The sequence below is a fragment of the Pseudarthrobacter sp. NBSH8 genome (assembly GCF_014217545.1).
GTDB lineage: Bacteria > Actinomycetota > Actinomycetes > Actinomycetales > Micrococcaceae > Arthrobacter.
Window position 1 is genome coordinate 3820164 of record NZ_CP043178.1, and the last position, 57671, is coordinate 3877834.

Consider the following 57671-nt stretch of genomic DNA (forward strand, 5'->3'; position numbering starts at 1 on the left):
CGGCAATCCAGGTGACGCGCTGGGGAGTGCCGTGGCGGTCCGTCTTGGCGAACCAGCCAGGGAGCAAACCGTCGCGGCTCATCGAGAACCAGACACGGGTGACGCCGAGCAGGAAGGTGAGCATCACCGTCAGGATGGACAACACGGCAAAGACCGAGATGATCGTGGCGATGACCGGCAGTCCCACCCCGTTGAACGCGGAGGCGAAACCGGCTTTGGGGTCGATGTCCTGGTAGTTCTGCATGCCGGTGAGTACCAGGGTGGCGGCGACGTACAGGAGCATCGCGATGATGAGGGACATGATGATGGCCTTCGGCATGTGCTTCTTGCCGTCGGTCGCCTCTTCCGCGGCGGTACTCATGGCGTCGTAACCGAAGACGGCGAAGAACACCGTGGCCGCGCCCGCTACAACCGGGCCGAAGCCGCTGGGCATAAACGGGTTGTAGTTGCCCGTATCGATGTAAAAGATGCCGAGACCGATGATGAACAGGATCAGGACTACCTTGATTCCGACGGCCACGAGTTCGAAGCGGCCGAACGTCTTTGTGCCTCGGGACAGGATCCAGGTCACGAGCAGGCAAACCGCGATCGCCGGGATGTTGACGATACCGCCAGTTCCCTCGTCCGGAGTCGCGGTCATCCAGGCGGGCATATGGATGCCAATGCCGGTCAGAAACGCGTCGAAGTAGCCGGATATGCCGATGGCCACTACTGCCACAATCGCGATGTACTCGAGCAGCAGATCCCAGCCAATGAACCAACCAATGATCTCGCCGAGCGCCACGTAGCCGTACGTGTAGGCCGAGCCCGCCCGAGGGATCATGCCGGCGAATTCCGCGTAGGACAGCGCGGCCGCCGCGCTGGCGAGGCCGGCGATCAGGAAGGAAAACAGCACCGCCGGGCCGACGCCGGGGTTGTCTCCGCTACCGGCAGCCACCAGCCCGGCCAGGGAGAAAATACCGACGCCGATGATCCCGCCGACGCCGATGGCCGTCAGTTGCCAGAGCCCGAGGCTCTTGAACAATCCGCTGTGTTTGTTCTCTTCTTCGATGTCGTCAATGGGCTTGCGCCTCATGATCGACTGGGTCAAATCTTTAGGGCTCATCAAGGACTCCTGCGTGGGGTGCGGCCCCATCGCGGCGCCCCGGAAGAGGCTGTGACAGGGGTGACTCAGGTACACCAGTATGCAAGCGCAATTGCGTTAGATAAAGTGACTACTTCTAACCAATATCCATTAGATTCATCAAGGAATATTGCCATGCTCGATGTCCGTCGCCTGCGGCTTCTCCGCGAACTGAAGATCCGGGGCACCCTGGCGGAGGTGGCGGAGGCACTGCAGTACAGCCCGTCGTCGGTCTCCCAGCAGCTGGCCCTGCTGGAAAAGGAAGTGGGCGTGGAGCTGCTCCGGAAAACGGGGCGCCGCGTGCAGCTGACGCCCCAGGCCGAAGTCCTGGTGGCCCACACCGGCCAGCTGCTCGAAACCCTGGAGCAGGCGGAAGCGGACCTGGCGGCGTCGCTGACCACTGTCACGGGAACGGTCCGGATTGCGGTGTTCCAGTCCGCGGCCCTGGCGTTGATGCCGGACACGCTCACGCGGATGACGGCGGAATACCCGGAGGTCCGGATCGAAATGATCCAGCGCGAACCGGAAACGGCGCTGCACGAGACGTGGGCGCGCGATTTTGACCTGGTCATCGCCGAACAGTATCCGGGCCATGCCGCCCCGCGGTACCCGGAACTGGACCGCATCAAGTTGACCACTGACGCGATCCGACTGGCCGTTCCGCCGGCGGATTCCAGCCGGCCGCCCATAACGTCGCTGGAAGACACTGCCGCACTGCCATGGGTTATGGAGCCCCGCGGTGCAGCCTCCCGGCACTGGGCGGAGCAGGCCTGCCGGAGTACGGGATTCGAGCCCGACGTGCGCTTCGAGACAGCGGACCTGCAGGCGCAAATCCGGCTGATTGAGTCCGGAAATGCCGTGGGGCTGATGCCGGACCTCGTCTGGACGGGGCGGGGCACCACCGCCCGGCTGCTGGATCTGCCGGGGCATCCGCGCCGGACCGTGTTCACGTCGGTGCGACGCGCCAGCGCGCAGCGGCCCGCCATCCTCGCCGCCCGCGAGACGCTGGCAGCCACTGCCATCTCAGTAGCAAGGACGGACGACGGCGGCGCGTCCGGGTAGGTGCCGGATCGCCCGGTCACGTTCCGGGCGGGTGCTCGGGCAGCCTCCGGGGCCATGTTCAGTACGTCACAGCGCGATCCGGGAGCCGGCGTTAGACTGGGCGGGTTATGAATCGCACAATGTTCAAGTCCAAAATTCACCGGGCCACCGTCACACACGCCGACCTGCACTACGTAGGATCGGTCACCGTTGACCTGGACCTGCTGGATGCTGCCGATATCCTTCCCGGTGAGCTCGTGGCCATCGTTGATGTGACCAACGGTGCGCGCCTGGAGACCTATACCATCGCCGGCGAGCGCGGCTCCGGTGTCATTGGCATCAACGGCCCGGCCGCGCACCTGGTGCATGAAAATGACGTAGTCATCCTCATCACCTACGCGGCCATGACCACCGAGGAAGCCCGGGCCTATGAGCCCCGCGTGGTCCACGTGGACCAGGACAACAGGATCATCCAGCTTGGCAATGACCCCGCCGAGGGCCTCACGCCGGGCCTGATGCGCCCGCCGTTCGCCCTTAACAACGCCGCCCTGTAGCCGGAGCGTGAGTCCGGGCAGGCACCGCCGCCGTCGCCTCGGAGGCTTTTTTTGGTAGGGGTGCTGCAGGGCTTCTTTGTTGTCTGGTCCATCATCATGGTGGGCTGGTTCGTGGGCCGCCAACGGATCCTTGGCGACAACGCCCGCCAGGTCCTCAGTGGCCTGACATTCTTCGTGGCCAGCCCCGCCCTGCTCTTCGAGACCCTCAGCAAAGCGCAGCTGGGGGAAGTCTTCGCGGAACCGCTGCTGGTCACTGCAGTGTCCGCCGTCTGCACCGCCCTTATCTTCTTCAGCATTGTGAAGTTCGTCCTGAAGCGTGCGTTGCCGGAGGCCGTGATGTCCTCGATGGCCGCTTCCCTGGCCAACTCCGCGAACCTTGGTATCCCCATCGCCGTATACGTCCTGGGCGACGCCAGTTATGTGGCGCCGCTGCTGATCTTCCAGCTGGCCTTTCTCACGCCGGTTTTCCTGATGATCCTGGACGCCAGCACCAGCTCGCACCGCACCACGCCCTGGGGATTCATCCTGATGATCCTGCGGAACCCGATGATTGTTGGCTCCGGCCTGGGCCTGCTTGTGGCAGGGACAGGCTGGGACGTTCCGCCGCTGGTCCTTGAGCCCATCCACCTCATTGGCGGGGCGGCCATTCCGGCCATGCTGATTGCCTTCGGCATGAGCCTGAGCGGCAGCCGGCCTCTGCAGGCGGCCGCCGGCAGGCGCGTGGACACGCTTCTGGCCAGCGCCTTCAAACTTGTGGTCCACCCGGCCATTGCCTATGTTTTTGCCCGCTTCGCCTTGGGTGTCGAAGGCCAGGCGTTGTTCGCGGCCGTGGTGGTTGCTTCCCTCCCCACGGCGCAAAATGTCTTTGTGGCGGCCAGCCGCTATCAGACCGGCACCACCGTGGCCAAGGACACCGTCCTGATCACCACGGTGGTGGCGGTACCCGCCATGACCGGCGTCGCCCTCCTGCTTAACTGACGTCAGACTTGAGGAGCCCTGTGGAAACAATCCTGGACACTGTTGTGATCGGCGGCGGAGCAATGGGCTCTGCGGCTGCCTGGGCGTTGGCCCGCCGTGGCCGGCAGGTCACGCTGCTGGAACAGTTCGGCCCCGGCCACCACAACGGGGCATCGCACGGCAGCACCCGCAACCTGAATCCGGGATACCACCGGCCGGAGTTCGTGGCCATGCTGGTCGAGGGGCTGGCGCTATGGGAGGAACTCGAGCAGGACAGCGGCGAACTGCTGCTCACGCGCACGGGGATCGTCAACCATGGCCCTGATCCGCGGCTCGCGCTGGTGCAAGCAGCGCTCACCGAGGCAGGCCTCCGGGCGGAGTCCCTAAGGCCGGAGGAGGCCGCCGAGCGGTGGCGCGGCATCCGCTTCGACCAGCCGGTCCTTTTCATGCCCGACGGCGGCCAGCTGAACCCCGAGGCCGCACTCCCCGTCTTCCAGCGACTCGCCGCAGCCCGCGGCGCAGAGATCCGGCACCACACCAAGGTGGTGGAGCTGAAAATCATGGACGACGGCGTCCGGCTCACTTTGGCGGACCAAAGCCCTGTCGCCTCGGGACGGACCGAGGTGGTCACCGCCGCGCAGGCCGTGGTGACAGCCGGCGGCTGGACGGAGAAGCTGCTGTCCGGCGCGGCCGGAAGCGGAAAACTCAGAATTCCCCGGCTCACGGTCACCCAGGAGCAGCCGGCACACTTCCGCGTCGCCGATCAAGGAGCTTTGTGGCCCGGCTTCAACCACACTCCGGGACCCGGACCTGCCTACAAGGGCTGGTATTCACCCGTCTATGGGATGCACACTCCGGGCGAAGGAATCAAGGCCGGCTGGCACGGCGTCGGTCCCGTGGTGGATCCGGACCGGCGGTCCTTCCTCCCCGAAACAGTCCAGCTCGCGGCCCTGCAGGATTATGCCCGGACCTGGCTGCCAGGTGTGGACGCCGAGTCATTCGAGGCCATCAGCTGCACGTACACCACCACTCCGGATGAGGACTTCATCCTCGACCGGATCGGTCCGGTGGTCATCGGCGCCGGCTTCTCCGGGCACGGCTTCAAGTTCACTCCCGTGGTGGGCCGGATCCTCGCGGACCTGGCCACGGGGACCCGGGACGTCCCGCAGATCTTCTCGGCGGCCCGCTGATGGGGCCTGGGCTTGAAAGCCCCGTTCGACAGAACCCAGAGGCCGCCACCAACCAGCTCAGTGGCCAGCAGCCACAACACGGCGATATACCGATTGATGGCCTAGCGTCACTTATGGACCTGCCCTACGGCCTCTTGACCTCCGGCTTGTGCCTGTCCAGGATCCGGGCGCAGCGGATGAACCCCAGGTGCGAGTAGGCCTGCGGGTGGTTCCCCAGGTGCGTCTCCGTGCTGGGATCGTATTCCTCGGGCAGCAGGCCGGTGGGGCCGAAGAGGTTCACCAGCTGGTCGAACAGGTCCCAGGCCTCCTCGATCCTGCCCACCGCAACGTAGGCCTCAATCAGCCAGGTGGTGCAGATGTGGAAGCCGCCCTCCAAACCCGGCAGGCCGTCGTCGTACCTGTACCGGAACACGGTGGGGCCCACCCGCAGTTCCCGTTCCACGGCGGTGACCGTGTCCAGGAACCGCTGGTCCGTGACATCCAGCAGGCCGGAAAGCCCGATGTGCAGGACGGCTGCGTCCAGGTCGGGGCTGTCGTAGGCCACTGTAAAGGACGCGGCCGAGTCATCCCAGCCTTCGCGCAGGACTTCTTCGCGGATGGTCCGGGCCAGGGGTTCCCACGACGGGTCCGGCACCCTGCCGTGCCGGGCGGCGGTCCGGAGTGCGCGGTCCAGCGTCACCCAGCACATCACCTTGGTGTAGACGTGGTGCCGCGGCGGGCGCCGGGCTTCCCAGATGCCGTGGTCCGGCTCGTGCCACCGGGCCAGGACGGCCGCCGCCATCTGCACCAGCAGGTCCCAGTGGTCATCCTCGAGGACACCATTCCGTGAGCTGACGCTGTCGATCAGCTCAGCCACCGGACCGAAGACATCCAGCTGGACCTGGTGGTCCGCGGCGTTGCCGATCCGGACCGGCCGGGATCCCGCATACCCGGGCAGGCTGTCGATGACAGCCTCCGTGGACAGGGGCGCCCCCGTCACCGAGTACAGCGGATGCAACCATTCCGGGCCCGGTGCGTGCTCAAGGATCCGGCCCAGCCAGCTGAGGAACCCGGCCGCCTCCGCCGTGGATCCCAGGTCCACCAGCGCGTTGACGGTCATGGACCCGTCCCGCAGCCAGCAGTAGCGGTAATCCCAGTTCCGGGTGCCGCCGATTCCTTCGGGCAGGGACGTGGTGGGCGCGGCCAGCACGGCACCCGTGGGCTCGTGCACAAGGGCGCGGAGAACCAGGGCTGAGCGGCGGACCAGTGATGGCTTCACCGAGGGCAGCTCCAGTTCCTGCACCCAGCGGCGGGAGTGGAGCGCCACCCCGGCCCGCCGGTCGGTCTCCCCGCCGGGGTGCACCTGCGCGGGTTCGGTGTCGCCGCAGCGCAGGTTGAGGACCACCGGGCCATCCTGGAGGTTGACCGAAGCGGTGGCCGTGGCGTGGAGGCCGTCAGAGGTGATGGTGAAGCTGACTCCCGGGGCAAAAAGGAAGATTGGATCGGAGGTTCCCACCACATGGAGTTCATCGCCGCGGGCTTCCATGCTGAACGGCGCGTTGGCGTAGTCCGGCCGGGGTGCGAAGACAATCCTGGCGCCGCCGGTGCCGGAGAGCACCCGGACCAGGCTGGTGATCCCTTCCGGTGCCGGCTCCAGGTAGTCCGTGACTGTCACGTCCGCCCAGCGCGTCTCCACGATCATGGTGCTGTCCACGTAGCGCTGGCCCAGAACCTGTGAGGCTTTGACGGGCTCAACGGAGAAGTGCCCGGCGGCGTCACCGCCCAGGATGTGGGCGAACAGCGATCCTGAATCCGGGAGGGGGTGGCTCATCCAGCAGACCTTGGCATCCGGAGTGACCAAGGCGGTGGAGGATCCGTTGCCGATCATCGTGTGGCGTTCCAGCCCAACTGCGTCCTCGCCGAAAAGCCAGGCCCGCCGCAGCTCGAACAGGAGGGCCAACACGCGGGCGAAGGATTCCGGGTCCCGCAGCCGGTGGGAAGCGCGGGTTTCCCCCGGGCCTACGCGCAACCCCAGGTCCGGGCCGCGGAGCGTGGCCATGGCCAGTTCGTCGCTGTAGGCGTCCCCGGCGTACAGCGCAGCACTCGCGCCCAGCCGGGACCGGAGATTTTCCAGGGCGTCCGCCTTGGCCGGTTCCACTACGGAGAGGTCCAGGACCGAACCGTCCACGATGAAGAACAGCCCATGTGCCTTGGCGATCTCCCGCGCCGTTTCCGTCACCACCTGCACCACCGCCGGTGAGGCTGGCCGGGTGTGCACGGACACGGCCACCGGCTTCCGCTCGATCCAGATGCCCTCATGGAAACCCACGGCCTCAGACAGTACTGTGCTGACCTGGTGGAGCGTGGCTTCGGTGGCGAGGTCCTGGACGTGGGCGAAGGCCATGTCCGACTCCGCGCCGTGCGATCCGATGAGATGCACCTCCGCGGGCAGCCGGGACACTGCGGCGAGGTCACGCAGCGAGCGCCCTGAGACGACCGCGGCATGGGTGTTGGGCAGGGCGGCCAGGGCTCGGAGCGCAATCGCAGCGCTCCCCAGAGGCAGGGTCTCCGTGGAGATTCCCTCCGCATCGCACAAGGTTCCGCCGTAGTTGCAAGCCACCAGCAGCCCGGGGACGCGGGCCAGGACCTTCAATTCGGCCAGGAGGGTTGGCGTGAAGCCTTCGTCCGCCAGGTCCGACTGGATGAACGTCCGCAGCAGGCCAAGCGGCAGCGATCTGGTCAGCAGGGCGGAATCCGCCACGCTCTGATTCAACGGCGTAGCCATGCGTGCACTCCTAAAGCAGAGCCTGGCCCGGGAAGGCCGAAGGGGGCAGTTTAATTGTCCGCCTGGACGATTTCCTCCGAAAGTCCCCCTTATTGCGGCTGTGTAAAAGTCCGACGACGGCGCCCACGCTCCGCCCCTGGCCCCGCGTCGCGTCGCGTCGTGTCGTGTCGTGTCACGTTGGGCAGGCTTTAACGCCCGACGACGGCGCCCCACCGCGCAAATCCGCGGCAGGGCGTCGTCGTGCTTTCCAAAAGGCTGCCGCGCGTGACACCGGGGTCAGACCCGGTCCAGTTTGGCCACACCGATTTTGGAGTCCGCCATCCCGTAGAACACAAACAGCTGGTCGCCGATTTTCTCGATGGCGGTGGGGAACACCACGTTCGGCACGATCCCGGAAATCTCGTCCTCGGTTTCGGGCGCCAACAAGGGCTTGTCGCTGCGGGCGATGACCTGGGACGGATCATCCGCGGACAGGATCATGGCCGCCGCGGTGTAGTTGACGTTCTGCTGCTGCTCGAAGGCAGACGCGGCCATCTTGCCGGCCACACCGTGGTGGATCAGGAGCCAGCCTTCGTCCACGCGGATGGGGGGCGGGCCGCCGCCGATCTTCAGTTCCTCAAAGGGGAACTCGCTGAGGGCCACCAGACGGTGCTTGCCCAGGTGCACCAGGTTGCGCAGGTCCCGCTCCACGTCGGCCACGGCCACGTAGGAGATCCAGATGCCGGGACGGTTGTCCGTCACGCCGGCGGGCAGGTGCTCGCCTTCGCCGGGACGGATCCAGCCGAGGTCCCACATGGGGCGGTGCAGGATGGCGTAGGAGGGCACGCCGTCGGGGTCGTTCACCGGCTCCGGGAAGAACACCGCGTCCTTGTTGGGAAAGAGGTTCAGGTCCATGGAGAGATCGGCCTGGTACTCGAAGAAGCAGGGGCCCAGGCGTTCCCAGTTCCGGAGGTCCTCGGAGTGCGCGAAGGCGAGGCGGGGCCCCAGCGGGCCGTACGCCACGTAGGTCATGAGGTGCTTGCCGAGGGCGGGCACCCAGGTGGTGCGCGGATCCTCGGTGCCGGCGTTGTTCATGCCGCGTTCCCAGCCTTCGTCCGGGGCCAGGACCACACCCTCGCGTTCCACGCCGGTGGGCACGCCGTCATCGTTGATGACCACCTTGGCGAGGCCCACGCGGGACACGTTGCCGGTGGCCACAAGCCGCGGCAGCAGGTACAGCTCGCCGTCCGGGCCGCGGCCGCTGGCGGGGTTGAGAACGCCCTCGGCCTCGAAGTCGTTGCCGGGCTCGGGGGTCATGACGACGCCGGCGCGGGTGAGGGTGAAGGGGACAGTGGGCAGTACAGAAGTGTGGGGGGAAGTCATTGATTAGCCCTTTACGCTGGAACCGATATTGGTGGAAATGAACTGGCGCTGGAAGAAAATGAACAGCGCGACGGCGGGGGCCGCCAGGACGCAGGCACCGGCAAGGATGGCACCGAACGGGTTGCCGGCCTGGCCGGCGATGTTGGAGATGAAGTTGGCCAGTGACACGGCCAACGGCTGCAGGGACTGCTCCTTCGTGACCAGGAACGGCCAGAGGAACTCGTTCCACGGGCCGATGAAGGTCAGCAGCACGGCGGTGACTATGGCTGGCCGCACCAGCGGAATGGCGATCTGCCACAGGATCCGCAGCTCCGAGGCGCCGTCGATCCGGGCCGCCTCAAACAGGGTTGAGGGCAACTGGAGGAAGTACTGGCGGAACACAAACACCGCCGTGGAGTTGATGGCGAACGGCAGGATCATGCCCAGGTAGCTGTCCGCAAGGCCGTAATCGCGCACGATCATGACGTACAGCGGGATGAGCAGCAGCTGGAAGGGGATCATCTGGACCAGCAGCATCATGCCGAACACCACGCCGCGGCCGCGAAACTTCATCTGCGCCAGGGCATAGCCCACCAGCAGCCCGAAAATCACCGTAAAGAGGATGACACCGCCGGTGAAGATGCCGGAGTTGAGCAGCCCGCGGAACAGGTTGATGGACTCGTTGATCTGCACATAGTTCGCGCCGGTGATGTTGGCCGGATTGGGAAACGCGCCGAAAATCGAGGTGTCCGGGGAGGCCTGCAGCGACCCGATGAGCATGTAATAGAACGGGAAGAGGAAAACGAAGGCGCCCCCGCCCAGCAGGAAGAAGCTGCCCACGCCCAGGTTGCGGCGCTTTTCGACGCCCGAGTCGGAACGAAGCACAGGTTCCGCCTGCTCGGGGAGCCTGCTGGCGTCGTCGTCGTTCTTGGCGTTTTGTGCGTTGGTGACGGACATGTCAGTCCTCCTTCCCGCCGACGAGGCGTTTCTGGATCAGGGCGATCAGCAGGACGCCGATCACCAGCACCACGCCCAGCGCGGCCGCGACGTCGGGGTTTCCCTGCAGGATGCCCCGTTGGTACATGATGAACACGGGGGAGGCCGAGGCCCCGTCCGGGCCGCCGCCGCCGGTCAGCAGGTACGGCTCGGTGAAGAGGTTCGCGCCGGTGATGGTGGCCAGCAGCGTGACCAGGACGCTGGCGGGCCGGACGCCGGGCACTGTGATGTTCCAGAACTGGACCCACTTGTTGCCGCCGTCCACAGCCGCTGATTCGTACAGCTCATCGGGGATGTTCTGTAGCGCCGCGAGGTACAGCAGGATGAAGAATCCCAGCTGTTTCCACGTCACGTAGAGCGCCACGGTGGGCATGGCCAGCCACGAATTCACCAGCCAGGAGGGGGACGGCGCCAGGGGCCCGAGCAGCGTGTTGATCAGCCCGTTTCCCTGGAACAGGAACAGCCAGACACCCACGACGGCGACGCTCGCCGTCACGTAGGGAACGTAGTAGCTGAGGCGGAAGAACGTCTTCAGCCGGGTCACACGGTTCAGGGCGTTAGCCAGCAACAGGGACAGGCCCACCGTCAACGGGACGTTAATGATCAGGAAGACGCCGATGTTCAGGAACGAGCGCTGGACGGCGGGGTCGGAGAGGACGGTGATGTAGTTATCGAACCCTACAAACGGCCGGTCCACCGTGACCCGTGGTGCCGTGAAGAAGAAATCGTGGAAGGAAATGTAGACGGCGTAGCCGAGGGGAAACGCCAGGACAGCCAGGATGTAGATGACATAGGGGGCGCTGAACAGCAGCCCCAGCGGCTGGGGACCCAGGAAGTTCTTACGCCTCCTGGGCACCAGCCGCCGGTCCGCCGTCCCGCCAACCGGTTTCCCCGTGACGGGGTTCCCACTGGAAGAGCGGAGTGACATTGGGGGTCAACGCTACTTCTGGGCTACCAGTTGGTTGATCTTGTCCGCTGCGTCCTTGAACGCGGTGTCGATGCTTTCGTTCCCGAAAATCACGGCCTTGGCGTAGGCGGTGCGGAAAGTCTGCCAGACTTCAACGGAGTTCGAGACGTTGGGGACCTCCACCGTCCGCGCAGCCTGTTCGGCGAACTGGGTGTACGCCGGGTTCTTGGCGAAGTAGTCCGCGTAGGCCGTGGGAAGGTCCTTGCGCATCGGCATCTGGCCGGTATCGGTCAGCAGCTTGCCGTCCTGCTCCTTGCTGGTAGCGAATTTCAGGACCTCCCAAGCGGTGCCCTGGTTCCCGCAGGCGGAGTAGATGGCCACGTTCTTGGCGTCGGAAAAGGTTGAGGTATCAGCCTTGGCCGTGGCCGCCGGGACCGGAACTGCACCCCAGTTCACTTTGTCCTTGTAGGCCGCGATGGCCCAGGGCCCGGCCATCGACATGGCGGCCTTGCCTTCGGCGAAGGAGTCACCCTGGTAGACCTCCTTGGAGGCGAGGTTCTCCTTGTAGAGGGTCTCGAACATGGCGGCTACCTGCTTGCCCTGCTCGCTGTCGAACGTTGCCTTGCCGTCCTTCACCAGCGGGGTGCCGTCGGAGTTGGCGGCGTAGAAGGAGTAGAAGTCGAACCAGGCCTGGAAGAAGTCACTGGCCGGTGATGGCCAGATGGCATTTGTGGCAGCACCGGAGGACACCAGGGTGCGGGCGGTGTCCAGCAGTTCCTGGTGGGATCCCAGCTTCGGGTTCTCGGGATCCAGCCCTGCCTTGGCAAACATGTCCTTGTTGTAGAAGAGGACTACGGGATTGGACTTCCAGGGCAGCTGGTACAACTTGCCGTCCGCGGACTTGTACTGGTCGGCCAGGTCCCCGGTACGGTCCTTGATGTACTGGAGCCCGTCCGGGAATTCATCCAGTGCCACCAAACCGCCCTGCTTCTGGAACTGGGGAACTGCCACCGGCGCGGTGTTGAAGACCAGGCAAGGCGCGTTGCCGGCCGTGATGGCGGCGCCGATGACTTCCTCGGAACTCTTGCCGGCAGGTATCTCCTGCGCATCGATCTTTTCCTCCGGGTGCGCGGCGTTCCAGGATTCCACCATGGCTTTGCCCCACTTAACCTCGAACTCGTTGTTGGAGTACCAGATCTTGATGGGGCCCTTGGCGGACGTGGCCGAGCCGCCACCGGGCTCTCCGCCGCCACCGCCGCAGGCTGCCAGGCCGGCGCCCATCACGGTGAGGGCGGCCAGTGACATTACGCGCGTGGCTTTTGTAAAGCGCTTCATTGCGACTCCTTGGTACTGGTCCCGGTGGGGATCTGCTACTGGTCGGTGTGCTTTTATGCTTGCGTCGGGGATTGCTGGGGGGCCGGCTTGGTGGTTGCGGATGGGGCGGGGCCGGTGGAGGCGCGGACCAGCAGGGAAGGTGCCTGCAGGTCCGTATCCTGGCCGGAGTGCGTGCCGTTGAGCTGGTCCAGGAGGGCCTGCGCGGCAACTCTGCCCCAGCGCATAGGGTCAGTGGCGATAGTGGTGAGGGGCGGGTTGAGGTACTGCGTGAACTCGGCGTTGTCGTAACCGGTGATGGACAGATCTCCCGGAACGCTCAGGCCCTGGGACTGGGCGAACGACTGGCCGGACGTCGCCATGAGGTCGTTCGCATAGACAATCGCGGTGGGGCGGTCCGGCCGGCGGAGCAGTTCCGCGGTGGCGGCCACTCCCCCAGTCGCCGTGAAATCCGCTTCCGCGAACAGATCCGCTGACAGGCCGGCGGCGGCCATGGCCGACTCCCAGGCCTGGCGGCGGCTGCGGCCGTGGATGTATTCCTGGGCGCCGCCCACATGGCCGATCCGGACGTGCCCCAGGGCGAGGAGATGTTCGACGGCGGCCGTGATGCCGTCCGTGTCGTCCATGGACACCGCGGGGAAGGGTGAGTCCGAATCCGGCCTGTTGAGCGTCACCGCCGGCAGCTTGAGCTCACGCAGCAGGCCGATCCGGGAATCGTTGTGCCGCACATCGGTCAGGATCACGCCGTCCACGCGGCCGCCGTCGGCCAGTTTGCGGTAGGCCCGCTCTTCGGCGCCAGGGGCGGTGGCCACGCTCAGCACCAGGGTGTAATCGTGCTCGGCGAGGGTGGTTTCGATGCCCGCAATGAAGGCCGGGAAGAAGGGGTCCGTGCCGAGGAGCTCGGGATCGCGGGCCACCACCAGGCCCAAGGCGTAGGCCTTCGCGGAGGAGAGGCCCTTCGCACGGAGGCTCGGCTTCCAGCCTAGCTCCTTGGCGACCTGCAAGATCCGGCCCCTGGTGGCATCGCTGACGCCGGGCTGGCCGTTGAGCGCATAAGAGACAGCACCTTTGCTGACACCGGCCGCGTGGGCGACGTCGCTGATGGTTACTGCCATGATGTGGGTGCCCTTTAGGTTTCGGGTCCCGTGGCTCACGCCACTGAACCGGTTCAGTGGATTCTACTTAACCGGTTCAGCTGGTGGATGTCAAGGGCCTGGCTGACTTACAGATGCAAATCGCGTCACGCACGGCACGCTTTTGGACCACGACGGCTGCGTCCGCCGCGTGATACCGGGGACCCCGCCGTCGGGCCTTCCAAAAGGGTGCGTGGCGTGACGCGCGTACGTCACCCCTCGCTGGTGGCTGCTCGGGACTACACCCGGGCCAGCCCGGCACCCTCCGCCAGCAGCTCCACGGAGCGGATCCTGGCCTCGGTGCCGGTGTTCTGGTGCGCCACGATCAGTTCGTCGGCGTCGGCGTCCTTGGCGAACCCGTCCAGGTAGTCGAGCACCACGTCCGCGGTTCCGATGGCCGAGTACGTCATCATCTGCGAGACGTGCTGGCCCTGCGGGGAGTCCAGGATCATGTCCGCTTCATCGTCCGAGAACTCGCGCCCGCCGCCGAAGAAAAGTGAGACGCGGGCGCGCAGGGTGGCACGGAAAGCCGTCTGTGCCTCGGCGGCGGTATCGGCGGCAATGACGTTGACGCCGGCGATCACGTGCGGTGCGTCCAGCTGGGCCGAGGGCTTGAATTCACTGCGGTAGAGGGCCACGGCGTCCTGCAGGGCGTTGGGGGCGAAATGCGAGGCGAAGGCGTACGGCAGACCCAACTGGGCGGCAAGGCGGGCGCCGAACAATGACGATCCGAGGATGTACAGCGGCACATTGGTCCCCTTGCCCGGGGTGGCCTCCACACCCTGGATCCGGGTGGGACCGGTGAGGTAGCCCTGCAGCTCCAGCACATCCTGCGGGAAAGTGTCCGCGGACATGGGGTCCCGGCGCAGCGCGCGCATGGTGTTCTGGTCGCTGCCGGGCGCGCGGCCCAGGCCAAGGTCGATCCGGCCCGGGTGCAGCGTCTCCAACGTGCCGAACTGCTCGGCGATGGTCAGCGGCGAGTGGTTGGGCAGCATGATTCCGCCGGCGCCCAACCTGATGGTCTTGGTGTGGGCGGCCACGTGGGCGATCAGCACGCTGGTGGCCGACGACGCGATGGCGGACATGTTGTGGTGCTCCGCGTACCAGATCCGGCGGTACCCAAGCTCTTCCGCCCGCTGCGCCATGGCCACGCTGCCCGCGAAACTCTCCGCCGCCGTCTGGCCTTTGCCGATGGTTGCCAGATCAAGGATGGAGAGGGGAAGCGTCACGTCGGTGCCGGCCTTTCAATGCGTTGCGTAGGGTGGCCGGCCGGGTCGCGGCGGGCGCACTGTGGACAACGACGGCGGCGCCCGGGTTATTTCTGCGGGTTTTAAACCAACGCGGGGTCACATCGCGCCCATCCCGGAGGACTTTATAGGCGCGATGTGACCCCGCGTTGGGTTGGACTCACGAATCAGGCGGCGCACCCCCCAAGGGCGATCGATGAATCGACGGCTGCGATCTGCTTCTGGACGTCCCCGAGCCTGGTCTGGAGGGCGGTGACGACGTCTTTCTGTGCCTTGACTGCGTCGTTGCTCGGCTTCTTCTGGCCCTGGAGTTCCCGAAGCTTTGTCTGCGCCGCTGTAACCTGCCCGTCGAGGGTGGTCAGTTGCGACTGCAGGGACGCCAAGTTTGCCTCCGCGGCGCTGATTTCCCCGTTGAGCTGGTTGAGCTGGCTCAGCAGCGGATTCACGCGTGTCTGCAGGGCCAGTACTTCTGCTTCTTTGGAGGTGATTTGGGCGTTAATGTTGGCCAGGTCGGCTACGAATTTGTCCCCGATCTGGTTAAGCGCGGCGATTTCGCTAGTCTTCGCCGTGACGGCGCTGTTGGCCCCATCGACTGCAGCCTGGAGGCTGGGGAGCTGGCCCTGCAAAGCTGCGAGCTCAGTCTTCTTCGCATCCATTGCGGATTCGGCCGCGGCTTGGGCCTGTTGGGCGTCGGCGAGGGCGGACTTGCGCGCATCCAGGACGGCCTGCTGGTCGGCGATGGCAGCGTGGGCTTCCTGGACACCCGTTTCCAGTCCCGGCAACGCGGCTTCGAGGTCCGTTACGATCTTTTCCTGTGCCGCCACAGCACTGGCGGCTGCCGCTGCGGCACCCTGCAGGGCCGGGAGCTCGTTCTGCAGGTTGGTCAGCTCTGCCTGTTTGGCGGTGACTGCGGCGTTGGCCTGATTTACGGCGGACTGGAGTGAGGGTGCCAGGGCTTTCAGCGCCGCAAGGTCTGCTTCCTTGGAGGTGATAGCGGCGTCTGCTGCGGTCAGTACAGCCTGCAGCGGCGCGGCCTGCTGCTGCAGGGTGCTGCTTTCCAACTGTTTTGTTAGGAGCTGGGCATTCAGCGTTACGACCTGACTATTCAGCGTGTTGAGGTCGCCCTGCAGGCCGGAGATCAGGGTGTTCTTGTCAGTGATCTGCGTCGTGATGTTCGCAAGCTGGGTCTGCTTGAGTGTGCGCGAGGCCTCAAGCTCCCGCTTCCTGCTGGAATTTCCATTGATGGCATCGATCTGGGCCGTCAAGTTGGCGATTTCGGCTTCAAGACTAGTCTTTGTTGACTGCAGTGTCGCCAAGTCGCCCTGCGCCTGGGCCAGTTGGCTCTGTTTGGCCGCAATCTGCGTGTTCAGGGTTGCGATCTGGCCCTGAAGCGCGGCAATGGTGACGTTCACCGCGGCGATGTTGTCAGCGTTGGTCCTAACGGCCGCCGCTGCCGCCGCAGCGTTAGCCTGAAGGGTGGTCAGTTCAGCCTGGGCCGCAGTGATGGCGGCATTCTTGTCTGCGAGGGCGGACGCGGCGCTGGCGGCCGCGGTCTGGAGGTTTGCCAATTCAGTGGTGGCGGTGGCGATTTGCGCCTGTTTCGCGGTGACGGCAGCGACGGCATCCGCGGCCTTCCCCTGCATGACCGACAACGTCTGCTGTGCCGCCGCGACACTTGCCTGCTGCGCCTGCAGGGCATCTTCGGCGGTGGTTCCCGCCTCCTGCAGGCGCTTGAGCTCTGCTTCATCGTCAGTCACGGCTTGGGACGCGAGGCCGACGGCGGCTGCGGCCTGCTGTGCCGCCGCGGTCAGTGTCAACAGTTCGGCCTGGGCCGCCTGGATCTGCGCTTCCTTAGCCGAAAGATTGGCCGCGGTGTTGTCTGCTGCCTCTTTCAGCGTGGCAAGCTCGCTCTGGGCTGCGGCGACGGCTTGGTTGTTTGCCGCAATTTTCGCGTCGACTGCGTCTGCCTGGCTGCGGAGGTCTCCAGCTGCGGCCTGCGCGGCGGCAAGGTCTTTCTGCAACGGCGTCAGCTGATCTTCGACGTCCGACTTCTGACCTTGCAGTGTGGCGAGGGCAGCCTGGGCGTCAGACACATCGGCGGCCTTTGCTGCCTGATCCGATGTCAGCAGGTCCAGTTGGGACTGGGCGGTCCCGGTTGCCTGGGTCAGGGCCGTCTCCTGGGCCTCAAGGTCAGCCAGCGCTTTGTCCGCGTCGGCAATCTGCGTCGTCAAAGTTGATGCCGTCGCCTGCAGCACGCTGCGTTGGGCCTGCAGGGCAACGATCGCGTCGGCGTTCTTCCTGGCCGCGGCCTTTAGGAGGTTCTCCTGAACCGAGCCCCGGTGGGCCAACTGGTTCACCACGCCGTTGCAGATGCCCGTGACAGTTCCCGGAGCTGCGGTAGCGGGCACGGCGAAGACCATCGTGCTGGTCAGGAGCCCGGGTAGGACAACCGCGGCCGCAAGCCGCCTGGTGAGAGAGGATTTTGACGCTGCAGTAGGCATGGAGACTCCTGGTGAGACCGGTAGCGCGGGCCAGTCCGGCCGCTATTAGTCACCGTAAGGGGACACCCCGATGGTGCACACGCGTAATGGGCACCTGTCTTTTTGGCGTGAGTACTCGTTTTTCTGGGAAACGGCCGGGCCACTACTCGCTTCGTCGCCCCGCTAAGCTAGCGGCATGGCCAACAAAACCACTGCAGAAAAACTCGCCACCATCCAGAAGGGCTATACGCTGGAAGGCGCCACCATCGAGCTGGGTGCCGCCATTGTGGACGGCGAACTCCACAAGGAAGCCCAGGTCCGCCTGCCGCTGGCCATGATGAACAGGCACGGCCTGGTAGCCGGCGCCACCGGCACCGGCAAGACGGTCACGCTGCACATGATGGCCGAGCAGCTGTCCACAGCCGGAGTTCCCGTGTTCCTCGCGGACATCAAGGGCGATCTTTCCGGCCTGGCCACGGCGGCCGCCGGCAGTGAGAAGCTGAAGGCCCGCACCGACAGCATCGGCCAGGCCTGGGCCGGCAAGACGTTCCCGGTGGAGTTCCTGGCCCTGGGCGGCGACGGCAATGGAATTCCCGTCCGTGCCACCATCACATCGTTTGGCCCCATCCTGCTCTCGCGCGTAATGGAGCTCAACGACACCCAGGAGTCCAGCCTGCAGCTGGTCTTCCACTTTGCGGACAAAAACAACCTCGAGCTGATCGACCTCAAGGACCTCCGGGCAGTCATCCAGTTCCTCACCTCCGACGAAGGCAAGGACGCGCTGGAGGAACTGGGCGGCCTGTCAAAGTCCACCGCAGGTGTCATCCTCCGTGAACTGGTGAATCTTGAAGCGCAGGGCCTGGAAAGGTTCTTCGGCGAGCCTGAATTCGACACGGCCGAGCTGCTCCGGACCGCCCCCGACGGGCGCGGCGTCATTACCTGCCTGGAGCTGCCCACCCTGCAGACCAAGCCGATGCTGTTCTCCACCTTCCTGATGTGGCTGTTGGCGGACCTGTTCGAGGACCTCCCCGAGGCCGGTGACCTGGACAAGCCCAAACTGGTGTTCTTTCTTGACGAGGCACACCTGCTGTTCAACGGCGCATCCAGGGCCTTCCTGAACGCCATCACCACCACGGTCCGGCTGATCCGTTCAAAGGGCGTGGGGATATTCTTCGTTACCCAAACCCCCAAAGACGTTTCCGCCAGCGTCCTGGGCCAGCTGGCCAACCGCATCCAGCACGCCCTCCGGGCCTTCACACCCGAGGACGCCAAGGCCCTGAAAGCCACTGTGTCAACGTTCCCGGTCAGCGACTATGACCTCGAGGAAACCCTCACGTCAGCTGGGATCGGGGAGGCCATCATTACCGTTATGAATGAGAAGGGCGCCCCGACGCCGGTTGCCCACACCCGGCTGCGTGCACCCGAGTCCGTCATGGGCCCCAGCACAGAGGAGCTCATCAATAGCACCGTGGGCGGGTCCGCTTTGCTCGCCAAGTACGGGACCGCGGTAGACAATGTCTCCGCGTACGAGAAACTTACCGGCAAGACCGCGGCTCCCACCGGCGGAGCCGCCCCGGGTCAGCCTCCGGCTCCAAGGACTTCCGGGCACTCACGTTCGGGCCAGTCACGTTCGGGCCAGGCCGACGTCGACGCCGAGGCCCGCAGGATCGAGGAGGAAATCCTGGGACGGCCCAGCAGCCGGCCCACACCGGTGCCCGATCGTGGCGCCGGCACTGATGCGCCCTCGCGGCGTGCACCGGAACCTGCGGCCCCTGCCGGCGGCGGCATGGCGGGCGACCTTGCCGGAGTACTCGGCGGTGCCCTGGGCGGCGGGTTGAAGAGCATGGCCCGTTCCCTGGGTACGCAGCTTGGCCGGGAACTGCTCCGCGGCGTTTTCGGCACCTCGTCCCGGCGCCGGCGGTAGTAAAAACCGGACGATATCCGCCCTGGCTTTCCCGCCGTCGGACGTCAGGAAAGCCGACGCACCCTGCTACACGGGGCGGCGGCAACACCTGTGTTCAGCGGGCTTGCAGGTAACGTAAGGGAAGTGCAGATGAGTCAGGCGTTGGTGAGGATGGCAGCAGGGTGGCTGCTTGGCCTCATGCTTGCCGTGGCCGCGGCCATCGTTGGGGTCAACGTGGTGAACAACACGGTGGCCAGTCCACAGCAGCCTGTCCGGGAATACCTGGACGCCCTCCACGAGGGTGACGGCGGCAAGGCGCTGGGCCTGTTGCGTGCCACAGTGCCGCCCAGCAACGCCGCCATGCTCGACGGCACAGCACTGCAGACGGCCGCTTCCCGCCTGGCGAACATCACCATCGGCGATGCCGAAGAACGCTCAGGAAACCAGGTCATGGTGCCCGTGCAATATACGATCGATGGCAGCAGGCTTCACACCGAGTTTCTACTGGAGAAGAACGGCACCGAATGGCTGTTCTTTAATACGTGGGCGTTTGTGCATTCGCGGCTGCCCACAGTGGGCCTGACGGCGGTGAACGCGAGCGAAGCCAACCTCAACGGCGTCCCGGTGAACATGCCCCAGGGCAGAAATTCGTTCGCCGTATTCTACCCGGGCGAATACGAGGCATCCCTGAACGGTGAATACTTCGCTGCTCCCGCCACGCGCGCCACGGTGACGTCCCGCGATGTCCCGGTGGCTCCCTTGAACCTGCTGACCGAGGCCACCGACCAGCTGCGGAAGGACGTTGGTGCGAAGGTACAGGAGTTTCTGGACACCTGCGCCGCCCAAGCCGTGAAGCAGCAAAAGCTGCAACCGGACTGCCCCTTCTACTTCGCCAGCCACAACAATGTGGACGACGGCACCATCAAGTGGACCATCACGAAGTACCCGGAGATTTCCATCGAGCCCTTCGATGGCCGCTGGGTGATTGCACCCCTCGACGGGAAGGCCAAGGTGGAGGCGGTCCAGCAGAGTTCCTTCACAGGCGCCTGGTTCCCGCTCAACGAAGAGGTGGACTTCAGCTTCACCACCCGCCTGGACGTCGCCGGCGACACCATCAGGGTCACCCCGCTGCTGAGCTACTAGCCCGGCGCCGCTGGCCTGGCTGCCGCAGACCCGCGGGCGGCGGAGCGCGTGCCACGCACAGCACGCTTTTGCCGCCACCGATCGCGCCAGCCCCTGACTTTCCGGGGCTTCCCCCCCCCCCCCCCCCCGACCGCCCAAAAGAATGCTCTCCGTGACGTGAGGGCTGCGTGATGGAAGCCGTTACCGGCGCCTGGCCAGCACTGATACGACCTGCCCCACCATGTCCGCCGGCGAGTAAACAACATCCGCGTAGTAGTACCGCAGCGTGGTGCAGCCCTGGACCACCGACTCGTTGTTCCGGCGGTGGTCCTTCTTCACCTGGGACCACTCAGCATGTTGCAGGCCGTCCAGCTCCACCACCAGCCAGCCCTCCAACAGGAGATCAACCTGACCCACCCGTTCAAGGTAGGCCTGGGTTTCCACTTGGATCCCGGCCTGCCGGAAACAGGTCCGGGCCAAGGTTTCCAAAAGCGAGTCCGAACCCCGGTCCACCCACCTCAGGATCTCACGCGCAGGGCCGTTCCGCCTGCCGGGCAGCCTGGCCCTCAGAAAATCCACGGTCATGTCTCCCCGCTGAACGGCACATTCCACCATCACCAGCGAGTCGGCAAAAGGCAGACACCTCAGTGCGTGAATCAGGACATCGGCCAGTGCGGCTGTGGGCCTGTCAGGCTGTGGCGCCAGCAACAGCCCGGCATGGTGGATTCGGCTGCCGGCGACCGCATCGGCCCTGCGGTGATGCACATGCAGGGCGCCCGAGGAGGGCAGCGACCACAACCCATGGTGGGGAGCGGCGCTGGCACACGTCAGGAGTTGGCGGTTGCGCAACAGGCCCACAAGCTCTGCCGGCGCCGTCGGGAGCGAGTACAACCCGCGGTCCGGCTGGAGGAGTTGCCCGCCCCGGACTGCCCGGCGCAACGACGCATCATCTATTCCGAGCCTGCCCAGCGCCGGGCGCCGGGCTGCTCCGCCGCAAAGCTGCAGTGCTTGGTGCACATCCATGTGGCCATGCTGCCTCCGCCGGGGGCCTGGCCGCGCCCCATGCCGCCCGTATGTGGATAACTCGGCGCCCCGGTAGTCACCCAAGGCGTCACGCAGAGCACGCTTTTGGCTACGGGCGGAGACGTAACCCCCGGCAATCCGCGGCCGGGCGCCGCCGCAAGACGCAATAGGCTGCCTCCGTGACACGAAATCCTGGGAGGCAGCCTTTTCACCTAAAGCACGACGGCGGTGATCAGTCCATTCCGCGCAGGTCCAGGACCAACTCGGTGTCGCCGTCGTCCGCCAGGAGAACCGGGATGCCCCAGTCCTGCTGGTACAAGTGGCAGGCAGCGTGGTCCGGGATCTCGCCGTCCGCATCCTCCGGGCCGTCGCAGGCGGCGGCACGGGCGGTGATGTGCAGGACGCCCTCCGGAATGCCGGAAGCCAGCTCCAGTGTCCGGAGCAGCCCCACTGAGGTCCCACCGCCGGACACAAGCAATTCCGACGGGGTGGAGGAGATCTTCAGCTGCGTGGGGTCTCCCCAGCGGTCGTCGAGCTTCTGCCCGGTGGGCGCGGTGAAACGCACGGTCAGCTCGAGCAGCCCGGGGGCTACCGGGCTCTTGGGCCGGTGGGTCTGCGAGGCGCCCTCATCAACCTGCTGGGCTTCCTTGGGGATGGGCACGTAGACCAGCTGGTGCTTGTTGGCCTCCACCACTACCAGCAGCGGCTCGGAGCCTGCGGCGTGCGTGTGGTCCACAATCACGTCGGAGGGTTCCGAGAGTCCGCGGGCCAGCGTGGACACGGTCCCCGCGGCGGGATCGTAGCGGCGCACGGCACCGTTGTACGTGTCAGCGATGGCAATGGAGCCGTCAGGCAGGACAGTGACGCCGAGGGGATGCTGGAGGCGTGCCTCGGACGCGGGGCCGTCGCGGAAGCCGAAGTCGAACAGGCCCTTGCCCACGGCGGTCTGCACGGTGACCGTGCCGCCGTCGTCAATGATCAGTTTGCGGAGGGCTGACGTTTCGGAGTCCGCCACCCAGATGTTGCCGTCGGCGTCCTCGGCCAGTCCGGACGGCTGCGCGAACCAGGCTTCGTGGGCAGGGCCGTCCAGCAGGCCCTCCAGTCCGTTGCCGGCAATAATTGCAACGGCGCCGGTGACGGGCTCGAAGCTGAAGATCTGGTGCGTGCCGGCCATGGCGATCACGACGGCGTTGAGCTTGGTGGACCACACGACGTCCCAGGGCGAGCTGAGGGACACTTCCAGCGGATGCTCGCTGAGCTGGCCCGTAAACCCGGCCGCGTCTTCGTCCACCCGTGCGGGGCCGGTTTCCAGCAGGCGCTGCACGCCGTTGCCAACAATCGTCGTGGCCTTGCCGCCCGTGAGCGAGAGTCCCCTGAGCCGGTGGTTGACGGAGTCTGCAATGACGACGTCGTAGCCCGCCTTCGCTGCCACCTCTTCCGGAAGCAGCACCAGGCCCTGCGGTTCGTTGAACCGTGCGGTCGGTTGGACGGAGTCGACGGCGGCGGCCGGGCCGTCAGCGTGGCCCCTGGTCCCGGAGCCGTAAGTGCGCAGCACCGTCTGGAAGTCGTTGCCCAGCTCCACAAGACGGTGGTGGCCCGTGTCGGTTACCAGCCAGGAACCACCGGTGGCGGTATCCGCGGCAGCCGGAGTCCCGCCGTCGGAACTTCGCTGCCCGGCTGAACCCTGCGCGCCTGAACCGGTTCCTGCTGAACCGCGTCCCGCCGGCAGGAACAGTGCCTTGCCGGGGAAGCGCAGCGTGCCCGAGGTGGCTTCAGGCGCCACGTAAGGGCCGGAGCCGCGGTGGATCGTGCCCTTGGCCTCGTGCTCGGCGATCAGTTCGGAGATGAGCACGGCCAGGCCGTCAGCGTGGCCTTCACCGGACAGGTGCGCCACGATGTAGCCCTCGGGGTCGATGACCACCAGCGTGGGCCAGGCGCGCGCCGTGTAGGCCTTCCAGGTCTCCAGCTCGGGATCGTCCAGGACGGGGTGGTGGATCTCGTAGCGTTCCACGGCGGCGGCCAGGGCCACGGGATCTGCTTCGTGCTCGAACTTGGGCGAGTGCACGCCAACGGTGACCAGGACGTCGGAGTACTGTTCCTCAAGCGGGCGCAGCTCATCGAGGACGTGCAGGCAGTTGATGCAGCAGAAAGTCCAGAAGTCGAGCAGCACGATCTTCCCGCGCAGGGCTCCGAGGTCCAGCGATTTGCCGCCCGTGTTGAGCCAGTTACGGCCAACCAGTTCGGAGGCGCGGACCCGGAGTTGGGTACGTACGGTTTCGCTCATCAGCGGCCTTCCAGCTTTGAGTTGCGTTCAGCCAATCTGGCATCACGTTCAGCCAATTTGGCAAACATATCGTTGTAAGCAGTGAGATCGGCGTCGTTATTCCTGTCCGCCGCCCGATCGGTCCGTTTGGACTCCCTGGCATCGGACCGGGACCACATGATCGCGACGCCGATGGCCACCAGGAGGGTGGGCACTTCGCCGATGCCCCAGGCCACGGCCCCGCCCATTTGCTGGTCAAGGAGAGCGGACGGCCCCCAGACACGGCCAAGGTTGCCGAAGTAGTCGGCCGCCAGCAGGCTGGTGCCGCCCATGATCGCGACGCCGAAGAACGCGTGGAAGCCCATGGTCGCCAGCAGCAGGAGCAGGCGCATGGGATATGCTGCGCGGCGGGGCAACGGGTCCGTGCCGATCATGCTCAGGATGAAAATGTAACCCGTAAGCGAGAAGTGCACGATCATGAGCTCGTGGCCCACGTGGTCCCGCATGGCAAAGCCGAACGCGTCCGAGTAGTAGAACAGCACGATCGAGCCAGCGAAATTGGCCGCGGCGAAGAGCGGGTGCGTGACCAGTTGGGAGAACTTGGAGTGGATGAACACGAGCAGCCACTCGCGGGCCCCACGGGTGCCGTCGCCGCGGGCAGGCAAGGCCCGCAGGGCCAGCGTCACCGGGGCTCCGAGCACCAGGAAGATGGGGGCCACCATGGTCAGTGCCATGTGGTCCACCATGTGCGCGGAGAACAGGATCCTGCCATAGACCGACGGCGGCCCTGACGTGATGTAGGTCAGCACCAGGAGGCCGATCACCCAGTTCACGGCCCGGAACCACTGCCACTTGTCGCCGCGTCGGATCACCTTGGCGACGCCCAGGAAGTAGGCCACCAGCCCGAAGAGAACCACGGCCACCCAGAGCCAGTCAAAGCGCCACTCCGTCAGCCAGCGTTCCGGCGTCAGTTCAGGCGGCAGCTCGTAGCCGGTGATGATGAAGGCTGGCGAGGCATCCGGTGCAAACGTGGTGGGCTGCGGCGGGGCCGATCGGCTCAGGGCGACGGCGACGCCGGAGGTGGCGCACATAATCAGGAGTTCCACGAGGAGCAGCTGCCACAGCACGCGGCGCGAGGACATTGCCGAGCCATTGCGGCCCAGCTGCGGGATGACCCATTGCCGGTGCATCAAACCGATGCCGCCAAGGACTAAAGCGGCCGCCGACTTCGCAAGGATCAGTTGGCCGTAGGGGGAACCAAGGAGGTCCCCCCAGTTGGTGATGCGGATGCTGGCATTGATGACGCCGGAGGCAAAGACGAGCACAAACGCAAAGCCGGCCAGGGAAGAGAAACGCCGCAGCGTCGGTTCGGTGATGTCGGCGGCGGTCCCGGGCTTCGAGCCGGCCAGGATTCCGGACAGCAGCGCCAGGACAATAATGCCGCCAACCCAGGCACTGACGCCCACGAGGTGCAGGCCGAGGGAGTTGATGGCGCCTTCGTGGTCCGACGAGCTTGAGGAGTGGCCGATCAGCGCGGCGGGAACCAGTCCGGCCAGCGCCAGGATCAGCGTGAGCGCAAGGCCGCCAAGGGACCTGACGCCAAACAGCGCGGTGGTCACCACGGCCGCGATGATGGTCACGGTCAGCCATGCCCGGCCGGTATCGATGTCCGTCATGAAATACACCAAGGCGCGGGTGAACTCGGCGTCCCCACCGACCGCTTGGCCGGCAACGTCTGAGTAGGTGAGGACCAGTACGGCCACCGCTGACAGCGTCCAGGCAGCACCCGCAGCAGCCGCAATGGCCAGGGCCCGGGCGAAGGCCGGGTGTTCCGGAGCGTCCCCATGGTGTCGGGACCGGGGTCCGGCAGATCTTGGAAGGATACCGACGGCGAAGATCAGTCCGCCGATCACTGTCGCCAGTGCCACGTTGTGGATGGCCTTGCTGACGGGAAGCCCCCAGCGGACCAGGGCTCCGGGGTCAGAGACCTCACGGGCCGCAGCCGCCCCGGAGAAAAGGAGTGCCGCCACCAGTCCCAGGAAGAGGGCAGCGAGGCCCGCGAGCTGCCACGGCCGGGAAATCCCCAGGACGCCGCCACCCCGGGCCGAGACGCCCCCGGCGGGGCCTGGCTGGGGTGCTGGTTGACGGGATTTTGCTGCAGAAGGCACTTATCCATTGTCCGCTACCGGTGCCCGCGCGGCGAATCGGCTTAAAGCAAAGGAGCGGCAACCCTGAGGTTGCCGCTCCTTTGCTGCTGTTGCTGAAGAAGACTACTTCTTCTTGGCGACTGCAGCCTTCAGCTTGGAGCCGGCGGTCAGCTTGACGCTGTGGCCTGCTGCAATCTGGATGGTCTCGCCGGTCTGCGGGTTGCGTCCGGTGCGTGCTGCACGGTCGGTGCGCTCAACTGCGAGCCAGCCCGGGATGGTGATCTTCTCGCCGGCGGCGACGGAAGTCTCGAATACCTCGAACAGTGCATCGAGGACGGAGTTGACGGCAGCCTGGCTGGTGCCGGCCTTGCCTGCTACCTCTGAAACAAGTTCACTACGGTTCTTAGCCATTGATGTCCTCCTGGACGGTCACGATTTCTGGAGCCTGAACGCGGCATGCGTGCAAGCCACTCTTCGAAAACTTACCAGCTTGGGCCCGCGAGGACCGCAAATTCCGCGTGTTTCCGCGACTTTTTGACCAAAATCACCGGTTTTCCGCGGATTTCCGGGGGATTTGCGCCCACAGCGGACGGTCCAGCAGGGTGCTGCAGGTGTCCAGCAGACGCTCCATCATATCTGCGCTCGCCCCCAGAACGCTCTCCCACTTCGCGCCACCGGAGGCTGCGGGGCGTACGACGGCGGCGGGTTGGTTGCCAGCATCGTCTCGTTCGCGGGTTGTGGGAGGGTGTCGGATTTCACTGCCGGGCGTGGTTCTGTGGGCCGGCGGGCGGGTGGTTTGTGGTTCTGGTTGGGTGTGTTTTGTGGGTTGGGTGGTTAACGTGGGAGAGCCCCCCAACCTGGTGGTTGGGGGGCTCTCGACCTGTAATGATGTTCCGGCGGTGACCTACTCTCCCACACCCTCCCGGGTGCAGTACCATCGGCGCTGTGGGTCTTAGCTTCCGGGTTCGGAATGGGACCGGGCGTTTCCCCCACGCTATGACCGCCGTAACCCTTCTACCCGGCCCGTTCAGGCGTGCCTGTACGGGTGGGAAATCTGGTTACAACATTGTGGTGTTGTTATGTTGTTGTGTTGTGTTCCTGTGCAACGGCCCGTGTGACGGGTTTGTTGTTTGGGAACCACATAGTGGACGCAAGCAGTCTTGTTATCTTTTTACCACCCATGGTTGCAAACGCTTTTGAACCGTTTGCAGGGGTGGTGTGTGGTGTAAGTTATCGGCCTATTAGTACCGGTCAGCTTCACGAGTCGTTAGTCCTCGCTTCCACATCCGGCCTATCAACCCAGTGGTCTGGCTGGGGGCCTCTCACACACAAGGTGTATGGAAATCTCATCTCGAAGCGAGCTTCCCGCTTAGATGCTTTCAGCGGTTATCCCATCCGAACGTAGCTAATCAGCGGTGCACTTGGCAGTACAACTGACACACCAGAGGTTCGTCCGTCCCGGTCCTCTCGTACTAAGGACAGCCCTTCTCAAATTTCCTGCGCGCGCAGCGGATAGGGACCGAACTGTCTCACGACGTTCTAAACCCAGCTCGCGTACCGCTTTAATGGGCGAACAGCCCAACCCTTGGGACCTACTCCAGCCCCAGGATGCGACGAGCCGACATCGAGGTGCCAAACCATGCCGTCGATATGGACTCTTGGGCAAGATCAGCCTGTTATCCCCGAGGTACCTTTTATCCGTTGAGCGACGGCCATTCCACAATGTACCGCCGGATCACTAGTCCCGACTTTCGTCCCTGCTCGAGATGTCTCTCTCACAGTCAAGCTCCCTTGTGCACTTACACTCGACACCTGATTGCCAACCAGGCTGAGGGAACCTTTGGGCGCCTCCGTTACTTTTTAGGAGGCAACCGCCCCAGTTAAACTACCCATCAGGCACTGTCCCTGACCCGGATTACGGGCCGAAGTTAGATGTCCAAAGTGACCAGAGTGGTATTTCAACGATGACTCCACCCGAACTGGCGTCCGGGCTTCAACGTCTCCCACCTATCCTACACAAGCCACTCCGAACACCAATACCAAACTATAGTAAAGGTCTCGGGGTCTTTCCGTCCTGCTGCGCGTAACGAGCATCTTTACTCGTACTGCAATTTCGCCGAGTTTATGGTTGAGACAGCGGGGAAGTCGTTACTCCATTCGTGCAGGTCGGAACTTACCCGACAAGGAATTTCGCTACCTTAGGATGGTTATAGTTACCACCGCCGTTTACTGGGGCTTGAATTCTCAGCTTCGCCGTAAGGCTAACCGGTCCTCTTAACCTTCCAGCACCGGGCAGGAGTCAGTCCGTATACATCGTCTTGCGACTTCGCACGGACCTGTGTTTTTAGTAAACAGTCGCTTCCCCCTGGTCTCTGCGGCCCCGATCCCCTCCCACCAGCAAGTGGTGTTCAAGGTTGGGGCCCCCCTTCTCCCGAAGTTACGGGGGCATTTTGCCGAGTTCCTTAACCATAATTCTCTCGATCGCCTTAGTATTCTCTACCTGATCACCTGTGTCGGTTTGGGGTACGGGCGGCTAAAACCTCGCGTCGATGCTTTTCTCGGCAGCATAGGATCACCAAATCCCCCCGTGAGGGGGTCCCATCAGATCTCAGGCATCATGAACGGCGGATTTGCCTACCGTTCGCCCTACATCCTTAGACCGGGACAACCATCGCCCGGCTTGGCTACCTTCCTGCGTCACACCTGTTAATACGCTTGCCTCCCAGGATCAGGTCCCGCGCTCCACCAAAACCCACATCACCCCGAAGGGTGGGCGGGCAGGTATCGGGCGGTTAGTATCCCCTGTTCAACATGGACGGTTTTTCGCCGGTACGGGAATATCAACCCGTTGTCCATCGACTACGCCTGTCGGCCTCGCCTTAGGTCCCGACTTACCCAGGGCAGATTAGCTTGACCCTGGAACCCTTGATCATTCGGCGGACGGGTTTCTCACCCGTCTTTCGCTACTCATGCCTGCATTCTCACTCGTGTAGGCTCCACCGCTGGTTTACACCGCGACTTCACTGCCCACACGACGCTCCCCTACCACTCCAGACGCCTGAACCAACCCCGCAAAGGGGCGGCTTAGCTAATATCTGAAATCCACAACTTCGGCGGTGTACTTGAGCCCCGCTACATTGTCGGCGCGGAATCACTTGACCAGTGAGCTATTACGCACTCTTTTAAGGATGGCTGCTTCTAAGCCAACCTCCTGGTTGTCTTCGCAACTCCACATCCTTTCCCACTTAGCACACGCTTAGGGGCCTTAGTTGGTGGTCTGGGCTGTTTCCCTCTCGACTATGAAGCTTATCCCCCACAGTCTCACTGCTGCGCTCTCACTTACCGGCATTCGGAGTTTGGCTGACGTCAGTAACCTTGTAGGGCCCATTAGCCATCCAGTAGCTCTACCTCCAGCAAGAAACACGCAACGCTGCACCTAAATGCATTTCGGGGAGAACCAGCTATCACGAAGTTTGATTGGCCTTTCACCCCTACCCACAGCTCATCCCCTCCATTTTCAACTGAAGTGGGTTCGGTCCTCCACGACGTCTTACCGTCGCTTCAACCTGGCCATGGGTAGATCACTTCGCTTCGGGTCTAGATCACGCCACTGCAACGCCCTATTCAGACTCGCTTTCGCTACGGCTTCCCCACACGGGTTAACCTCGCGACGTAACACTAACTCGCAGGCTCATTCTTCAAAAGGCACGCCGTCACACCCATACAGACAAGCTGCAGATGCTCCGACGGATTGTAAGCACACGGTTTCAGGTACTGTTTCACTCCCCTCCCGGGGTACTTTTCACCTTTCCCTCACGGTACTGGTCCGCTATCGGTCATTAGGGAGTATTTAGGCTTATCAGGTGGTCCTGACAGATTCACACGGGATTTCTCGGGCCCCGTGCTACTTGGGATACTCTCCAGGCGGCACAAAACATTTCGGTTACGGGGCTCACACCCTCTCTGGCCGGCCTTTCAAGACCGTTCACCTATGCCTGCACATCACACCTCACCAGTCCGGCAGAACTGATACGGAAAGTCCCACAACCCCGCCCATGCAACGCCCGCCGGCTATCACACATGGAACGGTTTAGCCTGATCCGCGTTCGCTCGCCACTACTAACGGAATCACTATTGTTTTCTCTTCCTGCGGGTACTGAGATGTTTCACTTCCCCGCGTTCCCTCCACACACCCTATGTGTTCAGATGCGGGTCACCAGGTGGCTCGCGCCCCTGGCGGGGTTTCCCCATTCGGAGACCCTGGGATCAAAGTCCGGTTATCGACTCCCCCAGGCTTATCGCAGATTCCTACGTCCTTCTTCGGCTCCTAATGCCAAGGCATCCACCGTGTGCTCTTAAAAACTTGACCACAAAAGATCAAAACGCTAATTTTCGAGAGAACCACGAAAACCACCCGGACACCACCACCACAACCCAAAGGCCACAGCAACGAACGCCCGGACAGATCCAGGTTCATATATTCTTGGAAATTGCTTCTTATAAAAGATGCTCGCGTCCACTATGTAGTTCTCAAACAACAACCCCAAACCACACACCCCACACACCCCAAAAAGTACGTGATCGATGCAGCCAGGAAACCAGAAACAAACAAACCCGACAAAACACACCACAACCCGTAAGCCGCAGCACATCCCACCGGCCCTGTTGCCTCAGGACCCAACAGTGTGCCAAACACTAAACCACCCACATCCACACCCACACCGTTCCAAGCAGAAGAGAATCCCGAAGGACAACCCACCACCGTACTAGACGAGGCACAAAACAAGCGGCCGCTATTCATTGATATTCCACCCTTGAGCACCCGCCGCAGAACTAGCGTCTGCGCAACGGGCATATACTCCTGACAACCCCTCCACACCCGCATACACGGGGCAAGGTGACTGTAGGTGCTCCTTAGAAAGGAGGTGATCCAGCCGCACCTTCCGGTACGGCTACCTTGTTACGACTTAGTCCCAATCGCCAGTCCCACCTTCGACAGCTCCCTCCCACAAGGGGTTAGGCCACCGGCTTCGGGTGTTACCAACTTTCGTGACTTGACGGGCGGTGTGTACAAGGCCCGGGAACGTATTCACCGCAGCGTTGCTGATCTGCGATTACTAGCGACTCCGACTTCATGGGGTCGAGTTGCAGACCCCAATCCGAACTGAGACCGGCTTTTTGGGATTAGCTCCACCTCACAGTATCGCAACCCTTTGTACCGGCCATTGTAGCATGCGTGAAGCCCAAGACATAAGGGGCATGATGATTTGACGTCGTCCCCACCTTCCTCCGAGTTGACCCCGGCAGTCTCCTATGAGTCCCCGCCATAACGCGCTGGCAACATAGAACGAGGGTTGCGCTCGTTGCGGGACTTAACCCAACATCTCACGACACGAGCTGACGACAACCATGCACCACCTGTAAACCGACCGCAAGCGGGGCACCTGTTTCCAGGTATTACCGGTTCATGTCAAGCCTTGGTAAGGTTCTTCGCGTTGCATCGAATTAATCCGCATGCTCCGCCGCTTGTGCGGGCCCCCGTCAATTCCTTTGAGTTTTAGCCTTGCGGCCGTACTCCCCAGGCGGGGCACTTAATGCGTTAGCTACGGCGCGGAAAACGTGGAATGTCCCCCACACCTAGTGCCCAACGTTTACGGCATGGACTACCAGGGTATCTAATCCTGTTCGCTCCCCATGCTTTCGCTCCTCAGCGTCAGTTAATGCCCAGAGACCTGCCTTCGCCATCGGTGTTCCTCCTGATATCTGCGCATTTCACCGCTACACCAGGAATTCCAGTCTCCCCTACATCACTCTAGTCTGCCCGTACCCACCGCAGATCCGGAGTTGAGCCCCGGACTTTCACGGCAGACGCGACAAACCGCCTACGAGCTCTTTACGCCCAATAATTCCGGATAACGCTTGCGCCCTACGTATTACCGCGGCTGCTGGCACGTAGTTAGCCGGCGCTTCTTCTGCAGGTACCGTCACTTTCGCTTCTTCCCTACTGAAAGAGGTTTACAACCCGAAGGCCGTCATCCCTCACGCGGCGTCGCTGCATCAGGCTTTCGCCCATTGTGCAATATTCCCCACTGCTGCCTCCCGTAGGAGTCTGGGCCGTGTCTCAGTCCCAGTGTGGCCGGTCACCCTCTCAGGCCGGCTACCCGTCGTCGCCTTGGTGAGCCATTACCTCACCAACAAGCTGATAGGCCGCGAGTCCATCCAAAACCACAATAAAGCTTTCCACCCCCCACCATGCGATGAGGAGTCATATCCGGTATTAGACCCAGTTTCCCAGGCTTATCCCAGAGTTAAGGGCAGGTTACTCACGTGTTACTCACCCGTTCGCCACTAATCCCCCCACAAGTGAGGTTCATCGTTCGACTTGCATGTGTTAAGCACGCCGCCAGCGTTCATCCTGAGCCAGGATCAAACTCTCCGTTGAAGTAAAACAGACACAACCACCAACCCCGGAAATAACAGGATAAAATGGTTGCACAAAATTTGAAACCAGCTGTAAAAACCAGACCACACCACGGGGTGGCATAATCCAGTCAATTCAACCAATTCAATACAATAAATTGGTATCAACAAACTTGGCACACTATTGAGTTCTCAAACAACAGACACACCCGGCACCACCACAACCATCTAATCGGCCGTGGATCGCTCCGGAGCAACTTTTCAAACTTACCCGGTTTCCCGCCCCGATGCAAATCCATATTCCAGGACCCACACCAGCAGAAAACACATCCCCACCAAACAAAGGCGCTCAAAAGAACAACCAACATTTGGTCTTGAATTAGGGGGTTTGGCCGCCCGCGGTAACCACCTCTTCGCTGTTCCCCTCGCGGCGACTTAGAAAACAATACACCCACCCAACCCCCACCGCAAATCCACCCCCACAACGGCCCCTATGCCCCCAGATCCGCGTCGCAGCGCGGAATCTGGGGGCTCATCGGGGGCCCGGTGCAGTAATCAGCCAGAACGGGTTTGTGTTGACTGGATCACATCGAGCGGGGAAATGGCGAGCGCCGAGACCGCCAAGGCTGTGACCTCTCCGGTGGCAGATCGAAACGTCTGCCTTGTTTAGGTTCGCTCTATCATGCGCCTGTGCGCGTCGCCGTTGGCCAGGTGTCCTAAGAAGGGCTCAGGCATGAGCGCTGATAGCGGCATGCGGCCGATGCCCGGGATCAGTTCGCCTCAGATGCAAGATGGTTTCGAAGCCGGCGGCACAGAGCATCATGGTCAGTGCCGCCACGGGCCAGGAGTATGCAGGCGGTACAACGTGTGGAAATCTCGCGATTTCGTCGCCTTCAAACAGACCGAGCAGGAGAAGCCCACCAGAAATCAGGCGCCGTGCCAGCTCCCGGAGAACAGTGGGAACCCGGTCGGGTGCAAAGTGGATTAGAGAGTATCAAGCCAGGATGCCGGATGCGTGGACTCGACGGACCCAAATCTGGCAATGTATTCGGCGGCGCTCTTTGAGTACGAGATCTCGACCTCTGCGTCCATCATGCAGCCACCCTGTGCCGGGCACCAGTAATCGATGCTTTCCGGGCAGAGTTTGCCAATTCGTGTGAAAGTGTTAACGCCAACCGAAAATAGGGCCATTAGTGCCAATTGAAAACGGGGCCACGGGGTTGTGGTTCTATTGTGCCGTACTGGCGGCGGGTTGGTGTTTTTTGAGTCTGTAGCTGTTGCCTTTGAGGCTGATGACGTCGGCGTGGTGGACGATCCGGTCGATCATGGCCGAGGCGATGGTCAGGTCTCCGAAGACATCTCCCCAGCGAACGAACGGGAGGTTGGACGTCAGGATCATCGAGGCGTGTTCGTAGCGGCTGGAGACGAGCTGGAAGAACAGGTTCGCGGCGTCCTGATCGAACGGGATATAGCCCACTTCATCAATTATGAGGAGCCCGTAGCGGCGTAGTTTGACCAGTTCCTGGGCGAGTTCCCCGCGGGAATGGGCCTCCTGGAGGCGGGCGACCCCGCCGGTGGCGGAGTCGAAGAGGACCCTGTGCCCGGCCTTGGCTGCCTTGATGCCAATGCCGACCGCGAGGTGGGTTTTACCGGTGCCGGGAGGCCCGAGCAGGACCACGTTTTTGGCCTCGGAAAGGAACACCCCGGTGCCCAGATGCGCGATGAGGTTCCGGTCCGCGGAGGGCTGGTGATCGAAGTTAAACTCCTCCAGATCCTTGTGGGCCGGGAACCTCGCGGCCTTGATCCGGGTCGCAGCCCCGGAGGCCTCACGCTCGGAGACTTCCCGGGAGAGGACCGCGGCCAGGTACTCCTCATGGGACCAGCCGGCATCCCGGGCCTGGTCCCCAAGCCGGCGGAACCCGTCGCTGATCCGTGGTGCGCGCAGGGCCCGGGCGTAGTACTCGATCTGTGACGGTGTCCCGGTCATGCGGCCACCTCCAGGACCAGGTCCGGCTGCTGGCCGAGGTCGATGCCGAAGATCTCGTCGTAGGCGGCCAGATCCCGCACTTCCACGGACTTCACTGGTTCGGGGCGGTGGACCCTTTGGGTTCGGAAGTCCCGGCGCATCACCGCCGCTCGGGCCACGTGGGCGGGATCGGTCACCACCAGGTGCCGGGCCCATGCCCGGACATGGGTGGCGATGATGACACCCTCGTGGGTCACCCAGATGGTGTCCAGGTCAGCGGTGACGTCAACGATCCGCCCAATGAACGAAGGGTCCACGGAATAGTCGTTGGAGAACACCCGCACATAGTAATCCCGCGGGAGCCGCACCGCGTTGCGGAACACCGCCTCCGGGCTCACCGGCGGCAGCTCCCGCATCCTCTCCCGGTCCAGGACAATCAGCTCGGCAGGGCGCCCGTGGCGGGACCGCGAGTACCGGTGATTGGCCTTGGGCAGCCAGTCCTCCAGCTGACCGTTGAAGTCCGCTGGTGACCGGAACTCCCGACCCGGCATGAAGCGCTGCCGGAAGAACCTGTTCATCCGCTCGACCATGCCCTTGGACTCCGGATCCCGCGGCGGAAGCAGCTTGATCTCCAACCCCAGGGACCCGGCGAACGCGGCCACCGGCTCCGTCGGTTTGCGCCTGCCGATGCCGGACTCGTTGTCCCACAACAGCCGAGACGGAACCGCCTGCGCATCCTGCAGCAGCGTCCACATCCCGCCCAGAAGATCCGGCGTCGTCCGCGACGGCAGCATCCGTGCCTGAATAAATCCCGAGAACGCCGAGGGATTCCCCTGCACCGGGGGCGTATCGGACTGGCCCGCACCGACGGGCAGCGGCTCGTGCGGGAACCAGAGATCGCACTGGACCTGGAACCCCGGCTCGTGGACCAGGCGGTCGGCCGGGTCCGGCGGCGCGTATTCAGGCCGGATCACAGCGACCTTCGCCCGGAACAACGAAGCGGAACCAGACCAGCCCACCCGCTCCGCGAGCGTCGCCGCCGGCATCGTCGGCGTCTTCACCAACAACTCCCGCACCCTGGGAGCAAACACAACAAAACTCGACACCCCGGCCGCCCGCTGATACTTCGGCGCCCGATCCGACTCCAACGCCCGATCCACCGTTCTGCGGGAAACACCCACGATCCTGCCGATCTCACGCTTCGAGTGCTTGCCCGTCGAAAACAGGTGGCGTATCTCCGCCCAATCATCCAAATTGATCACCTTCCATATTGGTCGGTGGCCCTATTTTCAGTTGGCGTTCCTGGCCCTATTTTCGGTTGGCGTTAACAGAAAGTGCCTTCTGCAGACGGGTGCGGCCACGGAGGGCATGGATGGCCTGATGGCGCCACCCGTACCCGCCGTCGATACACCGGTGCCGGGGGGATGGAGTCCTTGAGAACCATGGGACGCCAGCGCAACGGACCGTGCGCCAACTCCCGGGTCAGCGTGTCCCGCTCCATGCTCTCAAGCCCTCAACGTCGGCACCACCGGTCGATCGAATCGTTAGACTCGACGCCCTGACTGCCAGCACCGATCACGATCGTGTCCAATCGATCCATGGCCGCCCCTTCTCCGCGGGCACGCGTTTAGGGACACGCTTTCAGGCGGTACCGCTCGAGCAGGTTCTGCGGGTCGGTTGCGACGCTCGACCTTGACCACATGTTGGGCGTCGGAGCCATAATCAGTCTGGGCACCAGACAGAGCGGTGCTGCACACTAGAGCCGACGGATGGCGCCGCCGGAGCAGAGGAGTCCTCGAATGACGAAATACCTGATCTCGTTTCCGGGTGACGCCATGGTGTCACCCGAGGAGGACTTCGAGGCGGTGGTCGAAGCCTCGCACGCGGTCATCGCCGAGGCCAAGGCGGCGGGCGTCTATGTCTTCGGTGGCGGGATCGATGAGGACGTAGACCCGGTGCTCGTGGCCGGTGACGGCACCGCCACCGCCACCGAGGGCACGTACCCGGGCCACAAGGTGCCCAACGGCGGCTACACCATTGGTGTGTCGCGCGCCCACAATGAAAGACGTGCAGCAGCGCATAGGGCGGGTGGCCTCGACCGGCGGCAACGCGCTAGCCGCCACTCGTCGATCGGAGGCGGGCGGCAGGGCCACGGGCGCATGCGACGCGGAAGTGCCGGATTTCACTGCCGGGCGTGGTTCTGTGGGCCGGCGGGCGGGTGGTTTGTGGTTCTGGTTGGGTGTGTTTTGTGGGTTGGGTGGTTAACGTGGGAGAGCCCCCCAACCTGGTGGTTGGGGGGCTCTCGACCTGTAATGATGTTCCGGCGGTGACCTACTCTCCCACACCCTCCCGGGTGCAGTACCATCGGCGCTGTGGGTCTTAGCTTCCGGGTTCGGAATGGGACCGGGCGTTTCCCCCACGCTATGACCGCCGTAACCCTTCTACCCGGCCCGTTCAGGCGTGCCTGTACGGGTGGGAAATCTGGTTACAACATTGTGGTGTTGTTATGTTGTTGTGTTGTGTTGTGTTCCTGTGCAACGGCCCGTGTGACGGGTTTGTTGTTTGGGAACCACATAGTGGACGCAAGCAGTCTTGTTATCTTTTTACCACCCATGGTTGCAAACGCTTTTGAACCGTTTGCAGGGGTGGTGTGTGGTGTAAGTTATCGGCCTATTAGTACCGGTCAGCTTCACGAGTCGTTAGTCCTCGCTTCCACATCCGGCCTATCAACCCAGTGGTCTGGCTGGGGGCCTCTCACACACAAGGTGTATGGAAATCTCATCTCGAAGCGAGCTTCCCGCTTAGATGCTTTCAGCGGTTATCCCATCCGAACGTAGCTAATCAGCGGTGCACTTGGCAGTACAACTGACACACCAGAGGTTCGTCCGTCCCGGTCCTCTCGTACTAAGGACAGCCCTTCTCAAATTTCCTGCGCGCGCAGCGGATAGGGACCGAACTGTCTCACGACGTTCTAAACCCAGCTCGCGTACCGCTTTAATGGGCGAACAGCCCAACCCTTGGGACCTACTCCAGCCCCAGGATGCGACGAGCCGACATCGAGGTGCCAAACCATGCCGTCGATATGGACTCTTGGGCAAGATCAGCCTGTTATCCCCGAGGTACCTTTTATCCGTTGAGCGACGGCCATTCCACAATGTACCGCCGGATCACTAGTCCCGACTTTCGTCCCTGCTCGAGATGTCTCTCTCACAGTCAAGCTCCCTTGTGCACTTACACTCGACACCTGATTGCCAACCAGGCTGAGGGAACCTTTGGGCGCCTCCGTTACTTTTTAGGAGGCAACCGCCCCAGTTAAACTACCCATCAGGCACTGTCCCTGACCCGGATTACGGGCCGAAGTTAGATGTCCAAAGTGACCAGAGTGGTATTTCAACGATGACTCCACCCGAACTGGCGTCCGGGCTTCAACGTCTCCCACCTATCCTACACAAGCCACTCCGAACACCAATACCAAACTATAGTAAAGGTCTCGGGGTCTTTCCGTCCTGCTGCGCGTAACGAGCATCTTTACTCGTACTGCAATTTCGCCGAGTTTATGGTTGAGACAGCGGGGAAGTCGTTACTCCATTCGTGCAGGTCGGAACTTACCCGACAAGGAATTTCGCTACCTTAGGATGGTTATAGTTACCACCGCCGTTTACTGGGGCTTGAATTCTCAGCTTCGCCGTAAGGCTAACCGGTCCTCTTAACCTTCCAGCACCGGGCAGGAGTCAGTCCGTATACATCGTCTTGCGACTTCGCACGGACCTGTGTTTTTAGTAAACAGTCGCTTCCCCCTGGTCTCTGCGGCCCCGATCCCCTCCCACCAGCAAGTGGTGTTCAAGGTTGGGGCCCCCCTTCTCCCGAAGTTACGGGGGCATTTTGCCGAGTTCCTTAACCATAATTCTCTCGATCGCCTTAGTATTCTCTACCTGATCACCTGTGTCGGTTTGGGGTACGGGCGGCTAAAACCTCGCGTCGATGCTTTTCTCGGCAGCATAGGATCACCAAATCCCCCCGTGAGGGGGTCCCATCAGATCTCAGGCATCATGAACGGCGGATTTGCCTACCGTTCGCCCTACATCCTTAGACCGGGACAACCATCGCCCGGCTTGGCTACCTTCCTGCGTCACACCTGTTAATACGCTTGCCTCCCAGGATCAGGTCCCGCGCTCCACCAAAACCCACATCACCCCGAAGGGTGGGCGGGCAGGTATCGGGCGGTTAGTATCCCCTGTTCAACATGGACGGTTTTTCGCCGGTACGGGAATATCAACCCGTTGTCCATCGACTACGCCTGTCGGCCTCGCCTTAGGTCCCGACTTACCCAGGGCAGATTAGCTTGACCCTGGAACCCTTGATCATTCGGCGGACGGGTTTCTCACCCGTCTTTCGCTACTCATGCCTGCATTCTCACTCGTGTAGGCTCCACCGCTGGTTTACACCGCGACTTCACTGCCCACACGACGCTCCCCTACCACTCCAGACGCCTGAACCAACCCCGCAAAGGGGCGGCTTAGCTAATATCTGAAATCCACAACTTCGGCGGTGTACTTGAGCCCCGCTACATTGTCGGCGCGGAATCACTTGACCAGTGAGCTATTACGCACTCTTTTAAGGATGGCTGCTTCTAAGCCAACCTCCTGGTTGTCTTCGCAACTCCACATCCTTTCCCACTTAGCACACGCTTAGGGGCCTTAGTTGGTGGTCTGGGCTGTTTCCCTCTCGACTATGAAGCTTATCCCCCACAGTCTCACTGCTGCGCTCTCACTTACCGGCATTCGGAGTTTGGCTGACGTCAGTAACCTTGTAGGGCCCATTAGCCATCCAGTAGCTCTACCTCCAGCAAGAAACACGCAACGCTGCACCTAAATGCATTTCGGGGAGAACCAGCTATCACGAAGTTTGATTGGCCTTTCACCCCTACCCACAGCTCATCCCCTCCATTTTCAACTGAAGTGGGTTCGGTCCTCCACGACGTCTTACCGTCGCTTCAACCTGGCCATGGGTAGATCACTTCGCTTCGGGTCTAGATCACGCCACTGCAACGCCCTATTCAGACTCGCTTTCGCTACGGCTTCCCCACACGGGTTAACCTCGCGACGTAACACTAACTCGCAGGCTCATTCTTCAAAAGGCACGCCGTCACACCCATACAGACAAGCTGCAGATGCTCCGACGGATTGTAAGCACACGGTTTCAGGTACTGTTTCACTCCCCTCCCGGGGTACTTTTCACCTTTCCCTCACGGTACTGGTCCGCTATCGGTCATTAGGGAGTATTTAGGCTTATCAGGTGGTCCTGACAGATTCACACGGGATTTCTCGGGCCCCGTGCTACTTGGGATACTCTCCAGGCGGCACAAAACATTTCGGTTACGGGGCTCACACCCTCTCTGGCCGGCCTTTCAAGACCGTTCACCTATGCCTGCACATCACACCTCACCAGTCCGGCAGAACTGATACGGAAAGTCCCACAACCCCGCCCATGCAACGCCCGCCGGCTATCACACATGGAACGGTTTAGCCTGATCCGCGTTCGCTCGCCACTACTAACGGAATCACTATTGTTTTCTCTTCCTGCGGGTACTGAGATGTTTCACTTCCCCGCGTTCCCTCCACACACCCTATGTGTTCAGATGCGGGTCACCAGGTGGCTCGCGCCCCTGGCGGGGTTTCCCCATTCGGAGACCCTGGGATCAAAGTCCGGTTATCGACTCCCCCAGGCTTATCGCAGATTCCTACGTCCTTCTTCGGCTCCTAATGCCAAGGCATCCACCGTGTGCTCTTAAAAACTTGACCACAAAAGATCAAAACGCTAATTTTCGAGAGAACCACGAAAACCACCCGGACACCACCACCACAACCCAAAGGCCACAGCAACGAACGCCCGGACAGATCCAGGTTCATATATTCTTGGAAATTGCTTCTTATAAAAGATGCTCGCGTCCACTATGTAGTTCTCAAACAACAACCCCAAACCACACACCCCACACACCCCAAAAAGTACGTGATCGATGCAGCCAGGAAACCAGAAACAAACAAACCCGACAAAACACACCACAACCCGTAAGCCGCAGCACATCCCACCGGCCCTGTTGCCTCAGGACCCAACAGTGTGCCAAACACTAAACCACCCACATCCACACCCACACCGTTCCAAGCAGAAGAGAATCCCGAAGGACAACCCACCACCGTACTAGACGAGGCACAAAACAAGCGGCCGCTATTCATTGATATTCCACCCTTGAGCACCCGCCGCAGAACTAGCGTCTGCGCAACGGGCATATACTCCTGACAACCCCTCCACACCCGCATACACGGGGCAAGGTGACTGTAGGTGCTCCTTAGAAAGGAGGTGATCCAGCCGCACCTTCCGGTACGGCTACCTTGTTACGACTTAGTCCCAATCGCCAGTCCCACCTTCGACAGCTCCCTCCCACAAGGGGTTAGGCCACCGGCTTCGGGTGTTACCAACTTTCGTGACTTGACGGGCGGTGTGTACAAGGCCCGGGAACGTATTCACCGCAGCGTTGCTGATCTGCGATTACTAGCGACTCCGACTTCATGGGGTCGAGTTGCAGACCCCAATCCGAACTGAGACCGGCTTTTTGGGATTAGCTCCACCTCACAGTATCGCAACCCTTTGTACCGGCCATTGTAGCATGCGTGAAGCCCAAGACATAAGGGGCATGATGATTTGACGTCGTCCCCACCTTCCTCCGAGTTGACCCCGGCAGTCTCCTATGAGTCCCCGCCATAACGCGCTGGCAACATAGAACGAGGGTTGCGCTCGTTGCGGGACTTAACCCAACATCTCACGACACGAGCTGACGACAACCATGCACCACCTGTAAACCGACCGCAAGCGGGGCACCTGTTTCCAGGTATTACCGGTTCATGTCAAGCCTTGGTAAGGTTCTTCGCGTTGCATCGAATTAATCCGCATGCTCCGCCGCTTGTGCGGGCCCCCGTCAATTCCTTTGAGTTTTAGCCTTGCGGCCGTACTCCCCAGGCGGGGCACTTAATGCGTTAGCTACGGCGCGGAAAACGGGGAATGTCCCCCACACCTAGTGCCCAACGTTTACGGCATGGACTACCAGGGTATCTAATCCTGTTCGCTCCCCATGCTTTCGCTCCTCAGCGTCAGTTAATGCCCAGAGACCTGCCTTCGCCATCGGTGTTCCTCCTGATATCTGCGCATTTCACCGCTACACCAGGAATTCCAGTCTCCCCTACATCACTCTAGTCTGCCCGTACCCACCGCAGATCCGGAGTTGAGCCCCGGACTTTCACGGCAGACGCGACAAACCGCCTACGAGCTCTTTACGCCCAATAATTCCGGATAACGCTTGCGCCCTACGTATTACCGCGGCTGCTGGCACGTAGTTAGCCGGCGCTTCTTCTGCAGGTACCGTCACTTTCGCTTCTTCCCTACTGAAAGAGGTTTACAACCCGAAGGCCGTCATCCCTCACGCGGCGTCGCTGCATCAGGCTTTCGCCCATTGTGCAATATTCCCCACTGCTGCCTCCCGTAGGAGTCTGGGCCGTGTCTCAGTCCCAGTGTGGCCGGTCACCCTCTCAGGCCGGCTACCCGTCGTCGCCTTGGTGAGCCATTACCTCACCAACAAGCTGATAGGCCGCGAGTCCATCCAAAACCACAATAAAGCTTTCCACCCCCCACCATGCGATGAGGAGTCATATCCGGTATTAGACCCAGTTTCCCAGGCTTATCCCAGAGTTAAGGGCAGGTTACTCACGTGTTACTCACCCGTTCGCCACTAATCCCCCCACAAGTGAGGTTCATCGTTCGACTTGCATGTGTTAAGCACGCCGCCAGCGTTCATCCTGAGCCAGGATCAAACTCTCCGTTGAAGTAAAACAGACACAACCACCAACCCCGGAAATAACAGGATAAAATGGTTGCACAAAATTTGAAACCAGCTGTAAAAACCAGACCACACCACGGGGTGGCATAATCCAGTCAATTCAACCAATTCAATACAATAAATTGGTATCAACAAACTTGGCACACTATTGAGTTCTCAAACAACAGACACACCCGGCACCACCACAACCATCTAATCGGCCGTGGATCGCTCCGGAGCAACTTTTCAAACTTACCCGGTTTCCCGCCCCGATGCAAATCCATATTCCAGGACCCACACCAGCAGAAAACACATCCCCACCAAACAAAGGCGCTCAAAAGAACAACCAACATTTGGTCTTGAATTAGGGGGTTTGGCCGCCCGCGGTAACCAGCTCTTCGCTGTTCCCCTCGCGGCGACTTAGAAAACAATACACCCACCCAACCCCCACCGCAAATCCACCCCCACAACGGCCCCTATGCCCCCACATTCCGGGCCCAAAGCCGGCATCGGCACCCAAAACCGGGCACCGTCGTCGTACTTCCCTGCTGTGTGCTGCAGCACAACGACCGCCGCCGCCGGATCTCGACAAGCGCTATCACCGGATGGGGCTCGATCACCGGAAGCTTTAAACGCAGGAAGGGCCGGCAACCAAACGGTTGCCGGCCCTTCCCAAGCAGCTGGAATCAGCAGTGCTGGATTACCAGGAAGACTTGGTGATGCCCGGGAGCTCACCACGGTGAGCCATGTCGCGGAAGCGAACACGGGAGATACCGAACTTCTGGAAGGTACCGCGGGGACGGCCGTCGATGATGTCGCGGTTACGCAGACGGACGGGCGACGCGTTGCGGGGAAGCTTCTGCAGGCCGAGGCGTGCTGCTTCGCGAACTTCGTCGGTCGAGTTGGGATCAACCAGAGCCTTCTTCAGTTCGAGGCGCTTTGCAGCGTAACGCTCAACGATGACTTTACGCTGTTCGTTCTTTGCGATCATTGACTTCTTAGCCATGTGTTTAGCGCTCCTCTCGGAATTCGACGTGCTGACGGATCTTGGGATCGTACTTCTTCAGAACCATACGGTCCGGGTCGTTACGACGGTTCTTCCGCGTCACGTAGGTGTAACCCGTGCCCGCAGTCGACTTGAGCTTGATGATCGGACGTACGTCCTTGTCCTTAGCCATTAGAGCTTCACTCCCCGAGCAAGGATGGCGGCGACGACTACGTCAATGCCGCGCACGTCGATGGTCTTGATGCCCTTTGCAGAAAGCTGCAGAGTGACGTTACGGCGCAGGGACGGAACCCAGTAGCGCTTCTTCTGAATGTTCGGATCGAACCGACGCTTGTTGCGACGGTGCGAGTGCGAAATGCTGTGCCCAAAGCCCGGCTCGGCTCCGGTCACTTGGCAGTGTGCTGCCATGACTTCTCCTCAAGAATTGAATGTAATGATCCGCATATCTGCTGCAGGATCATGCGGCTAAGTGCGACCCAAAGTGATCAGGGTGAACGGTTAGTCACGCAACTTGAGCCCCTAACTACCGGCTACCCTGGAGAAAATTACCGGGCCACCGGAGCAATTGCGCACGCTCCGCGCACTTAGCGCTCACCAAGTCTACGAGTTCACGCAATTAAAGACCAATCCGGGCCCGGACGGTGTATAAGGGCGCCGCACCAGGTACCGCTTTTCTGTGGGGCATTCATAGCCGACCAACCAGCAGTTTCACAGCTTAATGAAAGCTTTGAAGCCCACAGTTGAACCATGACACCCAAGCTCCGCTCTGACACCAGAACCCCGAACCGCCCGGGCCAAAATGATCAGCGCGCAACGCCGGGCCGCCCCTCGCGGGCTGGATTATTCGACGGACAACATCGCCGTCGACTGCTCCGTACCGACGCGTTGACGGTCATCGCCTGGGGATCGATGGCCGCCGCCGTGGCGTTGTGGCTGGCAGACGGCGGTGCAAGAGTCATAAATTCGCCTGCCTCCGCGTTTACCGCCTTGGGGATCGTGGCGGGATTGGCAGGCATGGACCTGGTCCTGTTGATGCTCCTGCTGGCGGCCCGCATTCCCTTCGTTGACCGGACAATCGGCCACGACCGCGCCCTGGAATTCCACCGGAGGCTCGGCAAACCCTCGCTGTACCTCCTGCTGGCCCATGGGCTCCTGATCGCGGTGGGCTACGGGCTGGCCGAGGGCCTGGACCCCATCAGCGAATCCGTTGCCCTCTGGATCCTGGTCCCGGACATGTGGCTGGCCTACATATCCATGACCCTGTTCATCGCCGTGGTGGTCACGTCGCTGGTGGCCGTCCGGCGTCGTTTCCCTTACGAATTCTGGTACGCGGTGCACCTGCTGACGTACGCCGCCGTCGGTACCTCACTCCCCCATCAGTTCAGCGTGGGCGGACTTTTCGCGGAGGGAACGTGGCAGCGCTGGTACTGGCTGGCCATCTGCGCCGCTACCGGCGCGGCCCTCCTGTACTTCCGCGTAGTGCAGCCGGCGTTGCCACTTCCCGGCACAAACTCACGGTCAGCCGCGTGACGATAGCGGCCCCGGGCGTGGTGAACATCGAGATGACCGGGCTGCAGCTGGACCGGCTCGCCGGTAACGGCGGGCGGTTCTTCATCTGGCGCTTCTTCGCCCCGGGCCTATGGTGGCATCCGCACCCCTTCAGCCTGTCAGCCGAGCCGCTGGCGTCCGGACCTGGGCGTGGGTCCGCGCTTCGGATCACGGTCCGCAACCTCGGCCGCGGATCCGCGCAGCTTGCCAGGCTGAAGCCCGGCACCAAGGTTGCCGTGGAAGGACCGTACGGACTGTTCAGCACCGCGGCCCGGACACGGCGCAAAGTGGTGATGATCGGAGCGGGAATCGGCATCACCCCGCTGCGCGCCCTTTTGGAAGACACCCCTCTCGCCCCCGGAGACGCCACGGTCCTGCTGCGGGGCCACAACGAAGCAGAGCTTTACCTGGGATCCGAAATCCTGGCCCTCTGCCAAAAACGGGGAGCCGAATTGTTCCATCTGACGGGTGCCCGTGCTCGGTGGGACGACCATAGCTGGTTGCCGGAAGATGCAGTACGCGCCGGCTACACAATTGCCGCGTATGTCCCCCATATCGCCGATTCGGACGTCTACATCTGCGGCCCCGCAAGCTGGGCCCGGAACGTCATCGCGGATGCCCGGGCGGCGGGAGTCGGTCCGGAACAAATCCATCACGAAAGGTTCGATTGGTGAAAGCACGGGGAGCAGTTTCGGCGGCGCTGGCCTCGGCCGGCATCCTCCTGGCAGGATGGCAGGCCGGCGCACAGGTGGCGGAAATCCGCAGCTCGGTCGCCGACGCGCTGGCGGGAACCGGCACCGGAGAGACCGGCGCGTCCGGGTCCGGAACTGCCGGGACCACCGGTGTCTCCGGTGCCAGCGGCGCCGCAAGTTCCCCCCAAACGTCTGCAGCGGCCGGCATGTACGACGGCGCGGTGGTGTCCACGCGGTTTGGCTCAGTTCAGGTGCAGATCACAGTGCAGGCAGGGACCATTACCGAGGTCACGGCACTCCACCTGACCGACGACGACCGAAAATCAATCCAGATCAGCAACCGGGCTGCGCCCCTGCTCCGGACCGAAGTCTTGGCCGCCCAGTCGGCCGAGGTCAAGACAATCAGCGGCGCCACCGTCACCAGCACCGCCTACCTCACGTCCCTCCAGGCAGCCATCGATGCCGCGAACCTCTAGGAACCCCGCAATCCAGGCGGGCCGGCTGCCTATGAAAGCAAGGACATTCCGCAGCATGGGCACGGTCATTAGCCTGACGATTCCGGTGAACCCGGCCGCGGGAGGGAACGGGCAGGAGGATGAACTGGCCGCCGCCACCGCCGTCGTCGAACGCCTGTTCCTGGACCTGGACCAAACGTTCAGCCTGTACCGGGCCGATTCTGAAGCGAGCACCATTGCGCGCGGCGAGCTGTCCCTGCGCGACGCCTCCGCGGGCATGCGTGCACGGTACGCCGAGGCTCTGGGCTGGCGATTGCGCACCGAAGGTGCCTTCACCCCGGAAAGGCCCGACGGCGCGCTGGACCTTTCCGGCCTCGTCAAGGCTTTCGCGATCCAGGAGGCAGCCACATCACTGCTGGCGCTCGGGCGTCCGGACTGGTGTCTGAACGCGGGCGGCGACGTGCTGGTGAGCGGCTCGCCGGTGCCTGGAAGCAACGCACCTTGGGACGCGGGCATCATGGATCCCGCGGACCGTGGCATTCTGCTGGCCGGCTACCCGCTGGGACCGCGTCACGCGGCGTTGGCGACTTCCGGCTCCGCGGAAAGGGGCGACCATATCTGGGGCCGGCCCAGGGATTCCTCGGCGTTCACCCAGGTCTCCGTTGCGGCTGCGGACATCACGACGGCGGACGTCCTCGCCACCGCGATTGTGGCAGGCGGCAGGCCGATGCTGGACAGGGCTACCGACGGCTGGGACGTCGCGGTGCTGGCGGTTCTTGCCGACGGGGAACTGCTGGCCACGCCGGGCTTCCGCAGCTAGGGGATTCGGCCGCTATAGGCGCGTGAGCTGCGCGTACTTGGCTGCCAGGCCGTCGCCCGAAGACTTACCGGTAACGCGGCGGACCACCCACGGTCCGGCAAATTCGCGGACCCAGCGGGCGTTGGCGCGGATGGCTTCGGCCCGGTTCAGCTCGGGCACCGGGGTCATGGGCGGGACTTCGATCGAGTGGTCGTGCTCCAGGACCGTGAGAACGCGGTTGGCCATATTGGCGTGCCCGGCAGCGGACATGTGCATCCGGTCCTGGGCCCACATGCCCCAGTTGTAGTACTCGTTGAAGCGCCAGTAATCCACCAGCAATGCACCGTGGTCCCCGGCAATGCCGCGGATCAGCTCGTTGTATATGGCCGTGCGGCCGCGCATGGTGCTGAACACCTTGGAGCCCCGCGCATCGAAGCCGGTGAACATCACCACGATGGCGCCGGTGGCCGCCAGCTTGCGGATGCCGGCGTCGTATTCTGCCAGGAGATCGTCGATGTCGATCTTGGGCCGCAGAATGTCGTTGGCGCCTGCGTAAATGGTCACCAAGGTGGGGTTCAGGTCGACGGCGGCGTCCACCTGTTCTGCCATGATCCGGCGAAGCTTCCTGCCGCGGATGGCCAGGTTGGCGTAGCCGAAGCCGGGATCCGCCGCGCCCAGCCGCTCGGCCACGCGGTCCGCCCAGCCGCGGACACCATTGGGACGGCTGGGATCGTCATCCCCGACCCCCTCCGTGAAAGAGTCGCCGAGCGCTACATACCGGGTCGAAAAGTCCATGGCGTCAGTCTTTCATCTGTTGCCGGGAGCAACCAAGGCAGGGCCTGCCCGGAGGGTGGCGGTCCGAGGGTGGCGGTCCGAGCGGCGGCTTATGGCCGGCTTTCAGTCTCGCGCAGGATCCAGTGGTCATCATCCAGCCGGGCCACGATTTTTTCGCCGATACGGGCGAGATCATTGACGTCGCGTTCAGTCAGGGCGTCCAGGAACTTGGTGCGGACTGCCTCCACGTGGCCCGGCGCGAGCGCCTCCAGAGTGGCCATCCCGACGTCGGACAGGTGTGCGGTGGTGACCCGGGCATCTCGGGGGTGCGGACGCCGCTCCAGCCAGCCGCGTTTCTCCAGTTTGGAAACCACGTGCGAGAGCCGGGACAGCGACGAACTGGTGCGGGCGGCCAGCTGGCTCATCGGCAGGAAACGGCCCTCGGCCTCTGACAGCATGGCCATGACGTTGTAATCGAACAGGGACACCTTGCCGGCGGTGTGGAGCTGGTTGTCCAGGGCAGCCGGCAGCAGCGTGTTGATGCTCAGGAGTGCCAGCCAGGCACGTCGTTCGTCGGCGTTGAGCCAGCGCGGTTCGGTCATGCGTCCATTCTAGAAGCAGAGCGTGGTTGAGCGTTCAAGTGACGCACCAGTTCCCCTGGACCGTCCGAGTAGGCTGGCTTTATGTTTGTTGTATCGCTGACCTACAAGGTGCCCGAAGACATTGTGGACTATCACCGCCCCGCGCATATGGCCTGGGTTAAGCAGGCGTTCGACGACGGCGTGTTCCTTGCGTCCGGACGCCTGGTTCCCGCCGTGGGCGGTGTGCTGTTGTCCAAGGCCAACCGAACCACCCTGGATGCTGCGTTGGCCAAGGACCCCTTCTACAGCAACGGTGTGGCCGAATTCGAGGTCATCGAATTCACTGCCACCACCGTGGCGGAGGGTTACGAAAACCTGCTGGACACGCAACAGCATCCGTGATATTGCCTCCAAGTCAACAGATGTTTACAATATCAGGACTTTCGGGCGCCCCTAAAATCCTACGTCCCGGTCCATCAACTTCTTCAGCCCACGCTTCCGCGGCACCTTGACGGGTTCCGGCCAGCGCGGCGCCAACGTATCCCCGAGCGTGACGCCCCTGATCTTGCGGCCGAAGAGCGGCAGCACCCAGTCATTGACCCAACGCCGCTGCCGTTGCTCCCACTCCCGGAGGCTGAGCCGGGCCGGCGGGTCCCAGTCCTTCGGGCGGATCTTGTGCGGCACCCCGAGCTGGTCCAGGACCTGCCCGGCGAGGTACTTATGGCCCGCCTTGGACATGTGAAGGCGGTCCGAGTCCCACATCCGACGGTCATGGAAGGCGTCCAGGCACCAGTAATCCACCAGGACCGCCCCATGCTTGGCGGCGATCTCGCGGACTCGCTGGTTGTAGACCGCGTTCCGCTTCTTCAGCAGCTCCAGGACGGCTGATACTTTGACGTCGAAGCCGGTGAACAGGACCACCGTGGCTCCGCTCCCGGTCAACTGCGCCACGAAGCTTTCGTACTCGTCCATCAGGGCGGCCATGTCCGTGCCAATGTCCAGGATGTCGTTCCCGCCGGCATACAGGGTGATCAGCGCGGGCTTCATGGCGAGGGCCGGCTCTAACTGCTCGCTGATGATGTGCCGCAGGCGTTTGCTCCGGATAGCAAGGTTGGCGTATTCCCAGCCCGGCTCAGCCCTTGCCAGCTTCTCCGCCACCCGGTCAGCCCAACCCCGCACGCCGTTTGGCAGCCGCTCATCCCGGTCCCCCACGCCCTCGGTAAACGAGTCCCCAAGGGCAACAAAGACACGCAGCCCGTCCCGCGCAGGCAGTAAGGGAGAGATATCCACGCGACCACCCTAGCCACCCAAGAAAACGACAGGGTTAACGCCAAACAACAGGACGTGAGAGAGCGTCCACCGAAAACCCACAGGAAGTGAGAGAGCGTTGACGTAGGGCCGGAGGTCTTAGAGCTCGGCCTTACCCTGCCGCCAGTACCCCATGAAGGCGACCTGCTTGCGGTCGATCCCGACGTCGCGCACAAGGTACCGCCGCATGTCCTTGATAACGGCGGCCTCGCCGGCGATCCAGGCGTAGAAGGGCATGGCGCCGGCGGGCACGGCGGGGTTCTTGGTGGCCTCTATTTCGGCTGTCTCCATCCGCGCGGGCGTCTCCCAGAGGATGTCCACGTCCACGTTGACGTCTTCGGGCTCCGGGCCCGCGCCGGCGTCGGACGTTTTGATGCCCACCCAGCCGGGAACGGGGACCGCCGCCCGCACTGCCTGCTGCAGCAGCTCGCCGTGCGGGCGTGCGCGGCCGATGGCCGCGCCGCGGGCAAGCCAGGTGATGTCGATGTCGGCGTCTGTCTTGAGGTCGAGGAAGTCGCCTGCCTCCGGTACTTCGAGGAGGGCGTGGCCGGTCATGTAGGACGGCAGGCTTTCGAGGATGGCGGAGATGGCGGGAATGGCGGTTTCGTCGCCGGCGAGCAGGACACGCTGTGCCATTCCGGGCCGCCACTCGATGCCGCCGTAGATCTCGGCGGTGTAGCACTGGGCGGCACGGTTGTTGGGGCCGATTAGGGTGATCGCATCGCCCGGCTTGACGTTCAGGGCCCAGTTCGCGGCCGGACCGCCGTGGCCGTCCGCGTCGAAATGCATCACGAAGTCAACGTCAATTTCCGGATACACGGCATCAAGCCGGGACTGGCGGACCGTGTACGTGCGGATGGAGCCGCGTACGGCGGGGTCCATGGCAAGCCATTCCCGGTACCAGCCGGCCTGCTCCATTTCGAAGACCGGCAGAGGCAGTTGCGTGCCGTCCGCTGCCAGGGAAGGGATCATCAGTTTGATCCTCAGGTCAAGGGTGTCGCCGTTAACGCCGAAGTCCCGCAGCGAGTACCCCCCGAAGGTGATCCGGCGGAAGTTGGGGCTCAGCTCCTGCACCGAGGAAACGGTCACCTCGAAAGCCAGGGTCATGGGCTGGGTGGCGGCGATGTCGCTGGTCTTCATGAAACGAGCTCCAGTTCGGTTGCGGTGCTGTGGTGGCGGCCGATGGGGATAATCAGGGGCGTGCCCGAGACGGGATCGGGAATGACCCGGGACGCCAGGCCGAAGACGTCCCGGACCATCTTTTCGGTGACAACGTCAATGGGGTCGCCCAGGGCCACGATCCCGCCGCCCTTCATGGCGATGACGTGGTCCGCGTAGCGTGCTGCCAGGTTCAGGTCGTGCAGGACGATAGCCACGGTGGTGCCGCGCTTGCGGTTCAGGTCCGTGACCAGGTCCAGGACTTCCACCTGGTGCGCCAGGTCCAGGTAGGTGGTGGGTTCGTCCAGCAGGAGCACGTCGGTTTCTTGTGCCAGCGCCATGGCGATCCAGACCCGCTGGCGCTGCCCGCCGGAGAGTTCATCGACGTTCCGCTCAGCGAGTTCCAGCGTTTCCGTCGCCACGAGCGCGCGCTGCACAGCGAGATCATGGTGCGACAAGTCACCCGTGCTCCAGCTGCGGAAGAAGCCCTGGTGCGGATACCGGCCGCGGCCCACGAGGTCCCGGACGGCGATGCCGTCCGGCGCGGTGGGGTGCTGCGGGAGGAGGCCCAGGGTGCGCGCCAGTTCACGGGCCGGGCGGGCGTGGATGTCCTTGCCGTCCAGCGTGACCACACCGGCAGCCGGCTTGAAAAGGCGGGACAGGCCGCGGAGGAGCGTGGATTTACCGCAGGCGTTGGCGCCCACGATCATGGTCACCTTGCCTTCGGGGATTTCCGCCGTGAGGCCGTCCACCACGCAGCGCTGGTCGTATTTGAGGGTGAGGTCCTGGGCGCTAAGAACGGCCATGTCAGGCCTCCTTTCGGTTGGCCGTGACCAGAAGCCACAGCAGGAACGGGGCGCCGAGCGCGCCGGTGATAACGCCGACGGGCAGCACGGTGCCGTCCAGCACCAAGGGGGCGAGGTTGGCCGCGATGTAATCGGCGGTGAGGACAATCAGCGCACCCACCAGGGCCGACGCCGGGAGGCTGGCTTTTAGGGTGAAGCGCCGGGCGATGGGCCCGGCCAGGAAGGCGACGAACGAGACGGGCCCGGCAGCCGCCGTCGCCACCGCGGCGAGTGCCACGGCAGTGACAACCACGGCGAGGCGGGTGAACCCGACACGGATGCCCAGCCCGGCCGCGGCGTCGTCGCCGAGTTCGAGGATGCGCAGCGGCCCGGCGAGGGCAATGACGGCGGGGACCAGGAGCAGGAGCGCGAGTGCCAGCATGCCGGCCCGGTCCCAGTTGGCGGAGTTGAGGGAGCCGTTGAGCCAGACGAGTGCGTCAGCCGCGGTGCGGATGTCCGCACGGGTCATCATGAAGTTGACTACTGCCTGCAGGGCGGCGGCGATGCCCACACCGGCCAGAATCAGCCGGTTGCCCGCGACGTTCCCCCGGTTGCCGCCGCCGGAGCCCGGTGACGGACCGCGGGAGATGGCATAAATCAGAGCTGCGATGCCCAGCGCACCACCAAGCGCCGCCCCGGACACGGCAGGACCGGTGGCGCCGAAGATCAAGATGGCGGTGACCGCGGCCGCGCTGGCTCCATAGCTGATGCCGATCACGTCCGGGCTGGCCAGCGGGTTGCGGAGCATGGTCTGGAACAGGCCGCCGGAGAGGCCGAACGCGGCGCCGATCATTACGCCGGTGACGGCCCTGGGCAGCTTGTTCTCCATGACGATGAAGCTTGCGCCGGGGATTTTCTCGCCGCCAGTCAAGTGCCCGATGAGGATCTTGAAAAAGTCCGGGACAGTCACGGTGTAGCTGCCCAGGAGCACATAGACGGCGAACATAACCACAACGGCGAAGGCAAGGGCGGCGGTCCGGTTCAGGATGGTCCGGCGCACGGTTTGCTCTATCAGTTTTGGTCGCCAAAACCCGGTTTTGGCAACCGGAAGTGATAGGTCAACGGGGGGTTTGGTTTCGACGAGGTTCACAGTCCGGCCCCCTTGCCGCGGCGGATGAGCCAGACGAAGACCGGTGCACCAACGAGTGCCGTCATGATCCCTGCGGGAACCTCGCCGGGAAGCAGCACAACGCGGCCGATAATGTCCGCGCCAAGCAACAGCGCCGGGGCCAGCACCAGGGAGAACGGCAGTATCCAGCGGTAGTCCGGGCCGGTGAGTGAGCGGACCGCGTGCGGAATGACGAGGCCAACAAAGCCGATGGGCCCCGCCAAAGCCGTCGCGGAGCCGCACAGGAGCACGATGCCCAGGGCTGTCACGCCACGCGTCAGGCCCACTCGCTGGCCGAGGCCGCGGGCAACGTCATCACCCAGCGCGAGGCTGTTGAGGATGCGGCCGGTGCCAAGAATAATAAGTGCCCCGACGGCCAGGAACGGGAGGCCCGGAAGCACTACTGCCCAGGCGCGGCCGGAGATTCCGCCCACCTGCCAGAAACGGAAACGGTCCAGGGTGTCCTGGCTGGAGACGAGAATGACGCTCATCAGGGAATAGAGCCCGGCGCTGACCGCGGCGCCGGCGAGGGCGAGCTTGACCGGCGTCGCACCTTCCCTGCCCATGGACGCGACGAGGTAAACCACGACGGCGGCGGCTCCGGCGCCGATGAACGCGAACCAGATGTAGCCGCTCAGGGAGGTGACGCCGAAAATGTAAATGCCGGTTACAACGGCCAGCGCGGCTCCGGCGTTGACGCCCATGATGCCCGGATCGGCCAGCGGGTTGCGGGCGACGCCCTGCATGGCGGCGCCGGCCAGGCCCAGGGCACCGCCAACGAGGATTCCGAGGACTGTGCGGGGGATGCGCGCGTGGACCACGGCGTGGTCCCCGTCGGCGGCGTCGAACTGGGTGAGCGCCTGCCACACAGTGGCCAGGGAAAGGCCCCGGGCGCCGATGGCCAAGGAAGCTGCGGCTAACAAAGAAAGTACAACGACGGCGGCCAGCAGCCAGGCAGCCTGCCTCGTTCTGGCCTTCCCGCCGGCTCCAGCCAATCGACCGGCGGGTGCCGTCGTCGTACTTTCCGTCATGAAACGGTGCCTACTTCACTGCAGCGGTGACGTTGTCCGCTGCGGTGGCGAGCTGCGGGAGGAACGTATCCAGCGCCCACGGCAGGCTCAGCGGCGAGGAGGCGGAGATGGCCAGGACCAGGCTCTTGTCCGTGTCGGCAACGAAGGCGCCGTTCTTGACTGCCGGAATCTGACCCAGCAGGGGGTCAGCCTTGACGGCCGCGGCGGTGGCGGCATCTTCAACCGAGCTCAGGAAGATGTCCGCCTCAAGTTCGTTGGCCTTCTCGGCGGACCACGGCACGAAGAAGTCCTTGGAGCCGGCGGAGGCCTTCTGGGCGACCGGGGCCAGCTTCATCCCAATGGCGGAGAGGAACTTCGGACGGTTGTCATTGGCGGTGTAGAAGCCCGTGGACGTGAGGTCTGCGGGATCGGCGTAGCCGTAGATGAAGCTCTTCCCGGCGATCTGCGGGTACTTGGCAGCCTCGGCCTTGACCGTGGCCTCAGTGTCGGCGATGAGCTTGGTAGCCTCAGCCTGCTTGCCCAGCGCCTTGCCGATGATGGACGTCGAATCCTGCCATGAGGTGCCGTAGGCAACCTCGGGGTGGGCCACCACCGGTGCGATCTCGCTGAGCTTCTTGTAGTCCTCTTCGGTCAGGCCGGAGTAGGCGGCCAGGATGACGTCCGGGGTGAGCTTGGCGATCTCGGTGAAGTTGATGCCGTCGGCCTCGGAGAACTGGACCGGGGCCTTGTCGGAACCGAAGCCCGCGCCGAGTTCCTTCAGCGCGGCGTCCTTCCACGGAGTGGAGCCTTGCTCGTTGCCGCCCCATTCGTTCTTCGGGACGCCCACCGGGACAACGCCGAGGGCAAGGGCAACGTCGTCGTTGACCCAGGAAACGGTGACTACGCGCTTCGGCTGTGCCTTGACGGTGGTCTCACCGAAGACGTGCTTGATGGTGACCGGGAACTGCGAGCTGCTGGAGCCGGAACCGCCGGCGTCCGAGGTGGAGGACGCCAGGCCGGTGGAGCAGGCGGACAGCGTGAGTGCCGCGGCGGCGAGGACGGCCGTTGCCCTGCCGGCTGATTTGAACAGCGCGCGGCGGGTTGCGCTCGGGCCGGAGAAGAGGGGGGGAATCACGGAACTCCTTAGGTGAATTATGCGAACCTAAGTAAGGGTAGCCTAGCCTGTCCAGAATTAGAAAAGCTTTCTCTTGCGTAATTAGTAATTTGACGCATCGAATAACAACGCGGGGTCACATATGGCCCTTCCCGACGGGAACTTTGGGCGTAATGTGACCCCGCGTTGGGGTATTGGAGTTGGGGTATTGGAGACGGGTCAGCGGAGCACGATGTCCACGGGGTTCGCCTCGGACCGCCACTGACCTTCCGCGCCGGGCTTGGGCCGGATCACCGGGGCGGTGAGAACTCCGGAGCGGTTGGTGCGCTTGTCCCGCAGGATCTCGGTCACCGAGCCCAGGTGCCGGGACAGGTCGATCACGTTCTCCGGGGCGGCCAGCAGCAGCTGGAATCCGAACTCGTGCAGCGCCTTGATCCCGGCGCCGGCAAACTCCTCCGAGGCCAGCACAAAGGCCTCATCCATCATCACGGTGCCGTAGGTGGTGAATCCCTGCTCGGCGATGCCCAGCTGGTAGCTCAGCGCCGCGGCCATGATGAACGCCGTGAAGCGCTGCCGCTCGCCGCCGGACATGGAGCCGGTGTCCGCGTGCATGTAAACGTCGGTCCGCTTGCCGCCGCCATTCTTGGCGATCTTGCCGCCTGGCGGCGAACCGGTCACCTCCCGGTGCTCCTTGCACTGGATAAACAGGTGCCCGCGGACATCCAGCACTTCGGCACGCCAGCGCCGGTCCTCCGGAGTGGGTGAGCCGAGCCGCTTCACGAGCGTTTCGAGGGTCTTGTACCGGGCGGTGAGCTCGGCGTCGTCGCCTCCCCCCGCTTCCGGGCCGGAACCCGCACGGGCGGGCCGCGTGTGCCGGGCCTTCAGCGCGTTCTGGATGGCGTCCTTGAACTGCTTGGCCGTGGCCGGCAGGGTCTGCTTGATGTCCAGCTCCAGGAAGCTGCCCTCGTGGAAGTTGACCTCGGACAGGATGCCGTTGAGCGGCAGGATACGGCTGGTGATGGACCGCCGCTCCTCGTCCAGCAGGTGCAGCAGCGTGCTGAACGATTCGTGCGTGCGCTGGTTGAAGAACTGCCGGAACTCGGACTCCTGGGCGGGCAGGCCGTCGCTGATGATGGCGTGGTAGCGGCCCTCGAACTCCCCCGCAGCACCGATGGAGGTGCCGTGGTCCGCGGAGATCGCGGAGCCCCACTCGCGCACAAAACCCTCGAAGATTCGGGTCAGCCGTTCGGAGGTTGCCTGCCCGCGCGTCTCGGCGGCGTGCAGCTCCCCGAGCAGCGCCGTCCGGACGCGGTTGGCCAGGTTGTCCAGCTCATGCATCTCGCTGACGTCACCGAAATCGGTGAAGTACGGTTCCAGCGCAGTGACGGTGGCGTCCGACGGCGGCACTTGCTCCAGGCGGCCACGCGCGGCTTCCAGCAGCGAATCGGCGGCGCTCATTTGCCGGTCCAGTGCCTTGTATTCGCTTTGCAGGACGGCTGCGGCTTCGGTGCTGGCCTGGTGCTCCTGCCGCGCGGTTTCGATGTTGGCCCGCAGCGGTTCCAGGTCGGCCTGGGCCGCGAGGGCATCCTTGAGCCGCTGTTCAATCCTGGCGAGTTCATCGGCGGCCACGGCAGCGGAGACCTGTTCCCAGGGCCGGTGGTCCTCCGCGATCCGGCGGAGGGCGTCGAGCTGCCGGCTCATGCCCTGGTGCGACTCTTCACGGCTCTGGGCAAGCTCTGCGGCCTTGGCGAGTTCCTGCTGCAGGTCCTCCACCTGGGCGGCCACGAGTTCCAGCTTGGCGGCGTTGTCGAACCCGAGCACGTAGTCCTGGCGGCTGGTGAAACGGTCGTCCTTCTCCACCGTGTGCCGGTTGCGTTTGACCACACCGCCCAGGCTCAGGCCCTTGTCCAGGGTGGCCAGTTCGTTGGGGTCCTCCACGCACGGGTAGGCGAAATCGAGGGCGATCCGCTCCCGGATCCATTCCCCGGCGTCCGCCACCGCGCCGCTGGCGAGGATGTCCAGCTTGGTGAGCAGGTCGCCGTCGCGCGCGTCCTCCACGGCGAGGGCGCCTCCCGCGAGCGGCTTGGACACGTCCACCGCACGCAAGGCGCCACGGACTTTGTTGTCGTTCAGGTAGCGGGTCACCGCGGCGAAATGTTCGCCGGGGACCAGCAACGTGGTGGCGAGGTTCCGGAGCGCGCGCTCCGCGGCGGGCCGCCAGTGTTCCTCCCCTTCGGCGAGGTCCATCAGCTCGCCGCCGAACGGCATCCGGTCCTCAGGAACGCCGGTGGCCGCCGCGATTGCCGCCCGGTTTTCAATGCTCGACGGCGGCAGCAGGGACTTGCGCGTCTTCAGCGACAGCAGCTCCTGCTGGGCTGCTGCCAGCTCACGCTTTTTGGTGGCGTGGCCGTCGAAGGCTTCGAAGCGGAGCTCTTGCAGGGCCTGCGAGTCATCCTTGAGCTCGGCCGATCTGGCGGCAGCCTGCTCGTGGGCCTGTTCCCAACCCTCATCGGTCCACTCCAGCTGCAGGCCGGCGTCGGACAATGCCGTGCGGGCCGCTTCCTCCACCTGCTCGCGGAGCCTCAGGCCAACCTTGGCGTTGTCCAGCGACTGCTCTATCGCGGAGATCGCGTTGCCGCCCTGGTTGTTGTAATCGGTCTCCAGCTGGCGCAGTTCCTTGGCCAGCCCGTCGCGGATGGAACGTTCCCCGCCGAGCTCCTTGGCCTTCACCTGGGCCAGGTCCTTGAACCGGGCCAGGGTCTTCTGGTGCACCGTGACCGCGAGCTGCTGCTTGTAGGCTTCGAACTCCTCGCCCGACAGCTCGCGGAGCCGGTTTGCGTCCAGGAGCGACTGCGCATATTCCTTGTTCAGCCCGGGGACGGGGGCCAGCTGGTCCCGCTGCTGCCGCACATCCTCCAGCCGCTGCCGGATGGACATCAGGTTGCTGAACTCCTCCACCACGTCGTCCGCCGCGGCCAGCGTGGCCGGGGCGTCCAGGACCTGGTCGCGGAAGAACGTATTAACGCTGCCGCCCAGGCCCTTGCCGGCCTGGATTACCCGCAGCAGGGGCAACGCCTGGTCCGAACTGATGCCCAGGAGGCGGCGGAAACGCTCCGCGAAGGCCTTGTGCACATCGAAGATCTGGGCGTCCGGGAAGATGGTCTCCAGCGCAGCTTTGGTGAAGCGCTTTTCCGCGATGTCCTCGATGGCCGGCAGGTCCAGCGGCTTGCTGTCGATCACGTAGAAACGCCCGACGCTGGACTCCGTGCCGTTTTTGGGCAGGTCGAACAGGGCGGACACGGTGATGCGCGTGCCCGCGGTGTTATCGAACGTCAGGGCGACGGCGGACCAGGTGGCGCCGGGGCGCTGGAACGCACTGGCCGAACCTTCGCCCACGGCCTTGTCGCCCACCTTGCCGCGCATGTAGGTGAACGTGGTCCGCTTGTCCTCCACAGCACCGCCGGCACGCTGGGCCGCGGCCTCGTTGGAGCGCGGCC

At 63.4% G+C, this 57671-nt stretch carries 39 protein-coding genes and 6 rRNA genes (2 of these 45 cut by a window edge); 11 read left to right on the plus strand and 34 right to left on the minus strand.

The features are described 5' to 3' along the window. Window positions 1–1105, minus strand: partial view of an amino acid permease gene (locus FYJ92_RS17710; protein WP_185261869.1) — the 5' portion only. The gene continues 359 nt to the left of window position 1, outside the view; 1105 of the gene's 1464 nt are visible here — the first part of the coding sequence; it begins with the start codon at window positions 1103–1105; its stop codon lies beyond the left edge, outside the window. Between the two features lie 153 nt (window positions 1106–1258). On the opposite strand from FYJ92_RS17710, the gene FYJ92_RS17715 reads away from it, so the two are divergent. The 4 genes from FYJ92_RS17715 to FYJ92_RS17730 all read left to right on the plus strand — a co-directional run bounded on the left by FYJ92_RS17715 (window position 1259) and on the right by FYJ92_RS17730 (window position 4865). Next, window positions 1259–2185, plus strand: a complete 927-nt coding sequence (locus tag FYJ92_RS17715; protein WP_185261870.1) for a LysR substrate-binding domain-containing protein — start codon at window positions 1259–1261, stop codon at window positions 2183–2185. Window positions 2186–2292: 107 nt separating this feature from the next. Next, entirely contained in the window at window positions 2293–2718 is a 426-nt protein-coding gene (gene panD / locus FYJ92_RS17720; protein WP_185261871.1) for an aspartate 1-decarboxylase, read from the plus strand. Between the two features lie 51 nt (window positions 2719–2769). After that, window positions 2770–3696 carry an AEC family transporter gene (locus FYJ92_RS17725; RefSeq protein WP_185261872.1) on the plus strand — a complete coding sequence of 309 codons (927 nt, stop codon included), beginning with the start codon at window positions 2770–2772 and terminating at the stop codon, window positions 3694–3696. A 20-nt stretch (window positions 3697–3716) separates the two neighbouring features. Beyond that, window positions 3717–4865 carry an FAD-dependent oxidoreductase gene (locus FYJ92_RS17730; protein ID WP_185261873.1) on the plus strand — a complete coding sequence of 383 codons (1149 nt, stop codon included), beginning with the start codon at window positions 3717–3719 and terminating at the stop codon, window positions 4863–4865. Between the two features lie 124 nt (window positions 4866–4989). On the opposite strand, the gene FYJ92_RS17735 is transcribed toward FYJ92_RS17730, so the two are convergent. The 8 genes from FYJ92_RS17735 to FYJ92_RS17770 all read right to left on the minus strand — a co-directional run bounded on the left by FYJ92_RS17735 (window position 4990) and on the right by FYJ92_RS17770 (window position 17086). After that, window positions 4990–7629, minus strand: a complete 2640-nt coding sequence (locus FYJ92_RS17735) for a trehalase-like domain-containing protein (RefSeq protein WP_185261874.1) — start codon at window positions 7627–7629, stop codon at window positions 4990–4992. Between the two features lie 276 nt (window positions 7630–7905). Continuing rightward, window positions 7906–8991 (minus strand): glycosidase, encoded by a 1086-nt coding sequence (locus FYJ92_RS17740; RefSeq protein ID WP_185261875.1) that lies wholly within the window; start codon window positions 8989–8991, stop codon window positions 7906–7908. 3 nt (window positions 8992–8994) lie between these two features. Next, window positions 8995–9927 carry a carbohydrate ABC transporter permease gene (locus tag FYJ92_RS17745; protein ID WP_185261876.1) on the minus strand — a complete coding sequence of 311 codons (933 nt, stop codon included), beginning with the start codon at window positions 9925–9927 and terminating at the stop codon, window positions 8995–8997. A 1-nt stretch (window position 9928) separates the two neighbouring features. Further along, complete coding sequence (locus tag FYJ92_RS17750; protein ID WP_185261877.1) at window positions 9929–10894, minus strand: carbohydrate ABC transporter permease; 966 nt, start codon at window positions 10892–10894, stop codon at window positions 9929–9931. 12 nt (window positions 10895–10906) lie between these two features. After that, on the minus strand, window positions 10907–12208 hold the full coding sequence (locus tag FYJ92_RS17755) for a sugar ABC transporter substrate-binding protein (RefSeq protein ID WP_185261878.1): 1302 nt from the start codon (window positions 12206–12208) through the stop codon (window positions 10907–10909). A gap of 53 nt (window positions 12209–12261) precedes the next feature. Next, complete coding sequence (locus FYJ92_RS17760) at window positions 12262–13320, minus strand: LacI family DNA-binding transcriptional regulator (RefSeq protein WP_185261879.1); 1059 nt, start codon at window positions 13318–13320, stop codon at window positions 12262–12264. 257 nt (window positions 13321–13577) lie between these two features. Beyond that, window positions 13578–14567, minus strand: coding sequence for an LLM class flavin-dependent oxidoreductase (locus FYJ92_RS17765; RefSeq protein WP_185261880.1), 990 nt, complete (start codon window positions 14565–14567; stop codon window positions 13578–13580). A 185-nt stretch (window positions 14568–14752) separates the two neighbouring features. Next, window positions 14753–17086, minus strand: a complete 2334-nt coding sequence (locus FYJ92_RS17770; RefSeq protein ID WP_185261881.1) for a chromosome segregation ATPase — start codon at window positions 17084–17086, stop codon at window positions 14753–14755. A 175-nt stretch (window positions 17087–17261) separates the two neighbouring features. On the opposite strand from FYJ92_RS17770, the gene FYJ92_RS17775 reads away from it, so the two are divergent. Beyond that, window positions 17262–18989, plus strand: a complete 1728-nt coding sequence (locus FYJ92_RS17775) for a helicase HerA-like domain-containing protein (RefSeq protein ID WP_185261882.1) — start codon at window positions 17262–17264, stop codon at window positions 18987–18989. A gap of 129 nt (window positions 18990–19118) precedes the next feature. Continuing rightward, window positions 19119–20111, plus strand: a complete 993-nt coding sequence (locus FYJ92_RS17780; RefSeq protein WP_185261883.1) for a hypothetical protein — start codon at window positions 19119–19121, stop codon at window positions 20109–20111. A 180-nt stretch (window positions 20112–20291) separates the two neighbouring features. On the opposite strand, the gene FYJ92_RS17785 is transcribed toward FYJ92_RS17780, so the two are convergent. The 16 genes from FYJ92_RS17785 to rpmB all read right to left on the minus strand — a co-directional run bounded on the left by FYJ92_RS17785 (window position 20292) and on the right by rpmB (window position 43190). Then, the gene (locus FYJ92_RS17785; RefSeq protein ID WP_185261884.1) at window positions 20292–21113 is read right to left on the minus strand and encodes a DUF559 domain-containing protein; all 822 of its coding nucleotides are present in this window, start codon (window positions 21111–21113) and stop codon (window positions 20292–20294) included. A gap of 232 nt (window positions 21114–21345) precedes the next feature. Further along, window positions 21346–23397, minus strand: a complete 2052-nt coding sequence (locus tag FYJ92_RS17790) for an NHL domain-containing thioredoxin family protein (protein WP_185261885.1) — start codon at window positions 23395–23397, stop codon at window positions 21346–21348. After that, window positions 23397–25544: a cytochrome c oxidase assembly protein gene (locus FYJ92_RS17795; protein WP_185261886.1), complete on the minus strand. Its 2148-nt coding sequence runs from the start codon at window positions 25542–25544 to the stop codon at window positions 23397–23399. Before FYJ92_RS17795 ends, FYJ92_RS17790 begins: the two co-directional genes overlap by 1 nt. 102 nt (window positions 25545–25646) lie before the next feature. Further along, window positions 25647–25934 carry an HU family DNA-binding protein gene (locus FYJ92_RS17800; RefSeq protein WP_056341443.1) on the minus strand — a complete coding sequence of 96 codons (288 nt, stop codon included), beginning with the start codon at window positions 25932–25934 and terminating at the stop codon, window positions 25647–25649. A 480-nt stretch (window positions 25935–26414) separates the two neighbouring features. Beyond that, window positions 26415–26531 (minus strand): 5S ribosomal RNA (gene rrf, locus FYJ92_RS17805). A 212-nt stretch (window positions 26532–26743) separates the two neighbouring features. Next, window positions 26744–29892, minus strand: a 23S ribosomal RNA gene (locus FYJ92_RS17810). 549 nt (window positions 29893–30441) lie between these two features. Next, window positions 30442–31965: ribosomal RNA gene (locus FYJ92_RS17815) — 16S ribosomal RNA — on the minus strand. Together the 16S, 23S and 5S rRNA genes form the textbook arrangement of a ribosomal RNA operon. Before the next feature lie 1206 nt (window positions 31966–33171). Beyond that, window positions 33172–33930, minus strand: a complete 759-nt coding sequence (gene istB / locus FYJ92_RS17820) for an IS21-like element helper ATPase IstB (protein ID WP_185261887.1) — start codon at window positions 33928–33930, stop codon at window positions 33172–33174. Continuing rightward, entirely contained in the window at window positions 33927–34970 is a 1044-nt protein-coding gene (locus tag FYJ92_RS17825) for an integrase core domain-containing protein (protein ID WP_255482193.1), read from the minus strand. The genes istB and FYJ92_RS17825 overlap by 4 nt, the downstream gene beginning before the upstream one ends. Before the next feature lie 780 nt (window positions 34971–35750). Continuing rightward, window positions 35751–36032 carry a hypothetical protein gene (locus tag FYJ92_RS19360; RefSeq protein ID WP_185261888.1) on the minus strand — a complete coding sequence of 94 codons (282 nt, stop codon included), beginning with the start codon at window positions 36030–36032 and terminating at the stop codon, window positions 35751–35753. Window positions 36033–36227: 195 nt separating this feature from the next. Then, window positions 36228–36344: ribosomal RNA gene (gene rrf / locus FYJ92_RS17835) — 5S ribosomal RNA — on the minus strand. A gap of 217 nt (window positions 36345–36561) precedes the next feature. Then, window positions 36562–39710: ribosomal RNA gene (locus FYJ92_RS17840) — 23S ribosomal RNA — on the minus strand. A 549-nt stretch (window positions 39711–40259) separates the two neighbouring features. Next, window positions 40260–41783: ribosomal RNA gene (locus FYJ92_RS17845) — 16S ribosomal RNA — on the minus strand. Window positions 41784–42476: 693 nt separating this feature from the next. After that, window positions 42477–42782, minus strand: a complete 306-nt coding sequence (rpsN, locus tag FYJ92_RS17850; protein WP_026266887.1) for a 30S ribosomal protein S14 — start codon at window positions 42780–42782, stop codon at window positions 42477–42479. 4 nt (window positions 42783–42786) lie between these two features. Next, window positions 42787–42954, minus strand: a complete 168-nt coding sequence (rpmG, locus tag FYJ92_RS17855) for a 50S ribosomal protein L33 (RefSeq protein ID WP_013602737.1) — start codon at window positions 42952–42954, stop codon at window positions 42787–42789. After that, window positions 42954–43190, minus strand: a complete 237-nt coding sequence (rpmB, locus tag FYJ92_RS17860) for a 50S ribosomal protein L28 (RefSeq protein WP_056342125.1) — start codon at window positions 43188–43190, stop codon at window positions 42954–42956. Before rpmB ends, rpmG begins: the two co-directional genes overlap by 1 nt. Before the next feature lie 339 nt (window positions 43191–43529). Between rpmB and FYJ92_RS19225 the strand changes: the two genes are divergently transcribed. The 4 genes from FYJ92_RS19225 to FYJ92_RS17875 are packed head-to-tail and all read left to right on the plus strand — an operon-like array spanning window position 43530 to window position 46297. Continuing rightward, on the plus strand, window positions 43530–44312 hold the full coding sequence (locus tag FYJ92_RS19225) for a ferric reductase-like transmembrane domain-containing protein (RefSeq protein WP_255482194.1): 783 nt from the start codon (window positions 43530–43532) through the stop codon (window positions 44310–44312). Beyond that, entirely contained in the window at window positions 44309–45004 is a 696-nt protein-coding gene (locus FYJ92_RS19230; RefSeq protein WP_255482195.1) for a hypothetical protein, read from the plus strand. Before FYJ92_RS19225 ends, FYJ92_RS19230 begins: the two co-directional genes overlap by 4 nt. Beyond that, window positions 45001–45498, plus strand: a complete 498-nt coding sequence (locus FYJ92_RS17870) for an FMN-binding protein (RefSeq protein WP_185261889.1) — start codon at window positions 45001–45003, stop codon at window positions 45496–45498. The genes FYJ92_RS19230 and FYJ92_RS17870 overlap by 4 nt, the downstream gene beginning before the upstream one ends. A gap of 55 nt (window positions 45499–45553) precedes the next feature. Beyond that, entirely contained in the window at window positions 45554–46297 is a 744-nt protein-coding gene (locus FYJ92_RS17875) for an FAD:protein FMN transferase (protein WP_185261890.1), read from the plus strand. Window positions 46298–46309: 12 nt separating this feature from the next. Here FYJ92_RS17875 and FYJ92_RS17880 read toward each other — a convergent pair whose 3' ends face one another. Further along, window positions 46310–47071 carry an SGNH/GDSL hydrolase family protein gene (locus FYJ92_RS17880; protein ID WP_185261891.1) on the minus strand — a complete coding sequence of 254 codons (762 nt, stop codon included), beginning with the start codon at window positions 47069–47071 and terminating at the stop codon, window positions 46310–46312. Window positions 47072–47160: 89 nt separating this feature from the next. Beyond that, window positions 47161–47652, minus strand: coding sequence for a MarR family winged helix-turn-helix transcriptional regulator (locus FYJ92_RS17885; protein WP_185261892.1), 492 nt, complete (start codon window positions 47650–47652; stop codon window positions 47161–47163). Between the two features lie 81 nt (window positions 47653–47733). Between FYJ92_RS17885 and FYJ92_RS17890 the strand changes: the two genes are divergently transcribed. Further along, window positions 47734–48033: a YciI family protein gene (locus tag FYJ92_RS17890; protein ID WP_185261893.1), complete on the plus strand. Its 300-nt coding sequence runs from the start codon at window positions 47734–47736 to the stop codon at window positions 48031–48033. A gap of 51 nt (window positions 48034–48084) precedes the next feature. Here FYJ92_RS17890 and FYJ92_RS17895 read toward each other — a convergent pair whose 3' ends face one another. The 7 genes from FYJ92_RS17895 to FYJ92_RS17925 all read right to left on the minus strand — a co-directional run. Further along, window positions 48085–48915: an SGNH/GDSL hydrolase family protein gene (locus FYJ92_RS17895; protein WP_370526277.1), complete on the minus strand. Its 831-nt coding sequence runs from the start codon at window positions 48913–48915 to the stop codon at window positions 48085–48087. Between the two features lie 123 nt (window positions 48916–49038). Further along, window positions 49039–50079 carry a siderophore-interacting protein gene (locus FYJ92_RS17900; RefSeq protein ID WP_185261895.1) on the minus strand — a complete coding sequence of 347 codons (1041 nt, stop codon included), beginning with the start codon at window positions 50077–50079 and terminating at the stop codon, window positions 49039–49041. Then, window positions 50076–50903, minus strand: a complete 828-nt coding sequence (locus tag FYJ92_RS17905) for an ABC transporter ATP-binding protein (protein ID WP_185261896.1) — start codon at window positions 50901–50903, stop codon at window positions 50076–50078. Before FYJ92_RS17905 ends, FYJ92_RS17900 begins: the two co-directional genes overlap by 4 nt. 1 nt (window position 50904) lies before the next feature. Beyond that, a complete protein-coding gene (locus FYJ92_RS17910; RefSeq protein WP_185263869.1) occupies window positions 50905–51888 on the minus strand; it encodes an iron chelate uptake ABC transporter family permease subunit in 984 nt (327 codons plus the stop codon). A 140-nt stretch (window positions 51889–52028) separates the two neighbouring features. Beyond that, window positions 52029–53081, minus strand: a complete 1053-nt coding sequence (locus FYJ92_RS17915; protein WP_185261897.1) for an iron ABC transporter permease — start codon at window positions 53079–53081, stop codon at window positions 52029–52031. A gap of 10 nt (window positions 53082–53091) precedes the next feature. Beyond that, a complete protein-coding gene (locus FYJ92_RS17920) occupies window positions 53092–54195 on the minus strand; it encodes an iron-siderophore ABC transporter substrate-binding protein (protein WP_185261898.1) in 1104 nt (367 codons plus the stop codon). Between the two features lie 198 nt (window positions 54196–54393). Continuing rightward, window positions 54394–57671: the 3' portion of an ATP-binding protein gene (locus tag FYJ92_RS17925; protein ID WP_185261899.1), read on the minus strand. The gene runs 202 nt beyond the window's last position; the window shows 3278 of its 3480 coding nt (coding positions 203–3480); its start codon lies beyond the right edge, outside the window; it ends in the stop codon at window positions 54394–54396.

Bases quoted from the DNA above. Each gene is read 5' to 3' on its own strand.
- FYJ92_RS17890 (WP_185261893.1), top strand. From the start codon at position 47,734: ATGTTTGTTGTATCGCTGACCTACAAGGTGCCCGAAGACATTGTGGAC.
- FYJ92_RS17780 (WP_185261883.1), top strand. From the start codon at position 19,119: ATGAGTCAGGCGTTGGTGAGGATGGCAGCAGGGTGGCTGCTTGGCCTC.
- FYJ92_RS17790 (WP_185261885.1), bottom strand. From the start codon at position 23,397: ATGAGCGAAACCGTACGTACCCAACTCCGGGTCCGCGCCTCCGAACTG.
- FYJ92_RS17910 (WP_185263869.1), bottom strand. From the start codon at position 51,888: ATGTTCGCCGTCTATGTGCTCCTGGGCAGCTACACCGTGACTGTCCCG.
- FYJ92_RS17875 (WP_185261890.1), top strand. From the start codon at position 45,554: ATGGGCACGGTCATTAGCCTGACGATTCCGGTGAACCCGGCCGCGGGA.
- FYJ92_RS17785 (WP_185261884.1), bottom strand. From the start codon at position 21,113: ATGGATGTGCACCAAGCACTGCAGCTTTGCGGCGGAGCAGCCCGGCGC.
- istB (WP_185261887.1), bottom strand. From the start codon at position 33,930: ATGACCGGGACACCGTCACAGATCGAGTACTACGCCCGGGCCCTGCGC.
- FYJ92_RS17915 (WP_185261897.1), bottom strand. From the start codon at position 53,081: ATGACGGAAAGTACGACGACGGCACCCGCCGGTCGATTGGCTGGAGCC.
- FYJ92_RS19225 (WP_255482194.1), top strand. From the start codon at position 43,530: ATGACACCCAAGCTCCGCTCTGACACCAGAACCCCGAACCGCCCGGGC.
- FYJ92_RS17800 (WP_056341443.1), bottom strand. From the start codon at position 25,934: ATGGCTAAGAACCGTAGTGAACTTGTTTCAGAGGTAGCAGGCAAGGCC.
- FYJ92_RS17750 (WP_185261877.1), bottom strand. From the start codon at position 10,894: ATGTCACTCCGCTCTTCCAGTGGGAACCCCGTCACGGGGAAACCGGTT.
- FYJ92_RS17760 (WP_185261879.1), bottom strand. From the start codon at position 13,320: ATGGCAGTAACCATCAGCGACGTCGCCCACGCGGCCGGTGTCAGCAAA.
- FYJ92_RS17735 (WP_185261874.1), bottom strand. From the start codon at position 7,629: ATGGCTACGCCGTTGAATCAGAGCGTGGCGGATTCCGCCCTGCTGACC.
- FYJ92_RS17715 (WP_185261870.1), top strand. From the start codon at position 1,259: ATGCTCGATGTCCGTCGCCTGCGGCTTCTCCGCGAACTGAAGATCCGG.
- FYJ92_RS17755 (WP_185261878.1), bottom strand. From the start codon at position 12,208: ATGAAGCGCTTTACAAAAGCCACGCGCGTAATGTCACTGGCCGCCCTC.
- rpmB (WP_056342125.1), bottom strand. From the start codon at position 43,190: ATGGCAGCACACTGCCAAGTGACCGGAGCCGAGCCGGGCTTTGGGCAC.
- FYJ92_RS17745 (WP_185261876.1), bottom strand. From the start codon at position 9,927: ATGTCCGTCACCAACGCACAAAACGCCAAGAACGACGACGACGCCAGC.
- FYJ92_RS17885 (WP_185261892.1), bottom strand. From the start codon at position 47,652: ATGACCGAACCGCGCTGGCTCAACGCCGACGAACGACGTGCCTGGCTG.
- rpsN (WP_026266887.1), bottom strand. From the start codon at position 42,782: ATGGCTAAGAAGTCAATGATCGCAAAGAACGAACAGCGTAAAGTCATC.
- FYJ92_RS17740 (WP_185261875.1), bottom strand. From the start codon at position 8,991: ATGACTTCCCCCCACACTTCTGTACTGCCCACTGTCCCCTTCACCCTC.
- panD (WP_185261871.1), top strand. From the start codon at position 2,293: ATGAATCGCACAATGTTCAAGTCCAAAATTCACCGGGCCACCGTCACA.
- FYJ92_RS17900 (WP_185261895.1), bottom strand. From the start codon at position 50,079: ATGAAGACCAGCGACATCGCCGCCACCCAGCCCATGACCCTGGCTTTC.
- FYJ92_RS17775 (WP_185261882.1), top strand. From the start codon at position 17,262: ATGGCCAACAAAACCACTGCAGAAAAACTCGCCACCATCCAGAAGGGC.
- FYJ92_RS17880 (WP_185261891.1), bottom strand. From the start codon at position 47,071: ATGGACTTTTCGACCCGGTATGTAGCGCTCGGCGACTCTTTCACGGAG.
- FYJ92_RS17770 (WP_185261881.1), bottom strand. From the start codon at position 17,086: ATGCCTACTGCAGCGTCAAAATCCTCTCTCACCAGGCGGCTTGCGGCC.
- FYJ92_RS17905 (WP_185261896.1), bottom strand. From the start codon at position 50,903: ATGGCCGTTCTTAGCGCCCAGGACCTCACCCTCAAATACGACCAGCGC.
- rpmG (WP_013602737.1), bottom strand. From the start codon at position 42,954: ATGGCTAAGGACAAGGACGTACGTCCGATCATCAAGCTCAAGTCGACT.